52 protein-coding genes and 1 tRNA gene (2 of these 53 cut by a window edge) are annotated in these 57,671 nt (G+C 40.6%); 29 read left to right on the top strand and 24 right to left on the bottom strand.

Annotated elements, in window-relative coordinates:
* Positions 1-305, top strand: partial view of a nucleotidyl transferase AbiEii/AbiGii toxin family protein gene (locus ACK4HU_RS09640; RefSeq protein ID WP_409806101.1) — the 3' portion only. The gene continues 805 nt to the left of window position 1, outside the view; the window shows 305 of its 1,110 coding nt (coding positions 806-1,110); the start codon falls outside the window, past its left edge; the stop codon is at positions 303-305.
* 225 nt (positions 306-530) lie between these two features.
* Here the strand turns inward: ACK4HU_RS09640 and ACK4HU_RS09635 are convergent, their stop codons facing one another.
* From ACK4HU_RS09635 to ACK4HU_RS09615, 5 genes are all read right to left on the bottom strand, one after another.
* Positions 531-995: a hypothetical protein gene (locus ACK4HU_RS09635; RefSeq protein ID WP_409806098.1), complete on the bottom strand. Its 465-nt coding sequence runs from the start codon at positions 993-995 to the stop codon at positions 531-533.
* A 373-nt stretch (positions 996-1,368) separates the two neighbouring features.
* A complete protein-coding gene (locus ACK4HU_RS09630; protein ID WP_409806095.1) occupies positions 1,369-1,701 on the bottom strand; it encodes a hypothetical protein in 333 nt (110 codons plus the stop codon).
* An 80-nt stretch (positions 1,702-1,781) separates the two neighbouring features.
* The gene (locus tag ACK4HU_RS09625) at positions 1,782-4,520 is read right to left on the bottom strand and encodes an RHS repeat-associated core domain-containing protein (RefSeq protein WP_409806093.1); all 2,739 of its coding nucleotides are present in this window, start codon (positions 4,518-4,520) and stop codon (positions 1,782-1,784) included.
* A 76-nt stretch (positions 4,521-4,596) separates the two neighbouring features.
* Positions 4,597-5,670, bottom strand: coding sequence for a DUF6443 domain-containing protein (locus tag ACK4HU_RS09620; RefSeq protein ID WP_409806090.1), 1,074 nt, complete (start codon positions 5,668-5,670; stop codon positions 4,597-4,599).
* Positions 5,642-6,073 (bottom strand): hypothetical protein, encoded by a 432-nt coding sequence (locus tag ACK4HU_RS09615; protein ID WP_409806087.1) that lies wholly within the window; start codon positions 6,071-6,073, stop codon positions 5,642-5,644. Before ACK4HU_RS09615 ends, ACK4HU_RS09620 begins: the two co-directional genes overlap by 29 nt.
* A gap of 607 nt (positions 6,074-6,680) precedes the next feature.
* On the opposite strand from ACK4HU_RS09615, the gene ACK4HU_RS09610 reads away from it, so the two are divergent.
* The gene (locus tag ACK4HU_RS09610; protein ID WP_409806084.1) at positions 6,681-8,063 is read left to right on the top strand and encodes a Fic family protein; all 1,383 of its coding nucleotides are present in this window, start codon (positions 6,681-6,683) and stop codon (positions 8,061-8,063) included.
* A 223-nt stretch (positions 8,064-8,286) separates the two neighbouring features.
* Here ACK4HU_RS09610 and ACK4HU_RS09605 read toward each other — a convergent pair.
* A tRNA-Met gene (locus ACK4HU_RS09605) sits at positions 8,287-8,359 on the bottom strand.
* Positions 8,360-8,426: 67 nt separating this feature from the next.
* Between ACK4HU_RS09605 and era the strand changes: the two genes are divergently transcribed.
* The 4 genes from era (at position 8,427) to ACK4HU_RS09585 (ending at position 11,596) form a co-directional block, all read left to right on the top strand.
* Positions 8,427-9,320: a GTPase Era gene (era, locus tag ACK4HU_RS09600; RefSeq protein ID WP_409806081.1), complete on the top strand. Its 894-nt coding sequence runs from the start codon at positions 8,427-8,429 to the stop codon at positions 9,318-9,320.
* Positions 9,321-9,322: 2 nt separating this feature from the next.
* Complete coding sequence (der, locus tag ACK4HU_RS09595; RefSeq protein WP_409806078.1) at positions 9,323-10,636, top strand: ribosome biogenesis GTPase Der; 1,314 nt, start codon at positions 9,323-9,325, stop codon at positions 10,634-10,636.
* A gap of 76 nt (positions 10,637-10,712) precedes the next feature.
* Positions 10,713-10,910 (top strand): hypothetical protein, encoded by a 198-nt coding sequence (locus ACK4HU_RS09590; protein ID WP_409806075.1) that lies wholly within the window; start codon positions 10,713-10,715, stop codon positions 10,908-10,910.
* 62 nt (positions 10,911-10,972) lie between these two features.
* Positions 10,973-11,596 (top strand): transcription elongation protein SprT, encoded by a 624-nt coding sequence (locus tag ACK4HU_RS09585; protein WP_409806073.1) that lies wholly within the window; start codon positions 10,973-10,975, stop codon positions 11,594-11,596.
* A gap of 4 nt (positions 11,597-11,600) precedes the next feature.
* On the opposite strand, the gene scpB is transcribed toward ACK4HU_RS09585, so the two are convergent.
* The 4 genes from scpB to ACK4HU_RS09565 all read right to left on the bottom strand — a co-directional run bounded on the left by scpB (position 11,601) and on the right by ACK4HU_RS09565 (position 15,561).
* Positions 11,601-12,161, bottom strand: a complete 561-nt coding sequence (scpB, locus tag ACK4HU_RS09580; RefSeq protein WP_409806070.1) for an SMC-Scp complex subunit ScpB — start codon at positions 12,159-12,161, stop codon at positions 11,601-11,603.
* A gap of 2 nt (positions 12,162-12,163) precedes the next feature.
* Complete coding sequence (locus tag ACK4HU_RS09575; protein ID WP_409806067.1) at positions 12,164-12,547, bottom strand: TraR/DksA family transcriptional regulator; 384 nt, start codon at positions 12,545-12,547, stop codon at positions 12,164-12,166.
* A gap of 259 nt (positions 12,548-12,806) precedes the next feature.
* Positions 12,807-12,977 (bottom strand): hypothetical protein, encoded by a 171-nt coding sequence (locus tag ACK4HU_RS09570; protein ID WP_409806065.1) that lies wholly within the window; start codon positions 12,975-12,977, stop codon positions 12,807-12,809.
* A gap of 70 nt (positions 12,978-13,047) precedes the next feature.
* The gene (locus ACK4HU_RS09565; RefSeq protein WP_409806062.1) at positions 13,048-15,561 is read right to left on the bottom strand and encodes a lamin tail domain-containing protein; all 2,514 of its coding nucleotides are present in this window, start codon (positions 15,559-15,561) and stop codon (positions 13,048-13,050) included.
* Positions 15,562-15,691: 130 nt separating this feature from the next.
* Between ACK4HU_RS09565 and ACK4HU_RS09560 the strand changes: the two genes are divergently transcribed.
* Together ACK4HU_RS09560 and ACK4HU_RS09555 are read left to right on the top strand one after the other, a co-directional pair.
* Positions 15,692-16,681, top strand: a complete 990-nt coding sequence (locus tag ACK4HU_RS09560; protein WP_409806059.1) for an aspartate-semialdehyde dehydrogenase — start codon at positions 15,692-15,694, stop codon at positions 16,679-16,681.
* Positions 16,681-17,883 carry a class I SAM-dependent methyltransferase gene (locus ACK4HU_RS09555; RefSeq protein ID WP_409806056.1) on the top strand — a complete coding sequence of 401 codons (1,203 nt, stop codon included), beginning with the start codon at positions 16,681-16,683 and terminating at the stop codon, positions 17,881-17,883. Before ACK4HU_RS09560 ends, ACK4HU_RS09555 begins: the two co-directional genes overlap by 1 nt.
* Positions 17,884-18,114: 231 nt before the next feature.
* On the opposite strand, the gene ACK4HU_RS09550 is transcribed toward ACK4HU_RS09555, so the two are convergent.
* The 4 genes from ACK4HU_RS09550 to carB form a co-directional block, all read right to left on the bottom strand.
* A complete protein-coding gene (locus tag ACK4HU_RS09550; RefSeq protein ID WP_409806054.1) occupies positions 18,115-19,032 on the bottom strand; it encodes a DUF4249 domain-containing protein in 918 nt (305 codons plus the stop codon).
* 2 nt (positions 19,033-19,034) lie between these two features.
* The gene (locus tag ACK4HU_RS09545) at positions 19,035-21,401 is read right to left on the bottom strand and encodes a TonB-dependent receptor (RefSeq protein ID WP_409806051.1); all 2,367 of its coding nucleotides are present in this window, start codon (positions 21,399-21,401) and stop codon (positions 19,035-19,037) included.
* Positions 21,402-21,655: 254 nt separating this feature from the next.
* Positions 21,656-21,913, bottom strand: a complete 258-nt coding sequence (locus tag ACK4HU_RS09540; protein WP_409806048.1) for a DUF4834 family protein — start codon at positions 21,911-21,913, stop codon at positions 21,656-21,658.
* Between the two features lie 25 nt (positions 21,914-21,938).
* Positions 21,939-24,758: a carbamoyl-phosphate synthase large subunit gene (gene carB, locus ACK4HU_RS09535; protein WP_409806045.1), complete on the bottom strand. Its 2,820-nt coding sequence runs from the start codon at positions 24,756-24,758 to the stop codon at positions 21,939-21,941.
* 282 nt (positions 24,759-25,040) lie between these two features.
* Here carB and ACK4HU_RS09530 point away from each other — a divergent pair, with 282 nt between their 5' ends.
* Positions 25,041-25,715 (top strand): peptidoglycan DD-metalloendopeptidase family protein, encoded by a 675-nt coding sequence (locus tag ACK4HU_RS09530; protein WP_409806042.1) that lies wholly within the window; start codon positions 25,041-25,043, stop codon positions 25,713-25,715.
* A 12-nt stretch (positions 25,716-25,727) separates the two neighbouring features.
* Here the strand turns inward: ACK4HU_RS09530 and ACK4HU_RS09525 are convergent, their stop codons facing one another.
* Positions 25,728-26,366, bottom strand: coding sequence for a hypothetical protein (locus ACK4HU_RS09525; protein ID WP_409806039.1), 639 nt, complete (start codon positions 26,364-26,366; stop codon positions 25,728-25,730).
* 138 nt (positions 26,367-26,504) lie between these two features.
* Between ACK4HU_RS09525 and ACK4HU_RS09520 the strand changes: the two genes are divergently transcribed.
* Together ACK4HU_RS09520 and ACK4HU_RS09515 are read left to right on the top strand one after the other, a co-directional pair.
* Positions 26,505-26,759, top strand: a complete 255-nt coding sequence (locus ACK4HU_RS09520; RefSeq protein ID WP_409806036.1) for a type II toxin-antitoxin system Phd/YefM family antitoxin — start codon at positions 26,505-26,507, stop codon at positions 26,757-26,759.
* Entirely contained in the window at positions 26,756-27,013 is a 258-nt protein-coding gene (locus ACK4HU_RS09515) for a Txe/YoeB family addiction module toxin (protein WP_409806033.1), read from the top strand. The genes ACK4HU_RS09520 and ACK4HU_RS09515 overlap by 4 nt, the downstream gene beginning before the upstream one ends.
* A 49-nt stretch (positions 27,014-27,062) precedes the next feature.
* On the opposite strand, the gene xerD is transcribed toward ACK4HU_RS09515, so the two are convergent.
* Positions 27,063-27,959 carry a site-specific tyrosine recombinase XerD gene (gene xerD, locus ACK4HU_RS09510; RefSeq protein WP_409806031.1) on the bottom strand — a complete coding sequence of 299 codons (897 nt, stop codon included), beginning with the start codon at positions 27,957-27,959 and terminating at the stop codon, positions 27,063-27,065.
* 116 nt (positions 27,960-28,075) lie between these two features.
* Between xerD and ACK4HU_RS09505 the strand changes: the two genes are divergently transcribed.
* The 3 genes from ACK4HU_RS09505 (at position 28,076) to ACK4HU_RS09495 (ending at position 30,005) form a co-directional block, all read left to right on the top strand.
* On the top strand, positions 28,076-28,564 hold the full coding sequence (locus ACK4HU_RS09505; protein ID WP_409806028.1) for an RNA polymerase sigma factor: 489 nt from the start codon (positions 28,076-28,078) through the stop codon (positions 28,562-28,564).
* Positions 28,565-28,767: 203 nt separating this feature from the next.
* Entirely contained in the window at positions 28,768-29,106 is a 339-nt protein-coding gene (locus tag ACK4HU_RS09500) for a hypothetical protein (protein ID WP_409806025.1), read from the top strand.
* Between the two features lie 101 nt (positions 29,107-29,207).
* Entirely contained in the window at positions 29,208-30,005 is a 798-nt protein-coding gene (locus tag ACK4HU_RS09495; RefSeq protein ID WP_409806022.1) for a hypothetical protein, read from the top strand.
* Between the two features lie 132 nt (positions 30,006-30,137).
* On the opposite strand, the gene ACK4HU_RS09490 is transcribed toward ACK4HU_RS09495, so the two are convergent.
* From ACK4HU_RS09490 to ACK4HU_RS09480, 3 genes are all read right to left on the bottom strand, one after another.
* Entirely contained in the window at positions 30,138-30,314 is a 177-nt protein-coding gene (locus tag ACK4HU_RS09490) for a hypothetical protein (protein ID WP_409806020.1), read from the bottom strand.
* Positions 30,315-30,671: 357 nt separating this feature from the next.
* A complete protein-coding gene (locus tag ACK4HU_RS09485; protein WP_409806017.1) occupies positions 30,672-32,354 on the bottom strand; it encodes a DUF885 family protein in 1,683 nt (560 codons plus the stop codon).
* 558 nt (positions 32,355-32,912) lie between these two features.
* Positions 32,913-33,323, bottom strand: coding sequence for a GxxExxY protein (locus tag ACK4HU_RS09480; RefSeq protein ID WP_409806014.1), 411 nt, complete (start codon positions 33,321-33,323; stop codon positions 32,913-32,915).
* Positions 33,324-33,613: 290 nt separating this feature from the next.
* On the opposite strand from ACK4HU_RS09480, the gene ACK4HU_RS09475 reads away from it, so the two are divergent.
* The 4 genes from ACK4HU_RS09475 (at position 33,614) to ACK4HU_RS09460 (ending at position 39,110) form a co-directional block, all read left to right on the top strand.
* Positions 33,614-34,501, top strand: a complete 888-nt coding sequence (locus tag ACK4HU_RS09475; protein WP_409806011.1) for an ABC transporter ATP-binding protein — start codon at positions 33,614-33,616, stop codon at positions 34,499-34,501.
* Between the two features lie 9 nt (positions 34,502-34,510).
* Complete coding sequence (locus ACK4HU_RS09470; RefSeq protein ID WP_409806009.1) at positions 34,511-38,155, top strand: M1 family aminopeptidase; 3,645 nt, start codon at positions 34,511-34,513, stop codon at positions 38,153-38,155.
* 71 nt (positions 38,156-38,226) lie between these two features.
* Positions 38,227-38,529, top strand: a complete 303-nt coding sequence (locus ACK4HU_RS09465; protein WP_409806006.1) for a DUF6922 domain-containing protein — start codon at positions 38,227-38,229, stop codon at positions 38,527-38,529.
* Between the two features lie 41 nt (positions 38,530-38,570).
* Positions 38,571-39,110 (top strand): nucleotidyl transferase AbiEii/AbiGii toxin family protein, encoded by a 540-nt coding sequence (locus tag ACK4HU_RS09460; protein WP_409806003.1) that lies wholly within the window; start codon positions 38,571-38,573, stop codon positions 39,108-39,110.
* A gap of 200 nt (positions 39,111-39,310) precedes the next feature.
* Here the strand turns inward: ACK4HU_RS09460 and ACK4HU_RS09455 are convergent, their stop codons facing one another.
* Positions 39,311-40,462: a DUF4221 family protein gene (locus tag ACK4HU_RS09455; protein WP_409806000.1), complete on the bottom strand. Its 1,152-nt coding sequence runs from the start codon at positions 40,460-40,462 to the stop codon at positions 39,311-39,313.
* A gap of 77 nt (positions 40,463-40,539) precedes the next feature.
* Between ACK4HU_RS09455 and ACK4HU_RS09450 the strand changes: the two genes are divergently transcribed.
* A complete protein-coding gene (locus tag ACK4HU_RS09450; RefSeq protein WP_409805997.1) occupies positions 40,540-40,932 on the top strand; it encodes a VOC family protein in 393 nt (130 codons plus the stop codon).
* Positions 40,933-40,971: 39 nt separating this feature from the next.
* Positions 40,972-41,205, top strand: coding sequence for a VF530 family DNA-binding protein (locus ACK4HU_RS09445; protein ID WP_409805994.1), 234 nt, complete (start codon positions 40,972-40,974; stop codon positions 41,203-41,205).
* Positions 41,206-41,347: 142 nt separating this feature from the next.
* Here ACK4HU_RS09445 and ACK4HU_RS09440 read toward each other — a convergent pair whose 3' ends face one another.
* Entirely contained in the window at positions 41,348-44,290 is a 2,943-nt protein-coding gene (locus ACK4HU_RS09440; protein WP_409805991.1) for a glycoside hydrolase family 3 N-terminal domain-containing protein, read from the bottom strand.
* Between the two features lie 248 nt (positions 44,291-44,538).
* Here ACK4HU_RS09440 and ACK4HU_RS09435 point away from each other — a divergent pair, with 248 nt between their 5' ends.
* Genes ACK4HU_RS09435 through ACK4HU_RS09420 form a run of 4 tightly spaced genes read left to right on the top strand, consistent with a single transcriptional unit; the run spans position 44,539 to position 48,507 of the window.
* Positions 44,539-44,943: a hypothetical protein gene (locus ACK4HU_RS09435; protein ID WP_409805988.1), complete on the top strand. Its 405-nt coding sequence runs from the start codon at positions 44,539-44,541 to the stop codon at positions 44,941-44,943.
* On the top strand, positions 44,936-46,777 hold the full coding sequence (mutL, locus tag ACK4HU_RS09430) for a DNA mismatch repair endonuclease MutL (protein ID WP_409805985.1): 1,842 nt from the start codon (positions 44,936-44,938) through the stop codon (positions 46,775-46,777). Before ACK4HU_RS09435 ends, mutL begins: the two co-directional genes overlap by 8 nt.
* A 1-nt stretch (position 46,778) precedes the next feature.
* Positions 46,779-47,570 (top strand): rhomboid family intramembrane serine protease, encoded by a 792-nt coding sequence (locus ACK4HU_RS09425; protein ID WP_409805983.1) that lies wholly within the window; start codon positions 46,779-46,781, stop codon positions 47,568-47,570.
* A 1-nt stretch (position 47,571) separates the two neighbouring features.
* Complete coding sequence (locus ACK4HU_RS09420) at positions 47,572-48,507, top strand: rhomboid family intramembrane serine protease (RefSeq protein ID WP_409805980.1); 936 nt, start codon at positions 47,572-47,574, stop codon at positions 48,505-48,507.
* A gap of 185 nt (positions 48,508-48,692) precedes the next feature.
* Here ACK4HU_RS09420 and ACK4HU_RS09415 read toward each other — a convergent pair whose 3' ends face one another.
* The 3 genes from ACK4HU_RS09415 to rlmN form a co-directional block, all read right to left on the bottom strand.
* The gene (locus ACK4HU_RS09415) at positions 48,693-49,163 is read right to left on the bottom strand and encodes a hypothetical protein (protein WP_409805977.1); all 471 of its coding nucleotides are present in this window, start codon (positions 49,161-49,163) and stop codon (positions 48,693-48,695) included.
* A 142-nt stretch (positions 49,164-49,305) separates the two neighbouring features.
* Positions 49,306-51,978: a TonB-dependent receptor plug domain-containing protein gene (locus tag ACK4HU_RS09410; RefSeq protein ID WP_409805974.1), complete on the bottom strand. Its 2,673-nt coding sequence runs from the start codon at positions 51,976-51,978 to the stop codon at positions 49,306-49,308.
* 72 nt (positions 51,979-52,050) lie between these two features.
* On the bottom strand, positions 52,051-53,115 hold the full coding sequence (gene rlmN / locus ACK4HU_RS09405; protein ID WP_409805971.1) for a 23S rRNA (adenine(2503)-C(2))-methyltransferase RlmN: 1,065 nt from the start codon (positions 53,113-53,115) through the stop codon (positions 52,051-52,053).
* Positions 53,116-53,403: 288 nt separating this feature from the next.
* On the opposite strand from rlmN, the gene ccsA (ACK4HU_RS09400) reads away from it, so the two are divergent.
* The 5 genes from ccsA (ACK4HU_RS09400) to ACK4HU_RS09380 all read left to right on the top strand — a co-directional run.
* The gene (gene ccsA / locus ACK4HU_RS09400; RefSeq protein ID WP_409805969.1) at positions 53,404-54,078 is read left to right on the top strand and encodes a cytochrome c biogenesis protein CcsA; all 675 of its coding nucleotides are present in this window, start codon (positions 53,404-53,406) and stop codon (positions 54,076-54,078) included.
* Between the two features lie 3 nt (positions 54,079-54,081).
* A complete protein-coding gene (locus tag ACK4HU_RS09395; protein WP_409805966.1) occupies positions 54,082-54,324 on the top strand; it encodes a CcmD family protein in 243 nt (80 codons plus the stop codon).
* An 11-nt stretch (positions 54,325-54,335) separates the two neighbouring features.
* A complete protein-coding gene (locus ACK4HU_RS09390) occupies positions 54,336-54,752 on the top strand; it encodes a cytochrome c maturation protein CcmE (RefSeq protein WP_409805963.1) in 417 nt (138 codons plus the stop codon).
* Positions 54,753-54,871: 119 nt separating this feature from the next.
* Positions 54,872-57,391, top strand: a complete 2,520-nt coding sequence (gene ccsA, locus ACK4HU_RS09385; RefSeq protein WP_409805961.1) for a cytochrome c biogenesis protein CcsA — start codon at positions 54,872-54,874, stop codon at positions 57,389-57,391.
* Positions 57,392-57,485: 94 nt separating this feature from the next.
* On the top strand, positions 57,486-57,671 hold the 5' portion of the coding sequence (locus ACK4HU_RS09380; protein ID WP_409805958.1) for a MarC family protein. Its footprint extends 399 nt past the window's final position; only the first 186 of its 585 coding nucleotides appear in the window; the start codon lies at positions 57,486-57,488; the stop codon falls past the right edge of the window.

The following is a 57,671-nucleotide window of genomic DNA, read 5'->3' as shown; positions in this document are numbered from 1 at the left end:
ATTTCGAGGAATTGCAAACAGGCATTCAAAGGGTTTCTAGATTTATTTTCTCTGAATCATTTCATATTGACAAAGCAATTATTGCTGCTTCAAAAGCAGCTTACTTAGCAGTTCTCATAAGATCTAGCAATGTGGTGATTGAAAAATACGGCGATCCAAAAATCATGAAAGATTGGTCGATAGGAGAACCCCTTTGGCCAAGATTAAACAGGCTAAAAAAATCAAATCCAGAGGCATTTTTTTACTGGTATAAAATATTTGAATTACACACTAGCTCATCGGCGAAAAAGAGTCGCTTTGGATGAATTCAGTAATAACCCACTGATATGATCATATCAAGAAAATAGCGATTCATTTTCTGTTTTTTACCGTCTGCGGTAACTTGTTCCAAAATGGAACAGCTCGATTCTAATTTCAATTCTTTTGATTTAGTGTTGGTTTGTTTCACGATAGCTGATTATAAAGGTATGGATTCCCTCCCTGCAAGCCGGCCCCTCGCTAGATTAGCCCACCGGGCTAATCCTTGACGCTCAGTCCTCACCATACTGATACCCAAGTTCTTTGATCTCAAGGCCCCAGCCATCATAGTGGGTCTCTTGTACAATTAATGGTCCGGTACTCTGAATGCGGAACTGATCAAACCAAACGTTTTCACTTGTCTCATTGACCAAGAATGTTTCGATACCTGTGCGCCGTGGCGTATAGCCGTCTTTTTTGACAGGGATTTTGTGGATTAGCTCCTCGTGTTTGTTCCTAGCTTTTTTAGACAGAATTACCTTTCCCTGGTCGTATAGGTTGGAATCAGCGTTATAGAGCGCATAGCCCATGTAAGCTTCGGGCGCAGGCTTTTGTTCTAGTTCACCGATCACCAAAGCGATGACGTTCGCAATAGCCAATTCATTTGTACCTGTAGCAGGTAGGTTTTGACCAAATTCCCCCAGAGTTTGAACTAGCCTATTTCTAGCACCCGAACGAACAAAGGATGCAGGGAGCAATCTTTTTTTCCTTGGATCTAAATACTTCCCTCCCGACAGCCGTACGGGAGACTCCAATCTTCACAATGTCTCCTTCCTGAATCTCCTGAGATCTGGAAGGTCCAAAGAGGGGGTTGTTAGTCCAGCAAGCTTAACAATTCATAGGAATTACAATCTCCTCTAGGCGAAGTATATGCTCTGCACCTTTGAAGTTTGAAATGGCACTGGGTGGAATTTACAATTCCGCCCTACAATCCTTACTAATTTAATATTAGATTATTCGTTTTTGAAATAATTTCATCACCTTAAACAAATTACAAATTTGTATTTATATAAAGGTGTAGATGCAATCTACACCTAGCCCCAACCATATTCCTTCTACACCCAGAGGGAGTTAGGAAAAAATCCAGTCTTTATTTTTAAATAATCCAGCCAATAACATCAGGCCAAAGCTAATTCCGTAGTATATAACAATCACAAAAACTGGATGAATCCCCTTACCTGATTCTCTTTCCTTTCCCTCGTACTTCTGTACGATACTTTTATAGCGGCAATTGAGTAAATAATAAAGCAAGATTACAAGTACCAACACTAATGCAAAAGGATATTTATATTCCTTTTTAAAGGAGATGTCAATAATCCCAAAACCCTCTAAGAGCAACGAAATTGTGAAAATATTAAACATTACACATGCAACTACGAAGATAATTCCGCCTAATGCGGGCATATCATCAAAATTTTTAGACCGATGAGCTAATTGATAACTCTTGTAAAACAAATAATTATAAATACCCATAAATCATCTATTTATCGCATTCGATTTTCAACGTAATTATACAAATGGTCTCCCCAAATGTAGTCTGCAACCCCTACTCCTGCCGCTACACCCCAACCGACAACTGGTACAAAAGCAGCACCTGCAGCTACTCCAAACACTGCGGCACGTGTACCAGCACTGTAATACCTACCACCATCTATATCACCATAAACTTGATAACCTGTAGCTACTACACCTGCAACCCAAAGTACTTTTCCTCCTACACGAGCATAGTTTAAAACTCTGGATGTGGTATTTATATTGGCAATCGGGGTTCTTACCGTAATCTCTTTATTCATTCCATAAATTTGACCTCTCGGCATATATGCCCCTCGATTGTCTAAAATACCTTTTGCTCCTCCTCCAATCGGGTCTCCTATAGTGCCAGCTAAACTAACATTATCAGTCAAACTATGGCCACCCCCACCACTTTGAGCTTGATTACCTCCATTTGCTTGACCAAATGAATTACTTCCTCCTCCAAAGAATCCATTGATTCGGATCCCATTAGAACTGTTTTCAGTCATTGGAGCACGTTCAATGATATGCCATTTCCCATCCCTAAGTTGAGAAGCTCCAAATCTATTTTGAACTACGGCTCCTTCTGCATAAATATCCTTTGTCTTTTCTCCTTCACTACAACCATTAGGACACATTCCATTTGGATCAATATACTTAATGGGATTATTCCAGCCATAAGCATATGGTGATTTATCAATCTGAAGGTGATGATCAGCCATCGGATCTACAACTCCCCACCTCCCAATTGTTGGATCATACATCCTCGCCCCATAATCATACAGGTTCACTCCTAGATGATCATTGAATTCCTTGCCGTTATAAAGGTATGGATTCTCCTTAATCCCACCGTACTGATACCCTAGTTCCTTGATCTCAAGGCCCCAAGGGTCGTAATGCGTCTCCTGCACGATCAGCGGACCAGTACTCTGGATTCGAAACTGGTCAAACCAGACATTTTCGCTTGTCTCGTTTACCAAGAATGTTTCGATATAGCCGTCTTTTTTGACGGGAATCTTCTGGATTAGCTCCTCGTGTTTGTTTCTCGCTTTTTTGGTTAATACAACCTTGCCTTGTTCATACAAGTTCGAGTCTGCGTCATAGAGCGCATAGCCCATGTAGGCTTCAGGCACGGGCTTTTGTTCCAGTTCACCGATCACTAAGGCGATAACGTTCGCGATGGCCAGTTCATTTGGACCCGTAGCTCGTAGGTTTTGACCAAACTCCCCCAGCGTTTGAACTAGCCTATTTCTTGCACCCGAACGAACAAAGGATGCAGGGTGTAATCTTTTTTTCCTTGGATCTACATACTTTCCAAAGACTCCAATTTCCACACTGTCTCCTTCCTGAATCTCCTGAGATCTGGAAGGTCCCAAGATCCTTCCTCGATCTGCATTCAGCCAAGCTGTCGCATAGCCTCCCGGAGTTTTGTTATGTTCTCCGGCTCCCTGTCTTGATTCTTTAATATTCTGGAATAGTTCTTCCTCTTCCTCTGCATTTTCCGGCTCCATTGTAGCTATCCGAAATGCTGACACCGGAGCCCGAACTACCTGTCTCACATTACCTAAATGGTCTTTGACAAAGTATTCATACTGGAAAGCCGAGTTTTCATAAGCTATCCGCCCTTCCTCATGCATAAGGTAATCCAACTGCCCGCTTTCGAATACGAATTCCCCTATGTAATCCTTGGTCGAACTCAATGTAGTCCCGGTATACATCCGCTGCTGCCGCTTGACTCCATCCGCATCATAGTCGTATTCGATCTTTCCCGCACCTGATCCAAAGGTAATTCTGCTGGGAAGATTGAGGTGGTTGTATTCGATTTGATTTATGTTCTTATCAGGGTTTGAGCTCTGATTCCCATTGGCATCATAGCCATAGTTTTGTGTGGATTGGATATTGGGCTTGAAGTCCAAAGAAAGATGATTGGTCGAACTGACATCATCTCTGACTCGGAGGAGTTTATTGGAATACTCATTTAACTGTCCGTTTGCCAAATAATCATAGGAGAGAATGTCGGTGTACCCATAAGTCCCCGCAGAAATCTGGCCCCTTCGGTACAGCGTTTTAATGTTTCCGTTGTTGTTGTACCGGACACCGTGGATGGAGAAGTTGTCGGTTTCGGATAAATAGTCGGGAGCACTGTAATTGGCCACGTGCAGCCTGCCAGCGCCGTCGTATTGGTAGTTATAGCGGTGTTCCTTGCCGTCCCTGTCCCACCAGTCAATTCTGGAGATATTACCATCCCATCGGAAAAAATTACCTTCATTCTCATAGTATAGCTTTTGCTTGAAAATTGTCGGTGTGGTGCTGCTGATTTCCTTGAGCCAGTTTCGAATAGTATAATTATACGCCAGATTCACATCCAAAAAGGATTTGGTTTTCAGCATGCCTAACTCTTCGTAAGCCATACTGTTGATCAACACTTCGGCGTTCTGGTTTACCTGATGATACAGGTTTTGAAGTCCACCGGCACTATTGTATTCAAAGCGCTTTTTAACCGTTACAGGCTGGTTCCCTGTCAACTCGGTTACTGTGGCTATGGGTTTGTTTTCAAAATTATAATTGGTACTGGTTTTAACTTCACCTGATAGCCGATGCGATTCGATCTGCTGGATGATTCTTGCCTGTTTGTCATAATAATACCGGGTGGTGAAGAAAATCGTGTCCTCCAAATTTTTTGTTTTCTTGGCAGTCAGAAGTCCTTTCACATTTTTTGTTGCAGCCTGAAAATTTGGATGACCATTAGGTTTTTGATAATTAAACCCTCCGACAGCTTCATAACTGTCATAATAATATGCAGATAGCTTGAGGAGGTATTACCGCATTTTGATTTCCAAAATCATCATAGATGTAGTAGGTCTCCAGCCACCCGTTTCCGTTTCCTTCATAGGTAGGCCAATCAGGACCCTGATCTTTTTTGAGAACTAATTGCCCTTGCTTGTTGGTGAATTCCTGAAAAATCCTGTTGTGCTCGTCTTTTTTAATCTTCACCCATAGCTCCCCTTTAGCATAAAACGAATTGGTTACCGGTAAGCTTGAAGAATTTACTGTAAAAAGCCTTACTCTGTCCAAGGAATCATTCGGCCTTTCCTCAAATTTATTTTCTCTTCCAGACCCCATCTTCCACGCATCTCCAGGGCTAGACGTTTTAGTAATTCTACTTAAGGGATCATTTTTGTATTCATTCTGAGAGAAGCCAAAATTGTCAGAAAATTTATTCTGATAATAAAGCGACTGATCCGCTTTACCGGTTACCCTAAAAAAATGAAAATCGTTCAGATTATCATGATAAGGAAGAAAGCTTTTGGAAACCCTTCCCAACTCGTCGTATGCAATAGGTGTGATGATTGATTTACCCGTAACTGAAGCATGCATGGCTACCATCTGATTTTGCCTTCCCAATCCGTCAAAGTAGGTAGTTTGCTTATACGCTTGGTTGGCTAATGTTTTCCTGACATCAGACTCAGTTACAGTGGAATCTCTGATGTCATATTTCCGGACCCAATTTAGGTTTTCCTGATAGCGGTTTATGCGTACTGGCATTTTTGAACTCGTACATCCGGTCGCCGTATGCCTGTAAGCCACATAGTAGGTTTTGTTTTCAGTTACATTCAGTGCAACATAAGATTTGGTACTGGAAAGCAGGGTTGACTGGTCGGGCCCATACCATTCATAAGTAAATCCCTCGGGTGCGGGGTTTGCTGTAAGCGTGACAGAACCGTTTGAAGTAATGGTGACTTCCGGCGCAGATGCATCGACAAGCAGACAAGGACTTATGGGGTTTCCAGTTACAGTGACTGATTTAGTCGCGAAAACCGTAGTTTCGGCATCACTGTATTCGAAATAGATTATAATCATTGGGATCCTGATTAGATTTCAAAAAAGCAGTTTCGTCAGGAAGATTTTTGATTTGCCGGGTTATTTGTCCACCGGCGATCAACGACCAGCCCAACCCTACCCAACTTGCCTGATCGGTATATTTGATACCAGAAGAATGATAGCTCAAAGAAACTGGAAATTCAATGGGTCCAGACTTCACTGTATGGAGAGGTATTGAAATATTAGGTAACCCAGTGTACAAGTTGACATCATAGTTTCCATACCGTTCGATTGAAGATGCATTGGGGGATTTTTGGACCGGGATAGGAAAATTCTTTTCAACAGTGCTTTGAACATCCGCGGGAAGCTGAGCCCATGAAATATTCATGGTCGTAATAAAAACACAGCTACCTAAAAATATGGTTTTCAAAATAGTGGACATAAGTAATAGGATTTTTCTTTTGAAAATTATGTTTGAATTAAATAAGAGGGTATTAAATAAAAAATACCCTATATAGGGTATTGACAAAGTCGAAAAATTTATTTATTAAAAATTTCATTTTCAAAAAACTACAAAATAGTTAATGTATTCTGATTTAATCACGTGACAAAAAAGTTTAGGCAACTTAAACTTTAAAAAAATTAAGTTTAATTGACGAAAATTAGATTTTTTAAATTTTCAATAAATAATTATATTTTAATTAATTTTATATTGGAAAAATTATAATTTTTAGTATTTTATTATGTAAAAATATTTTTAGTATTTTTTACTAAAAAAAAATTTTTTGCCCATAATGCCTTTCACTACTTCAAATAAGACCTTCTGTATAGGAATTTTATTCTGATTTAAAATTCAACAGGCAAAAGGAAATGAGTTTTTTAGTCGTAACTGGCAATGGATCTCCTACTTTCCGAGGTGATACCAAAACCAAAGAAAGTCTAAATAAAAAAACGACACAATTTTTAATATCGCGACAATTATGGTGACACAATTCATTTTATTGTGTCATTTTCATGTTATTATTGTCGCGATACAAATGGGATTGAAGATGGGAAATCGAGATGAGCTACAACTGATTAAAGAAATAATTGCATCATCTTCTGATGGATTAGGAATAGAACAACTCCTTCGATTGCTCCCATTTCAAATTGAAAAGAGAGCGCTTCAAAGACGGCTAAAAATCCTTAGAGAAAAAAACTTAATTCTATTAAAAGGTGAGGCTCGGTCTACAAAGTATTATGCAAATGTCCCTGAACAAACTCAAGATTCTGGAAGGATAAAATCAGAAGAGGAGCGACAATCGACCATTCCCCTTTCACAAGAAGGCAAAGACGTTTGGGCCTTGGTCTCACGTCCTGTAGCACAAAGGAAACCTGTCGGATATGAACGAAGTTTCTTGGAAAATTACCGTCCCAACATCGACAGCTTGCTCAGCAGAGAAGAAAAACAAAAACTGGCTGAATGGGGAAATACTAGGAATGGAGAACAGCCAGCTGGGACCTATGCCAGAGAAATATTAAATCGCCTTTTGATCGACCTGTCTTGGAATTCAAGCAGACTGGAAGGCAACACCTATTCCTTGTTGGATACAGAGCTATTAATCCATAACGGAAAAATCCCCTCGAACAAGTCTCCGATGGAAACCCAGATGATTCTCAACCATAAGGAGGCTATCGAGTTTCTGATAGAATCGTCTGATGAAGTGGGCTTCAATCGCTACACTTTTCTTAATCTCCATGCCCTACTTTCAAACAACCTATTGCCCAATCCGGCTGCATCCGGCAGGCTTAGAACATTTGGCGTGGGAATCACCAATTCGGTTTTTACTCCGTTGGGAATTCCACAACTTATCGAAGAATCTTTTGACCTAATACTGGAAAAAGCCAGCCAAATCCAGAATCCATTTGAACAGGTTTTTTTTGTATTGGTTCAGTTGCCTTATCTCCAACCATTTGATGATGTCAATAAGCGAGTATCCAGATTGGCTGCAAATATTCCGTTAAACAGACACAACCTTTCTCCTCTTTCATTTATTGATGTACCAGAAGAAAGCTATATCAAAGGAATGCTTGGCATTTATGAATTAAACCGCATCGAATTATTCAAGGATGTTTTTCTGTGGGCCTATGAGCGGTCAGCTATGCGCTATTCCGCTATCCGACAATCATTGGGTGAACCTGATAGATTCCGAATGAAATATAGGGATGAAATACGCGAAGCAATTGGACAAATCGTCAGGAATGAGATGGGCAAAGCAGAAGCATCCAATGCAGTAAAAATAGCAGCCCAAAAGATATCCGATGAAAATCAATCAAAATTCATTGAAATAGTGGAGACCGAACTACTGGGGCTGCATGAAGGAAATTTTGTTCGCTATCGAATCAAACCTTCCGAATTTTCAGCATGGAAAAAGCGGTGGAATTCTCAATAAAATGGGATAATTTAGAAACCGCAACCATTTAAATCCTCATCCCAACCTGCTTAATTCTTGAACTCACAATTCTTAAAAACCAAAAAAAATCAAAAGGGGGCAAATAGGGGGACAGACCTGTGGTCAATTTGAATCAAATGGAATCGATGAGCGTTGACAATCCGTACATAAAAGGGTATAAAACAAAAAAAGTTGACCATTAAATGATCAACTAATTGTTTTGTAGCGGGAACAGGACTCGAACCTGTGACCTTCGGGTTATGAGCCCGACGAGCTACCAACTGCTCCATCCCGCGATATTGTGATGCAAAGGTAAGGACAAACTCTCCAAAATCAAGTACCTTTGCAAAAAAATTAAAATAAATGCTTTCCCCTACTCATAAAGCCGGATTTGTAAATATCGTTGGCAAACCCAATGTGGGTAAGTCCACGCTCATGAATATCCTTGTGGGTGAGCGGCTTTCGATTATTTCCTCTAAGGCTCAAACCACACGACACAGAATCCTCGGTCTTATAAATACCGACGAATATCAGATTGTTTTTTCTGATACTCCGGGCATGCTCAAACCAAAATATGAGCTGCATAAGAACATGATGAGTTTTGTAAACATCTCTTTGGAAGATGCAGATGTTATAGTTTTTGTCACCGATTTGTACGAGACCGAAGAGGAAATCGAGGATGTCATCACTAAAATCAATGCTTCGGGTGTTCCGGTACTTTTGGTAATTAACAAGATTGATTTAGCTAAAAAAGGTCAGCTTGATGAAGTCACTGAATATTGGACTTCGAGAATCAAATCAGAAACAGTCATTCCAATTTCAGCACTGGAAAAATTCAATACTGAGCGGATTTTACAGGAAATACTTGATCAATTGCCTGTCCATCCACCGTTTTATGATAAAGAGGAACTAACTGACCGTCCGGAACGGTTCTTTGCCTCCGAGATCATTCGGGAAAAGATTTTCAACAATTACAAAAAAGAGATCCCCTACAGCACTGAGGTTTCGATTGAAGATTTTTACGAAGAAGAAACTATCATTAAAATACGGGCAACTATCTTCTGCGAGCGTGAAAGCCAAAAAGGCATCCTGATCGGTGACAAAGGTAAAATGCTGAAAAAAGTGGGAATTGAATCAAGACTGGAATTGGAGAAATTTTTTGGCAAAAAAGTCTTCCTCGAAACCTTTGTTAAGGTGGAACAAGACTGGAGAAAAAATATATTAAAACTTAAAAAATTCGGGTACGACCCATCCTAATCATGGCAAATATTGTAGCAATTGTTGGTAGGCCCAATGTTGGAAAATCCACACTCTTTAATCGCTTGGTTGAAGAACGTAAGGCTATCGAAGACAACATGAGCGGTGTGACTCGTGATAGGCACTATGGTCATGCCCAGTGGTCTGGCAAATTCTTTTCTGTCATCGACACGGGTGGATATGTGACTGGTTCTGAGGACTTATATGAAGCGGAAATCAGGAAACAGGTCAAACTCGCAATCGAAGAAGCAAATGTCATTCTCTTTGTAGTAGACTGTATTGACGGGCTGACTGATCTCGATATGGAATTTGCTAATGAGCTCAGAGGGACTAAAAAGCCAATCTTCATTGTAGCAAACAAAGCAGATAATAGAGAAAAGGCTATGTCATCTCATGAATTTTATTCTTTGGGAATCAGTGATTTTGAAATTTACCCTATTGCTTCAGCCAGTGGGAGTGGCACGGGCGAACTTCTTGATGAGGTAGTAAAACAATTCGAAGACGAGGGAATAGAAGATCCCGATGCAGGAATTCCGAAAATCTCAATTCTAGGTCGACCCAATGTGGGAAAATCCTCTTTCCTCAATGCCTTGCTTGGTCATGAGCGTTCCATCGTGACTGATGAAGCCGGAACCACACGGGATGCGATCCACACGAGATATAAACTATTTGGCCAGGATTTTATCATTACAGATACTGCTGGGATTAGAAAAAAAGCCAAGGTAAAAGAAGACGTCGAGTTTTACTCTGTGATGAGATCACTGCGTACTTTGGAGGAATCTGATGTAATCATCGTCATGGTAGATGCTACGAGAGGATTGGAAGCTCAGGACGTCAACTTAATCAGCCTTGCCATTAAGAACAACAAGGGTGTCATGATCATGGTGAACAAATGGGATTTGATCGAAAAAGATCACAAGACAATGGGAAAAATCAAAGATGACATGATCGATCGACTCGGTGAAAACAAATGGATTCCGATTATTTTCACTTCAGTGGTTGAAAAGCAACGAATATTCCAAGCAATAGAATTGGCAACTAAGGTGTATGAAAACAAAACTAGACGGATCGCTACCTCCAAATTGAACGATGTTTTGCTCCAAGAAATTGAAAAATATCCTCCGCCTGCTTGGAAAGGTAAGTACATCAAAATCAAATATGTAACTCAACTACCTACTAAAAATCCAGTTTTTGCCTTTTTCTGTAACCTTCCACAGTATATTAAGGAGCCTTATACACGATATTTAGAAAATCGACTCCGTGAAAACTTTGATTTCGAAGGTGTTCCGGTAAAGATTGTTTACAAAAGCAAATAAAAAATATTCGAGAGGGACTTGTTTTATTGCGAATAATACTAGTACATTTGCACCGTAATTAAGAAAACCACAAAAAATGAAAAAGGTATTTGCAATTTTCGCAATCGCTGGCTTGATCGCTACTGCTTCTTGCGGTAACAAGTCAACTGAAGAAGTAACAGTTGAAGTAACTGAAACAGTAGAAGAAACTACTGAGGAAGTTGTTGAGGAGGCTGAAATGTCAGCTGACTCTACTTCTACTGAAGTTGAAGAAGTAATTGAAGTTCAGAATTAATTCTATCTTCAAAAGAAATCTAAAGAGTCCCGAAATCGGGACTCTTTTTTTATTTTAGGGCGATGAAGCCAATAGATCAGCTAAAAAATATTTTTGAAATGCACCTTCCTGTTTCTGCAATTTCTTACTGCTTAGACTTATGGCAAAACACTCCTTTTTCATTTAGAGTCCAAAAACCAAGATCTTCGAAACTCGGGGATTTCCGATATCGAAAAGACCGGAAAATCCAAACTATTACAATCAACTCAGATCTCAATCGGTTTCAATTTTTATTGACTTATGTTCATGAAGTCGCGCATTTGCGCACTTTTGAAAAACATGGAAATGCACATTCTCCGCATGGAATTGAGTGGAAGAAAGAGTTTCAAAACTTAATGTGGCCAATCCTGAATGATTCTGTTTTCCCAAAAGACATTTTGATTCCGCTTAGACATCACATGCAAAATCCCGCTGCGAGTTCATCCCGAGATTTATTCCTGATTAAGGAAATGAGCAAATATGACTTGCCAAGCAAATTTATTTCCGATCAGGTCTTTCTGTCTGATCTTTTGCCTGGCAAGGAGTTTTTGCTTTCTGGAAGGAAATTTAAAAAAGGTGAAACACGAAGAACTCGGGTTTTGTGTGAAGAGATTGAATCAGGAAGAAAATTCCTTGTTTCAAGGTTGGCTAAAGTAAAACCCGTCTAAAATATTATTCTCGCTCCTCGCCGATTTGATTTTCAGGCTGAGAAAAATCTTTGGGTTGAGGTAACTCCTGAATCGAATTGATCCCAAAGTACTCCATGAATTTCTCAGAGGTACCATAAATCAAAGGTTTCCCCACTCCCTCAGATTTACCCTTGATCTCCACGAGCTCTTTTTCCAGAAGCTTTTGAACAGAATAATCACTGTTTACTCCTCTGATTTGTTCAATTTCTCCTTTGGTAATGGGTTGCTTATAGGCAATGATCGAAAGTGTTTCAAGCTGTGCGGTTGACAATCGCTTTTGAGATTGTTGACGCAAAAGAATACTTATACTTGATTGATAGGCCGGTTTGGTCAAAAACTGATAGCCCCCACCTAAATGCTCAAGGGCAAAAGAATAATCATCGCCGTTATACTTTTTCCTTAATTCATAAATTGCAGATTCGATATGATCATAAGGTACCTCAGATGCAAACATTTCAGTCAGGCACTTTGAGATTTCTTCAATCGAAAGCGGTTCAGGAGCGCAAAATATCAAGGCCTCAATATGACGATTGAGAAAATCCACTTTTACTTTTTGGCGAGTTTGGCTTCAATAGAGTGCATGGTATGCGGTACTGCTTTCAATCTTTCTTTCGAAATCAATTTCCCGGTATCCACACAGATTCCATAGGTTCCGTTTTTGATACGAATCAGTGCATTTTCAAGATTGATTACAAATTTTTGCTGTCTGGCTGCAAGCTGACTTAAGTTTTCTCTTTCGAGTGTATCTGCACCATCCTCCAGAAGTTTGGAAGTCGAAGCGGTATAATCTGTTCCGCTATCATTCTTTTTACTCAAACTTTCTTTCAAGGAGGTTAATTCTTCCTTCGCACTTGAAAGTTTCTGATGAATAATTACTTCAAATTCTTTCAGTTCTTCCTGGGAATATGCTGTTTTTCCTTCCTGGCTCATGATCAAAAATGCTTTAGGTGATAATATTGGGACGGATTCTAATTGGATTGGTTCCCTAAAATACGTTGGTCTTTGAGAATTGCAAAAATTATAAAAGGATGTATTGATATAAGGAATTCTTAAACTGATCAATTAAAAAATTTGTGATTTACTACCCATTCATTATCAGATTATTACAAGGGTTCAATTTTGAAAGGATATTTCACAATTAAGAAAAAACATGATATAAATTATAAAAATCCGAGATAAAAAAAAGCTGTCAGGCGACAGCTTTTTCGGTTTGGCGCATTTTTTCTAAGCGCCTCTTTAATACCAACTGATCTGCATCAAGACCATGCTTCATTCTCAAATACTGTTGTACTTCTTTCAAGTCTTTACCGTCTCGAAGAACAAACTCTTGTAGGGCAATTGTAATTAGGTCACGGTTCATATTGTCTTGGGAAGGTTAAGATTAATGAAAATACTAAATTTTCTGGATTTTATACACTCGAAAAAGAATTTTAAAGTCGGGTCGCTACAACCATTGTCTTTTTAATGAGTTTAACCGCTCCAGTTGGTTCATAAAGCTCAACCACCAAAATATAATATCCTGCCCTGACCAATTTTCCAGTGGAGTCTGTTCCTGTCCAAGTAAGGAGACCTTCAGTACCCAAGATCTGATTTTGAGCTAAAGTCTGGATCAATTGACCCGCAGCAGAGTAAATTTTGAAACTTCCTATCCAGCCAGTCCTATCCAATTGATATCGTATACTGGTAAAAGCAGCACCGACACTTCCCTCAGGATCAAAAATTTCCGGATCAATCTGGATAATATTTGACTCAAATTCGAAATCAAGTGCTTGAGAATTCTTCCTTCCAGGAGTCGCATAATCTTCATTGCCAGAGGCAGATTGCCAATTTGATTTTACAGATGCTGGTGTTTTTGCTGAAATCCGTTCTAAGGAAACACCTTTAGAATCTCTTAATAATGGATGATGAAAATCAGGGTTATACTTAAAAATTTCCGCTATTTCTTCATTTGGGAAAAGCAAAACCACATTTCCCCCACCTATTGGATAGCTAGGCAAGGTGGGAATCTGAAGAAAATTCCCTTCCGAGGATTTGGGGTAAGTAAATTTCAGAGCATTCACATTTGTCGTAATTGCCAAATACGATTCAGGTGGCAAAATCAAACCCTGATTACCAAACACTCTTATCTGATCCGGTATTCCAGAAGAGTTGAGATTTGCCAAGGCCCAACCCTCCAAATTCAAATAGCTTTGACTTGTGTTCTTTAACTCCACGAACTTTGGATCACCAGTTCTTGGGTCTGCCAGTACTTCATTGATTATCAAATCCCCTTGCTTGGGGAAAATAGGATAAACTATTTCCTTGGATATCTCTTCCAAATCCTGCCCAAAACAATCACTCAGGCCCTTCAAAGTCAAATTGTAGATCAGGTTCCTTTCTGCAGTAGTATTTAAAAAGATAAGCAAATCTGTAGCTAGTGGGTAGCTCAAATTTTTAATATCAAGAAATGGAGCAAATTCCAGATTTTCGATCTTTAGATTAGGTAGTATCGGACTAGAAAATTTCACGAAAACTGTGAGCGAATCCCTGAAAAATGCAGTCTCAATTTTTGGAGTGGGTAATTCAATGGATTGATTGAAAATAGAGTTTTGGGCTCCGGGTGTGCCTCTGGATCTATCAACAGATCGACGCAGCAAAAAGGAATTATCACAAAGAAAAAAGGGATTTGGAACTTCCAGACTATATCCGCCATTTGCAAATTCACTACCGCCCCAAGAAGAAGTTGCATAAGAAATCCGATCAATCTGATCACCATTTGCTGATTTTAAAGAAATCTGATCTCCTGAATTCAGCAAAGTCGGCCAACTTTTCACAGGCAAAACACTCCCAAAGTTGGAAAATTGAAGGGCTTGATTTTCTGGTGCCAAAATCAAGTGGTCACCAGGACTGACCCAAAATTCACCTAAATTCGTCTCCGTTCTTGAATTGGCCAATTTTAATCCTTCTAGTCTAAATTCATTTTCCCCAGCATGGAAAATCTCTATGTATTCTACATTGGGTAAATCCTGATCTGCTCGAGGAGCTGGCATAATTTCATTGATGACCAGAGATTTTTCAGGAATAGCGGTAGGATCAAAGAAAGTGAAGTTGACGGTCGTGTCCTGAAGAAAATTCCCTTCCAAATCCGGAATCTGTCTAATGGTTAGGGGATAAGATTTTCCTGATTCCAGTTTTTGACCAAAAGTGATTATTGCTATTGAATCACTTCTCAATTGAGCCGAAATAGGGTTTTCACTCTCAATTACATATGCCAAAGTGAGAATTGAAAACACCGGATCCACTTTTTCCGAAAATTGAATTTGAACCGAATTAAAGTCATATCCCTTCACAGTATTGATTGTCGGAGGGGTCTCATCCATTTCAAGATCTCCAAACTCGAAATCATCCATAATCCATCGTGCCGCACTTCCTGATCCTGCTCCATACCGGATTTCCAAACTCAAAAACACCTCCTCAGAAGTCTTGTATTCTGGAGGTAGGTCTATTGAATATCTTCTGAAGTCTCGATTCTCATTTGCAAATTCCTGATCGGTACCAATTTGAATTGGTTGAGAAAAATCTCCTTCCAAACTTTCACCCAAAGAATAAAAAACCAAAGCTGGACGATTTCCACTGCCATTTTGGATAGTTTTCGCAAAAAAAACTAACTCAGGGTTCTTAAAGCCTGAAGGAATAAGCCTTACCCAAATCTTGCCGTCAAATGTACTGATCGGTTGAACTGCGAGTGCTTTACTTCCATTTCTGCCCTGACCGGAAATCTGGAAAATCCTTGCAGGAGTAGTTCTTACCTCATTACCGTACCACCCTGGGAGAAACTCTTCTGGGAAAGACAAAGCATCGAAATTCGCTTCGAAATCTTGCTTTTGAGCAAAGACATCCAATGTTCCCAATTCAAGAAAAAAGAGGGAAATGAACACTAACTTTCTTAAAAAGTGCTTTTTCATAAAAAAATGGATAAAAAGCCCTACCTAAATATATAAAATCAGTGGAAAATATTTCACCACAATCCTGAAAATGAACGGGTAGTCCTTACTTTTGCAGACTTAAATCTATCTAAACCTATTTTACATACACATGAAATTGGCTGTAGTAGGTGCAACCGGGCTGGTTGGCACCGAAATTCTCGAAGTGCTCGCAGAGCACAACTTTCCTTATACCGAACTTCTACTAGTCGCCTCAGAGCGGTCTGTAGGAAAACAGATTGAATATAAGGGTAAAAAACACACTGTAATCGGTCTGGCTGATGCAGTGGCAGCCAAACCAGAAATCGCCATCTTCTCTGCAGGCGGAAGTACATCCTTGGAATGGGCACCAAAGTTTGCAGAGGTAGGCTCTTTCGTCATAGACAATTCTTCTGCTTGGAGAATGGATCCAAGCAAGAAATTGATTGTGCCTGAGATCAACGCAAAAGAAATCACCCAAAACGATAAAATCATCGCCAATCCAAATTGCTCCACCATTCAAATGGTGATTGCATTGGAGCCATTGCGTCAGCGCTATGGTATCAAGCGAATTGTGGTATCTACCTATCAGTCTGTCACAGGTACTGGTAAAGCAGCGGTAGATCAAATGATGGCCGAGCGTGAAGGAAGAACCCCTGAAATGGTGTATCCTCACAAGATCGACATGAACGTACTTCCTCACATCGACGTGTTCCAACCAAATGGCTACACCAAGGAAGAAATGAAGATGATCAATGAGACCAAAAAGATTTTTTCTGATGATACTATTAAAGTAACTGCAACTACGGTTAGAGTCCCAACAATGGGAGGACACTCCGAAGCAGTGAATGTAGAGTTCAAAGAGGATTTTGATCTTGCTGAGGTTAGAAGCTTACTCGAGTCTGCTCCAGGTGTGATTGTCCAAGATGATCCTGCCAACTTCATCTATCCAATGCCCATCACTGCACATAAGAAAGATGAGGTATTTGTAGGTCGATTAAGAAGAGATGGGTCTCAAGCAAACACACTAAACATGTGGATTGTAGCAGACAACCTGAGAAAAGGAGCTGCTACCAATGCTGTTCAGATTGCTGAGTATTTGTTGGAAAAAGGACTCGTATAATGGATCTCAGCGAATTAAATAGCGCTGTATTCAGACAATTTGTGCAGGATCATCTAAGCGAAGATCCTGCACTTTTGCTTTTTAAGTATCAAGGAAAAGTCAATTTTGAACTCAATGCTGCAGTTCAACAAATTTCAGCAAGACAAAAAGCTGCTAAAAAACTTCCTGAATGGACCGCAAATCCTGCTGTGATTTTTCCTGCTTCCATTTCACTGGAGCAAAGTTCTTCTGAAGTAACGGCCAAGCACAAAGCTAAAAACCGTTTTGGATCACTGATGATCGACTTGACAGGTGGCTTTGGTGTGGATAGCTTTTACCTGAGTCAGGGATTTGAAAAGGCAATTTATTGCGAAAGACAAGCAGCGCTTTTCCAGATTTCAAAACACAACCTCGAGGAGTTGGAACCCTTGGAGGGTGTGAGCAGTAAATTTGAATTTTTTGAAGGAGATGGACTGGAATTTCTTCAAAAAACCAAATTGCATTTTGACCTGATTTATGCCGATCCGGCTAGAAGAGGAATGGGAAATCAAAAACTTTTCAAACTGCAGGAATGCGAACCCGATGTGGTGAGGGCTTGGGCTCTTTTGAAACAGAAAGCCGACCAAATTCTGCTAAAGGTTTCCCCCATGTTGGATTTGTCTCAGGCTTGGAGCGAGTTGCCGGACATCCAAAAAATCACTGTGGTGTCGGTGAAAAATGAAGTCAAAGAGGTTTTACTTTTTTGGGAAAAAGGCCAAGATGGTTCGGAGAGAAAGATAGAGGTTACGGATCTGGAAAGTAATCTCCCAGCGTTTGAATTTGAGCCGAAAGCGGAAGAAAACGCGATATCCAGGTTTGGAGAAGCAGAAAAATATTTGGTGGAGCCCTTGAGTGGAATCTTGAAAGCTGGAGCCTTCAGCCTTTTTGGAAAGCGGTTTGGACTTCGAAAGCTTGAGAAAAATAGTCACCTCTACACTGGAGATTCAATTCCGGATGAAATTCCAGCACGTGTATTTGAAGTCATCCAAGAGATTTCTCCTAAAAAGCATGAAATCAAAACCCTTTTCCCTTCAGGTAAAGTCAATGTAATCTGTCGCAACTATGTCACAGGAGCAGAAGAATTGAAGAAGAAATTGAGCTTAAAAGACGGAGGTGAGGACTTTCTGATAGGAACTGAAACCGGAAGTGGGTTTAAGGTTTTTTGGTGTAGGAGAGTAAAATAGTACAGTTCGGATTTTTTTATGAACTTCAAGAATCATTAAATCAATGGCTGAATGACCACTGAAGAAAAAGAAATTTTTAAAACAAAGTTGAAGTCAGCAATTCTCGATTCCTCAACTGATTTTCTTAAAATGAAGAAAAAGTTGGGTCAAAAAATCGTGACTACAATCGACGGAAAAATTGTGACTCGATCACCAGACTACTTTTTGAAAAAATTAAAAAAGTGAAGTTGATCAATCCTCCAAGAGGATTTTCAAGATTTTTGTATCGGTATTCCGTGCCTTCAAAATCCCCATTCCATTTTGAATATTGGTATAGACCAAAACAGGCTGTGACAGAAAATCTCCCCGATTGTAGTTCTGAAGTCCAACAGTCTCTTCATATCGGTAATATGACTCTGAAACATGCGAAAGGTTAATTGTCACCTCTAAGTCATAATCTCTAGGGAAAGTAGATCTAAAAACTATCTCCGAATCATTACCCGAAAGCAAAACATCATCGAATAACAACCCACTGTAAGTCCAGGAATTTCGCTCATAAGCAGGATTAACTGGTCTTGGATAGAGGTCTCCTGAATAAAAACTATTGGCTTGGGTGGTACTAGGCCCAAAATACCGTCCTTTTAACTCATAATAATTCTTTCCAGGAAGGTCATCAAATTTCACAGTAAATTCCAGCAAATCCTGGCTTGAAAAAGACTCATCCGGACCTAGGTTCCGATAAGATATTTCTTTGATCGCTACGCGAGCAGGAAATTGAACCTGACCACTTATCTCTTTAAACCCGTCGCTTTCCGCCAATATTTCATACTGCTCGTTGGGCTTAAAGTCATAGCCTGCCAAATAGTAATAAGCGAAAGATTCAATTGGATTGCTTTTGTCTATAAAACCAAATGGAAAAATAGCCCCGGCTTCGTTTTTAAGGAATACTTTTCCATTCTTCACATAGTCAAAACCATCGTATTCTCTTCCTTCAAGAATACTTCGGCTTTTAGTCAAAAACACCTTGACTGTATCATTCGATTCGATCAATGCATTCATCACCAATCGAGGTTCCTGTCCGGGTAGTTCTACCTCTAAAAACTGCTCACAACTCAAAATGATCGAGAGTAGGAGTACTAGTGGTATGCTGCTTTTAATTCTATTCGTCATTATCAAAATGTAAATCGGTAAGAAGCTGAAGGTACAATCGGGAACAGGCTAAATTGCCTCAATTGATTCCTCTGTAGGTCATAATTGTAGCTGATATCCATATAGAATGGATTCAACCTGCTGTAGACATTATAAATAGAAACATTCCAAGTGCGCTTTCCCCATTTCTTTTCTTTATGAAAATTGATTCCCAGATCCATTCTGTGGTAGCTTCTCATCTGGAAATTATTCCTTGACTCAAAGTAATCTACGTACAGGCCGCCAAAGCGCGTAAAACCATCAACTACTACACTTGTAGCATGTTGGTAGCGCTGAGTAGGCACAGTAATAAAATTACCGGTCCCAAAAACCCAGGTGCCGGATAGATCAATCCGATCTGACAACTGATGAACCGCCGTGACACTGATGTCATGTCTTCGGTCGTATCGAAACGGAAACCAGTCCCCAAAATTGATGTCATCAAATCTTCGTTCTGTTTTGGACAAAGTATAACCAATCCAGCCAGTGGTTTTTCCTATTTTCTTTTGCAAAAGCACTTCCAACCCATAACTTCTTCCTTCTCCTGAAGACACCTTATCCTGCCAATCAGAAGTGGTATTCAGAAAGGAAGCACCGTCCTGATATTCGATGACGCCCTGCATGTCCTTGTAGTAACCCTCCACACTTAACTCAAGTCCATAGCCCAACTTCCTGAAATAACCCGCAGCGACTTGCCAACTTTCCTGTGGACCAATTCGATCGGTAGAAGGCACCCAAAGATCAGTTGGCAAACCAAGTCCTGCATTAGTCAGCAAATGAATAAACTGGGCCATCTGCACATAGGAGACCTTAATCGAAGAATTGGGATCCAATAAATATCGAGCGGTAAAGCGTGGCTGTAGGGAAGTATAAGTTTTCACATCTGCCAAAAACCCCGAAAAATGTGCACCAACATTGAATTTGAAGCGATCTCCAACTGAGAAATCATCTTCCAAGTAAAGGGACATTTCTTGGCTATCTGATGGAGTTCCTCCTTCTCTGACTTCAGGCCTTTGATTCTCTTTGGAAGCAAATACTCCCGGAGTGAATCGATGATTGATCCACATTCCACCCCAGCGAATATAGTGGTCTGGATTTGGGATAAAGTCAAAGTCTGCTTTTACAGCAACATCACGAATCCCTGAGAAATAATCTGAGGAATAGAATTCCTGTTGTCGTTCAGCACCTTGAGTAGGAGTGAAACTACTCTCGTAATCAGAGAAAATCCTGAATTTGTATTGGGTGAAAGTACTCGTGAAATTAGCAAATAAACGCTGATTGAAGATGTGGTTCCAGCGCACGGCTGCAATGTTATTTCCCCAACCCAAGCCGGCCTCTTCCTCGCTGACATTTACTCCATCAGTTCTATTCCAAGTGTTCTTGTACTTCGAATAAGCGACATCCTGCCCTCCATAATAACTGAGATAAAGGCGATTTTTCTTGTCAAAAATGTGATTCACTTTGGCATTAAGGTCATAGAAAAAATAGCCGACATCCTCATTTCCCCCGGTGGATTTTCGGATTATCGGCCTTGCTATCATATCCAAGTAGGTTCTCCTCCCAGAAAACAAGAAAGAAGTTTTATCCTTTTTGATAGGGCCTTCAAGCGTAATTTTCGAAGCGATCAACCCAATACTTCCCTCTCCTTTGAATTCCTTCATATTTCCTTCTTTCATGGAAATGTCAATCACCGAAGAGAGTCTTCCTCCATATCTGGCAGGAAACCCGCCTTTGATCAGTTCGACATTATTGATAGCACCGTCATTGAAAACCGAGAAGAAACCGAATAAATGTGAGGCATTATAGACTGGAACACCATCCAGCAAAATCAAATTTTGATCCGGGCTTCCTCCTCTTACATACAAGCCTGATGTACCCTCAGATCCAGACTGCACACCTGGAAGAAGTTGGATTACTTTGAAAATATCTACCTCACCCATCAGCGCGGGCAGGTTTTTGATTTCACGAAGTGGCACATTGATCGATCCCATCTGGGTACTCTCCTGAATGGGGTCCGATCGTTCACCTTCGATGACTACCTCCTTCAGTAATCCAGAAGGCTTCAACTCTACAGTTATGAGTGTGTCTTTTTGCAGTTTCAGCGACAGCAATTCAGGCTCATAGCCCACATAGCTGAAAACCAACTCTACTTCTTTTTCAAATGAGGAATAACTGAAAAACCCATAATTATTTGTAATCGCTCCTTTTTGGTTTTTCTTATCAAAAATATTAACTCCAATTAGGGTTTCACCTGTATCACCATCTTTTACTGTACCACTGATTGAGATTTTTTGAGCAAAAAGGCATAGCGAAAGAAAACTAAGGGAGATTGTTAATAAAAATATTCGCATTGGTAATCAACTTATTTTTTGGCGAAGATACTAGAAGGAAGGAGAGTTTATCAATGATAATTGTTAAAAAAACTATGCATAATCAAATCTACCCTCACCTGACTTTTGAAAATCAGTTTGAGGATGTTTTTGGTCAAAAACAGTTCTTCTCATTTGGTGAAAATAAACTTAACGCCATGAAAGGAAAAGACCTGTCAGGTTTTGAAAACTTGACAGGTCTGTTTTGCGAAGACTTTCAGCAAAAAAGTGAAGGATTATTCCTTCACTTCTTCGTAATCGACGTATTCACCGCCTTCGATATCTTTTTTCCGTTTTTCGATTTCTTCCCTGGGGATAAAATCCACATTCACCGAATTTTTGGGCCTTGAAGCCTGCTGCTGAGCGCGTTGTTGCTCCATATCAGCCTCATTCACTTGCCTTGCAAACTTGGCCAGTTTGGTTCGAAGAAAATAGCGGATGAGTTGGCCCAAAAGCCAACCCACTCCAAGGATTATGATGAGAAATTTTATCAAAGCTTTTAAAGTTTTTAGGTTTGGATTACCTACTCAAATAGAGATTTCTCTCAGCATAGATTTTAAGGAAATAATCATCCATCAAGTCGTCTATGAAGTAGATCGCCTCTCCGGTTGATTTCATTTCAGGTCCAAGTTCCTTGTTTACATTTGGGAATTTATGGAAAGAAAACACAGGTTCTTTGATGGCATAACCTTTTTTCACAGGTTTGAATTCAAAGTCAGTCACCTTATTTTCTCCTAGCATCACCTTTACGGCATAATTTACATAAGGTTCTTGATAAGCTTTGCAGATAAATGGCACCGTACGTGAAGCTCTTGGATTTGCTTCAATGATATACACCTTGTCATTTTTGATCGCAAACTGAATGTTGATCAAGCCTACTGTTTTCAAAGCCAAGGCTATTTTCTTGGTATGAACCTCGATTTGTCTCATCACCAAGTCGCCCAAATTGTATGGAGGTAATACGGCATATGAATCTCCGGAGTGAATTCCCGCAGGCTCGATATGCTGCATGATTCCGATGATGTAGACATTTTCTCCATCACAAATCGCATCAGCTTCTGCTTCAATTGCATTTTCCAGGAAATGATCAAGCAGAATCTCATTATTTGGTATATCTCTCAAGACATTCACGACGTGCTGCTCAAGTTCCTTCTCGTTGATCACGATCTTCATTCCTTGACCACCAAGCACATAGCTTGGTCGAACCAACAGCGGAAAGCCAATTCTCTTACACAACTCAAGTGCTTCGTCTGTATTGTGAATTGTGCCAAACTCAGGATATGGGATGCCTAGATCCTTTAAAAGCGTGGAGAATCGACCACGATCTTCAGCTAAATCCAATGCTTCAAAGCTGGTTCCGATGATTTTGATTCCATATTTATCGAGCTTTTCAGCTAATTTCAATGCCGTCTGACCGCCTAGCTGAACGATGACTCCAATAGGGTTTTCCTGAAGGATAATTTCGTAGATATGCTCCCAGAATACCGGTTCGAAGTAAAGCTTGTCTGCAATGTCAAAGTCAGTAGATACTGTTTCCGGATTACAGTTGATCATGATGGTCTCGTAGCCGCACTCTTTCGCAGCCAAAACACCATGGACACAGGAGTAGTCAAATTCAATTCCTTGGCCCACTCGATTTGGACCTGATCCCAAAACGACCACTTTTTTCTTCTCTGATCTTACAGATTCATTTTCTTCTCCGAAAGTAGAATAGTAATAAGGGGTCTTTGCTTCAAATTCAGCTGCACAGGTATCGACGAGTTTGTACACCCGCTTGATTCCCATATCGGTGTATCGCTTGTTGAAAACCTCACTTTCCAGACAATCCAGTAAATGAGCGATCTGACGATCAGCGTAACCTTTTTTCTTCGCCAAATCCATCAATTCAACTGGAATTGTATCGATTTTATGTTTGGAAATCTCTGCTTCCAGATGAACTAGTTCTTCAATTTGTCTCAAGAACCACTTATCGATTTTTGTCAAATCGTGGATTGTTCTGAAGGAAATACCAAGTTTGAAAGCGTCATAAATATGGAACAATCTGTTCCAGCTTGGATTGGCAAGAGAGTAAAGAATCTGATCCTGATCTTTCAGCTCTTTCCCGTCTGCTCCTAAACCATTTCGTTTGATTTCGAGCGATTGACAAGCTTTTTGCAAAGCTTCCTGGAAGTTCCGACCGATTCCCATCACTTCACCCACAGACTTCATGGAAAGCCCTAATCTCTTATCAGAACCTTTGAATTTGTCAAAGTTCCAACGAGGAATTTTTACGATTACATAATCAATCGTGGGTTCAAAAAATGCAGTGGTAGTTCCGGTTATCGAATTTGACAACTCGTCCAAATTGTAGCCAATGGCCAATTTGGCTGCTACTTTGGCTATTGGATATCCAGTAGCTTTGGAGGCCAAAGCAGATGATCTTGAAACGCGTGGGTTGATCTCAACACCGATGATTATCTGATTATCCGGACTTATCGCAAACTGCACATTACATCCTCCGGCAAAAGTCCCGATGCTATTCATCATCGTGATCGCATGATTTCTCATTTTCTGAAAGACCGTATCAGGAAGTGTCAATGCTGGTGCAACGGTAATTGAATCTCCTGTATGCACTCCGCAAGGATCAAAATTTTCGATAGAACAGATCACGATCATGTTCCCAATATTATCCCGCATCACCTCAAGCTCATATTCCTTCCAGCCCATGATACTTTGCTCGATCAGCACTTCGTGAACTGGAGAAGCCTGAAGGCCTGCAACGAGGTACTTTTCGAAGTCTTCTTCCTTCTCCACAAAAGCTCCACCCGCACCTCCAAGGGTGTAGGATGCTCGGATAATTAGAGGAAAACCTATTTCTTGCGCTATTTCTTTTCCTTGGAGAAAAGAAGTGGCAGTACTTCCTTTACATACACTGACGCCAATTTTTTCCATCAGCGCTTTGAATTTTTCACGATTTTCGGCAGTATCGATCGCATCGATATCGACACCGATCATCTTTACTCCAAACTTTTCCCATATTCCTGCTTTATCGCAATCAATGGCAAGATTCAGAGCAGTCTGGCCACCCATCGTCGGCAATACTGCGTCGATATCCGGGTGATCTGTCAGAATTTTTTTGATGGATTTCTTATCCAGAGGAAGCAGGTAAACATTGTCTGCAGTGACTGGGTCAGTCATGATCGTCGCTGGATTGGAATTAATCAGCGTCACGATGATGCCTTCTTCACGAAGAGAACGAGCGGCCTGAGAGCCTGCATAGTCAAATTCGCAAGCTTGACCGATGACAATGGGACCTGAACCGATGATGAGAATGTGTTTGATGCTACTATCTTTTGGCATTACAAGGTGGGATAGAGAGAGAGAAAATACTTACGTCCAAATTGGCGCAAATTTAGAAAAATTATCCAAAGGAGAAAGGATTAAAGCAGAAGTATAAAGGCAGAAAGCTGAAAGACGGTTCCTGGAAAGTTAAAATGGGCCTTTAAAGTAAGCGGGCAAGCATAATTAATGGGGTAGTTCAGAATTCTATGAATCCTTAAATTTTCAGATTTCTGAATTTGGCTTTTTGAATTTTAGATATTACATGCAAAGACTGAAAGTTGATTTCATACTTTTGAATTAATGAATTGGACCGACTTTGACTTCTTCCCAATCATGGGAGAAGAACTAACCACAGAAAACACGCTGAAGCTCGATTTTACGGAAAACAACGATGAATTGAAATCTGTCGACATTTCAACTACTGAAGTATTTAATCGATACGTTTTCGATCAGTTAAACGACGAAAACAAAAAATTAGGGATTGGAGGATATCTGGAAAAAAGGGCCATTTATCGAAGAAGTGAGGTCTTTGCCACAACAGATTCAGATTTCAGAAACATCCATCTTGGCATAGATATTTGGACGGAGGCTGGATCGCAGATTTTTGCGCCGCTGAATGGGAAAATCCACAGTTTTCAGGACAATGTAGGTTTTGGAAACTATGGCCCGACGATCATTTTGGAGCATGAACTTGAAGGGAAAAAGCTTTACTCTCTTTATGGACACCTTTTTCAAAATGACTTAGTCCGCTTGGAAGTTGGAAAAGAATTCAAAGCAGGAGAATTACTTTGCCATGTTGGTCCATTTCCTGAAAACGGAGATTGGCCTCCACACTTGCATTTTCAATTGATGTGGGATTTGGGAGAAAATTGGGGAGACTATCCGGGAGTAGCAGCTGAGAAAGACCTTAGATTTTATGCTGAAAATTGCCCTGATCCAAATTTGATTTTGAGGTGCCCTTGTCTGGATTCTTAAATTTCGGTTTTCTTAACAAGCACACTGCTTTGAAAGAAAGTCAACACCCTTTCTGACACCTTTTTGAATTACTCTTGATAGGGTTGCGAAATTCCAATAATCCAAGCCTCCGTCTTTATCGGGTTTGCTGAAGCCGGAATTTTTGGAAACTACAGTATTGTCTGAGACGATTTCTCCTGAAGAAACTTCAATAAGAGCAATCCTGAGTATTGCACTCACTTCCATGTCAGGAACCGGATCAAGTGCAAAAGCTTCTTGTTCGGTTTGGTAGGACCAACCCTCCCCTTCCCGAGTGGGCCCTAATGAAAGGCCTAAAAGGTAGGAATAACCCAGTTCAAATTGGATTTTAGCTCGTTGGAATGGATCGTTTAAATCCTGAATTCCAGCTTTGAGCAATTCGTAATCGAGTTGGTCGTACAGCTCAATTCGCTCATAACCCTTAGCTCTTAAGTCAGCCAGAATCTGCCGTTCAAGCTGGTTTTTCTGTGCGACACTGAGTTTTCGAAAACTTGGTTCCCAAGCCAAAGGAAGCAACAAAATTCCATCTTCTGGATTGAGGCAAATAGTACAACTACGCGAAGTATATATTTTGGATTTGGTGCAGGAAGCAAAAAAGAGTAGTGAAAATAAAAGGGGGATAAGCTTATTCATCAATGAGATTATAATTAAACAAACACGATGATAGGTGATTTAGGTTTAGTTTTTTAGATCATGAATTGAGGAATTTCAAATTCATTAAACTTTACAAAGTTATGTACATATATTTGTACATATAAATTATCTTTTATTATGATCACTACCACATTATCCGACTTTAGAAAAGACATCAAAAATTATTTTGATCGAGTCACACAGAACTTTGAAACCTTGATTATAAATCGAGGTAAGGATAACGGTGTGGTCATCATGTCTTTGACTGAATACAATTCTTTACAAGCCACACAACACGAATTATCTTCCCGAGAAAATGAACGAAGACTTGACTCAGCCATTGAAAAGTTAAAATCGGGGACTTCCTTTTCTAAAAACTTGATCGAAGAATGAAACTGGTATTCGTTGATGAATCGTGGGAAGATTATCTTTTTTGGCAAAGGACCGACAAGAAAAAGCTTAAACGAATCAACGATTTGATAAAGGATATTGCCAGAAACCCTTTTGATGGAATAGGAAAACCTGAACCACTTAAACACAAATATTCAGGTTTTTGGTCGAGAAGAATTGACGAAGAACACCGACTTATCTATCAAGTCAAAGGCGAAGAAATTTTGATTGCAAAATGCAGATTTCATTACGACTGATCTCAAAATATGCGAAATCCGCAATTCGAAATCCGAAATCCGAAATTCCCTATTTTCTCGGATGAAAATCAGTCAAAATCTGCCGCAAATAATCCCGATCCAAATGGGTGTAAATCTCAGTAGTGGTGATGCTTTCATGGCCGAGCATTTCCTGAACGGCTCGTAAATCAGCACCTCCTTCGATCAAGTGCGTCGCAAAAGAATGTCTAAACGTATGCGGACTGATATTTTTTTTAATTCCTGCTTGAATAGCAGTCTTTTTTATAATCAAAAAAACCATCACTCGGGTAAGTTTTTGACCACGGCGATTTAGAAAAACAAATTCTTCATGTCCCTTCGTTGGAGTCTGATGCACCCGAACTTCCTCCTGATAGATTTTGAGATATTTCAGCGCATCTTTTCCCACCGGAACCAGCCGTTCCTTGTTTCCTTTTCCAACAACCTTCAAAAAGCCGATTTCAGTAAAGATCTGACTCTTTTTAAGCTCCACAAGCTCGCTGACCCGTAGGCCGGAACTGTAAAGCATCTCGAGCATCGCCCGATTTCGATGGCCTTCCGATTCCCCAAGTGGAATGGCTTCAAGCAAAAGTTCGATTTCCTGAAAACTTAACGTATCCGGAAGTTTCCGACCAAGCTTTGGTGCTTCGAGAAGTTGGGCCGGATCTTCCTTGATTTTGTCCTCATACATCAGAAAGCGATAGAAAGCCTTGATTCCGGAAATGATTCGGGCTTGAGAAAAAGCCGAAATTTCCAAAGCAGCTAGGGCATTAACAAAGCGGCGAAGATGCTCCAATTCCAATTCCAATGGACTTTTTCCTACAAATTCTCTTTCCGAAAAAGCAGCTAACTTCTCCACATCGCGGGTATAAGCTTCAATGGAATTTTCGCTCAGCGATCGCTCCAGTTTGAGATGATGACGAAATTGTTTGATGAGTTGCTGCCACATGATGTTGTAAAGTTGGAATGTTGCCGCAACCTTTCAACCTTTCCGCCAGGTAACTTTTCAACTTTTTTTAAAAACTTGTCATATAAACACAGGGTCTTTCCGATTAACTAGTGTAAATGAATCAAAGCCAGCTCGAAACTTTACTCCGACAGCACCATCGAGAAGCCTATATATGGGCAAGACAATGCTGTGGGTTTGATGGAGAAATGGCAAAAGATGTGGTGCAAGTGGTCTATCTCAAAATTCTTGAAGGCCAAGCAAAGCTGAACCATGATCGGAATGCAAAAACCTGGTTGTTTTCGATCATCCGATTTACTGCGATAGATGAATTGAGGAAAACTGGAAAGTGGAGCAGCATTGAGAATGAACCTGAGTTGGTTTTTGAAGACATAGAATTAGATGAAACTAATTATGAAGGATTGATCAGAAGACTTCCAAAAATGCAGCAGGAAGTCATGTTGATGGTTTTCTATCACGATATGACTTTGGAGCAAACGGCCGAGGTTCTACAATTGCATATTGGGACGGTTCGCACACATTACGAGCGAGGGAAGAAAAGATTGAAGGAGTGGATTGAGTTTCAACGGAAAACAGAAATAAAGTAATTAAGGCAGTTGAGACACTGCCTTCGGCGAAGAGATTAAAGGAATAGATTGAGTTTCAGCGAAAGACTGAAATGAAGTAATTCCGTTAGTGAAGACATGATGTCGGCGGAAGAAATTTAAAAAACGGCAGTGGAGACAAGCCTCGGGCGAAAATGATATGAGGTTTTTATCCCGAAAGCCTTCGGAACTGAAGGAATCAACCAATGCAAAAAAAGAAAATTATGACTCAAGATAAAGACAGAGAATTGAAGGCTTTCTTTCAAGGTATGAAAGAAAAAGATAGAGAGATTCTTATTCCAGAATTTCCTGAGTTAGTAAAAACTAGATCACTGAACTGGTGGATCCCTCTTGGGATCGCTGCTTCACTAACGATTGGTTTTTTCCTTTTACCAAAGGAAAACATCATTGCTGATCCACCCGCAGAAGTAATCATCATCACACTGCAGCAAGGCGAAAATCAGGAACAGCAAATTCTCATCGAAGAAAAGACTTATCTGGAAACCTGGGAATCACCTACTTCCTCTTTATTAGCTGAATACTGATGTGGATGGATTACCGATGCTTCGACTACGCTCAGCACAAGTGACCGAAGAAAACTAAACCAACTTATTATTAAAACACAAATCTGATAAACCGAAAAATCATGATAAAAAGAATCCTTTTCCTGCTCTTTTTCCTGACTGCAAGTCTTGCCAATGCGCAAGACATGTTTCAGGAATACCTTTACTCCGCTGACCTAGTCATGAAAAACAGAGAGAAAATATCTTTGACTGACGATCAGGCCAACAAAATCAAGAAGATCCATAGCACTAATGCAGCTGATTTCAGCACCTTGAAATGGGATCTGGATGCGGAAACCGAAAAATTGAAAAAGTTATTGGCTCAATCCAAACCTGACCCTGCGGCTGTTACCAAACAAATGGACCTTGTCCTGAATCTGGAAAATCAATTGAAGAAAAAGCAACTTTCCACATTGGTGGCGATAAAAAATGAGCTGACTGAAAATCAGCAAAAAACCTTAAAGTCCACAAAAAACTGGACCGTTTACGGAACAACCAATATACCCTCAAATATTTCCCCAACCCTTCAATCTACTAGCCCAAAATATAGAGTAGGAACTAGTACGAGTGTCAAAGGAATAGCCTCAGTTAAAGGATCTGAGAGCGGTTATTTTACTAGTAAAGTTAGTCCTGAAGGAGATGTTACAATTTACCCAGATGGAGGCAAAATTTACTTTCAGCCAGACCCATCTAAGGAGAACACAAATCCTATTTACTATACAAAAAACAAAAATGGAACTTTTGAACAAGTGTTTGATGTGCAAAGTATCGATCCAAAAAACATAGAAAGCCTTGAAGTCCTAAAAGGTGAAACAGCTTCGATTCGCTTTGGAGAAAAAGGTAAAAACGGGATTATTATTTTTACACTGAAAGATAAATAAAACGAACTCCGTTTGGAAAACTAAATCTTCATAATGGTTAAGTTTAAAAGGAAAAAGAAGGCTGATTCGGCCTTCTTTTTTTTTATGATTTCATCCTAGAGGGATTCATTTTTGTTGGGAAAAAGTCCGTTTCTATAACTTCATAGACTTCTTTTTCAGCCATTCCTGATTTGATCTTGCAAATTCATCGATAGTTGAAACTTCACCTTTTTCTATTGATTCCAAAGAATCCTTTAATCTCTCCTCCATTTCTGCCTGAATAATAAGATCCTCAAATCTCTCAAGCGTGGAAGATTTATCAATTTTCATGACTCGCTGAATCAAATTAAGTTTCAATTTTTCGACTGTCACTGTTCTATTCTCTTAAATGGGTTTTCTCGAATTTCGCTTTTTTTTAATTGAAATAGCTGATAAATAATATTAGTATTCGGAACGTTGAACTTAAGAGGATTTTCTCAAAATAACCTTTGAAAAATCCTCCTAAGCCCCCTTTGGAAAAGGGGAAGATGCACCGTTTTGAACTTCAATCCTAAACTTTGAAGGTTGACATGTATTTATGGGGTTATACATAATAAAAAATGAGAAACCAGCATCGATTTAGATTTTCTTCATGAAAAAATCAGTGAAAATCTGTGCCCTTTTCTGCGGAAATCTGCGGGAAATACATTATTCCAAAAACCTCCAACTCGCCTTATGATTTTTGTCCAAAGGTTTGCCCGTGACTTTGGATCTCAAAATCTCAATCGGCATCGCATTTTGGGACATGATAAGATCGTGAAATTCCTTTTCGCCCATTTTACCGGAATCCACCATTTCAGCTCGCATCGAATAGATCTCCAACGCACCGATCATATAAGCGATCTGATAAAGCGGACCGTAATTTCCTTCAAATGAACGTCTGACTTCCGCCTCAGCATTGGCATATTCATGCCCCACTTTATCTACCAAGAGGTCAATGCATTCCTGAGGAGTCATTTTACCCAAGTGATAATTAAGGGAGAAAATAATCCTTGCGCAGCGGTGCATTCTCCAGAATAGCATTCCTACTTTGTCTTTGGCATCCCGTGGAAAATCCCGGTCCCAAAGCACAAACTCCCAATACAGCGCCCAACCTTCGGTCCAAAATGGTGTTGCGAACATTCGCCGATGTGTCATCACCCGCTGATTCATAAACTGCTGGAGATGATGCCCTGGAATCAATTCGTGTTGAACAGTCGCTCGCGAAAAATGTGGGTTATTTCCACGCATGGACATCATCTTTTCCTCGTGGCTCATCTCGGAAGTTGGGTAGGAAATCTGAATCACTTCACCGCCCAAGAAGAACGGACTTACGCGCTGCCGCTCCGCAGAAATCATCGTAGTTCGCCAAGTTTCTTTGGCTAATTCAGGTATAGTGAGCCAATCATTTTTCTCCATAATTTCGATGGCTTCTTCGCCCAATCTCGCCACTTCCTCCGGCCATGCACCAGCTGGCAGGTAGGTGTTTTTCACCATCTCCAAGGCCGCTTTCCAATCATTTCCAAAACCCAATTCGTTGGAAGCTTTGAGCATTTCTTTTTCGCACCAAGCAAATTGCTTCTCCGCTTCTTTGATCAATTCTTCCGGTGAATAAGCGATCATTTCAAAGGCCAATTGCTTTTCCAAGGCTTCTCTGCCGATAGGCTTGCCGATGATACCACTGCCATCATCTTTCACCGAATTGGTGTAGTGCTCACGCAATCCTTTGGCATACCCTTTCATACTCGCATCCAGTTTTTTCCAAGGTTCAGGCATCCACCAAGTGAATTCAGGATCGTAGTCGAAGTAAAAATCATAGGCTTCTTTGGTCACTCGATTTAAACTTTCCACCGCAGATGCCGCTAAGTCCGCTTTCTGCCAAGAATCATATTTGGATAAAGCGGGCAAAGCTTTCAATTGCGCATCTACTGATTTGGATACCTGATTCCATATGGCAGCCAATTCCTGAGAGTTGGGTTGCTTGGCTCGTCTTCTTGCTATGACAAAATCCTCCAAAGGTTTACCAAAACCGATCACCGACTGCACATCGACAAATGCCCGTTTTTCCAAATCCAAAGTCGCCAGTTCCTTTTCCAAATAATTGCGAAAAAGCACGTAATCGATCTTTCCATCTTCAGAGAGAGCATCATAGTTCTGAGCTTGGAGACTTTTCAAATAATCCTGATTGAAGGATTCCATTCGTGAAAAATATTCTGCTGATAGACGATTGGTGTACAAACGGGTCAGTGCACCACGATCGGCTTGATAAGTGGTGATGAGATTGACCAGTTCAGTAGCCTCTGCCAAGAACGAACAGAAAACAAGGAATAATAAAAGCGGTATTTTTTTCATTGGATTTATATTCTAAAGCGAGATAGTGACTGAATATAAACTTATAATATTCTGAGACTTCAAAAAAACTTAATGATTTCAATGGCAAAAATCCTGTGTGACTATTTTAAACAACATATTCACATAATTAAATACAGCAAAAAGCTTTAAGCCTTCAAAAACTATGTGCTCCTATATACCTATGTGGTGATTCAAATTTGAGTGGCTCTTGAAAGGTTCTTTTTAAAACAACATAGTCACATAGTAACACATAGCGCAAAAGGTTAGAGCCTTCAAAAACTATGTCCTCCTATGAACCTATTTGGTGAAGCAAATTTGAGAGCCTCTGGAAAGATTCTTTAAGACAACATAGTCACATAGATAAATATAGCGCAAAAGCTTTAAGCCTTTAAAAACTATGTGCTCCTATGTACCTATGTGGTGAATCAAATTTGAGTGCCCCTGGAAAGGTTCTTTTATAAACAACATAGTCACATAGTAAAAACATAGAGGAAAAGCTCTGAGCCTTCAAAAACTATGTGCTCCTATGTACCTATGTGGTTAAAAAACCCTAGAATCTCACCAAAGTGATTCGTAATACTTATTCACAAAAGTTTTTTGCCCTTGATGAAAGAGGTTCATGACATTGAAATTCAACAAGATTCCTTTAGGGATTTTGAGCAAATTCATGTAGTTGATTACCTGTGCTTCATGGATAGGTAGAATTTCAGAAACCGCTTTGATCTCCACAACAATCAGATTTTCAACAAAAAAATCACATCGAAATTGGCCTACAATAGTGTGGTTTTTGTACGAAAACGGTAATTCTAATTCCTGTTGGAAAGAAAGTTCACGCTCAGCCAACTCTATAGCAAGACACTTTTGGTAAACACTTTCTAAAAACCCGGGGCCCATATGACGATGAACTTCTATCGCTGCTCCAATGATTTGATAGGATAAATCATCAACTTCTTTTCTCGACGTTTTCATATGACTCGATTTAAAAAGGATTCTAAAATTTCTCCAGTAAGCTATGTTATCTATGTGACTATGTGGTTGTATGAAGCTTTTGACGTTCGATCAATTTTATTAATAATTTTTCTAAAAGCTCGTGACCATCAGAGGAAATTCTGCATCTAACTACTGGAAACTGCAATTATCCTTTTTTAAGAAAGGTCTTTAGAATCATATTCTTATATTCAAAATGCAAAAGTTGAGCGATCGATGAATTGCTTTTTATTGAATCCTTTTTCCAACCTGACACTGTAACCCTTTTATCTATGGAATTAATTATTAAAAATCTCTCCAAAACCTACGCAAATGGAGTGAAAGCACTAAACGACATTTCTCTGACTGTCCCTCAGGGAATGTTTGGACTTCTTGGGCCAAACGGTGCCGGCAAATCCACACTGATGCGAACCATCGCCACACTTCAGGATGCAGATTTTGGATCGATCACACTCGATGGAATTGATGTATTGAAAGAAAAACAAGCGGTTCGTGAACGTCTGGGTTATTTACCGCAAGACTTTGGACTTTATCCTCGGATCAACGCTGAGACGATGCTAGACCATATTGCTCAGATGAAGGGAATCGGTAATAAATCCGAGCGAAAAGAACTCGTAGCTTCACTTTTACAAAAAGTAAATTTATTTAAAGACCGAAAAAAAGGACTCGGCACATTTTCCGGCGGGATGCGTCAGCGATTTGGAATTGCCCAGGCTTTGGTCGGAAATCCTTCCCTCATTATCGTGGATGAACCAACGGCAGGTTTGGATCCATCTGAACGTAATCGCTTTTACAACCTTCTTTCAGAAATTGGAGAAAACACCATCGTGATTCTTTCCACACACATTGTAGAAGATGTCAATACCCTTTGCTCCAACATGGCCATCATCTGCATGGGCGAGGTACTGATGCAGGGGAAACCGAAAGAAGGTCTCTCGATTGTGCAGGGGAAAATTTATAAAAAAGCGATCGATAAAAGTGACCTCGATAAATACCGCAAAGACTATCATGTCATCTCAACTAAATTGATCGAAGGAAAGCTCAGCTTAAGAATAGAAAGTGATGAAGATCCAGGAAATGGATTTGTCCCAACTCCTGCAGATTTGGAGGATGTGTACTTTAGTTTTATTTCCAAAAAAGTAGATCCAATCACGATTTAAGCCTCAGCTATGTTTAAAGACATCTTTTTATTTGAGCTGAAATACAGGTTCAGCCGACCGGCCACCTGGATTTACTTCGCTTTGTTGACGATCGTCCCACTTCTGTTAATTGGATTTGGGAATACGCCTGCTTCGGAAAAAGTCTTTCACAACTCTCCGATCGTTATCGCCAATTTATTGGTTTTGGTATCCCTGTTTGGGATTTTGATTGCATCTGCCGTGATGGGAGTTCCGCTATACAGAGATTTGGAGCACAAGACTGGAACCTTTCTTTTTAGCTACCCTATTGGGAAGTTTGGCTACTTTATGGGTCGGTTTTGGGGGTCTTTTTTCGTGCTCCTTTTTATCTCCTTGGGAGCCTTGCTCGGTATTTACCTAGGAAGTTTACTCGGCCCACTTTTCGGGACGGATGCAGATCGATTTGGTCCAAATTCCCTGATCAATTACCTCCATCCATGGTTGACATTGGTGGTGCCAAATCTATGGTTGGCTGCCTCGCTATTCTTCGCACTTATTATTTTCACACGAAACATCCGATCCATCTACTCAGGTGGTATCGTGATTTTCATTGGATATCTACTGTCAAATTTTCTCGCTCAGGATATCGAAAACAAGGATTTGGTTCAGCTTCTGGATCCTTTTGCTTTGAATTCTTTTGATATCCAAACTCGCTATTTGACCCCATTTGAGCAAAATAGCTTTTTGCTTTCGGTAACTGGAAATCTGCTTTTGAACAGAATTATTTGGGTTTCTGTAGGATTAGCATTCTTTCTTGCTTCCTACTTCAGATTCAGTTTTACTTACTTCTTTCAAACTGTCAAGAAAAAACTCTCTTCGAAAACTGACAACGAAACAGCTCCTGTAGGATTGCTGAAGCGAGTAATGCCTGACTTCACGGCAGATTATCAGTGGAAAAGTTTCATTACCCTGACCAAAATTGAGGTTCAAAATGTGCTGAAAGATGTGTACTTCCGCTCGATTTTATTGGGAGGAATGATCTTCCTCGTGCTTGATTTCTGGATCGGGAACACGATTTACAGTGTATCGAATTTGCCCTCCACCTCTTTCTTGATGGAATACAAAGGTTACGACTACATGCTTTTTGTATTCATTATCATTGTGTTTTTCACTGGAGAAGCTTTGCATCGGGATAAGTCTACAGGCTACTCAGTGATCAACGATACCTTCCCGGTTAAAGATGGAGTGGTAATCGCCTCAAAGTTCTTTGGAATGGCGTTTATCTGTTTGGTTTTAACGACGCTTCCAATTGTAGTTGGACTTTTGGTACAGACGCTAAAAGGCTATTTCAATTACAATATCTCAGTTTATCTGATCGACAGCTACCTGATTTCTTTACCTGATTTCCTTCAAATGGTGATGCTGGTTTTTGCGGTTCACTTGGTGGTCAACAACAAATTCGCTGGACATGCCGCTGCCATTGGAATCTGGGTGGTGATGATCATTTTGAGAAATTTCGCGGATTACAACTTCAACTTGTTCTTCTTTAGCTATAAGCCAGGCTACACCTGGAGTGACATGAATGGCTTGGGACACTTTGCAGAGCCTTTGATTTGGTTTAATATCTATTGGACGGCATGGGGAATTTTTTTGGTATTGTTCTTCAGTATCTTCTTTAGCCGTGGCATAGAGGATTCCTGGAAAAGCAGAATTAAAACTGCCAAATCCAGATTGGGAAATCCAGCACCAAAGTTATCATTTGCATTTTTAGCTATCGCGCTGCTTACGGGGGCATACATATACAATTCGGTAGTCTATGAAAACGGCTATTTGACCTCCGACGAAGGCAAGGAAAGATCCGTAGCTTATGAACAGCAATTGAAAAAATATGAACGAATTCCGCAGCCAAAAGCTACTAAAGTCAACATCAAGGCAGACTTATTCCCGGTGGAACGGGCTGCATATTTCGAGGCTCAGGTTCAGATGGTTAATAAAACTGACAGTCCTATCGACTCGATCCACTTCAATAGCTCAGATTTAAGCAATTTTAAAGTGCTCTTGGACGGAGATACTCTTACCTATCGATTCCCGCTGGAATATAAGCCAAGGAAGTTTCAGATTTTTGGCAAAAAGCCAGAACGCGAATGGTATAAAATTACCGCATTGCCTCAGGCGATGATGCCTGGAGACACCTTGGACTTTGTCATAATCAGTGAAAAAATCTATTCAGGATTTCCCAATTCCGGATATGGTCGAGAGATCGTTTACAATGGCACTTTCTTCAGTGGTGGAGTTCCTGAAATAGGATATTCTGCGAGCTCTGAAATGAACAGTGATGAGGACCGCAAGAAATATGGACTTCCTCCTAAGCCTGAAGATCTGCCGGAACATCGGGATCCCTATGGTGAAAGGACCCTGCTATTCGTTGATGATGCGGATTTCATCCAGTTTGAAGCGGTGGTCAGCACGATCCCGAATCAGATCGCAGTCGCACCTGGTTATTTAGAGCGAGAATGGGAAGAAAACGGCAGGCGTTATTTCCATTACATTCAGGACACTCCCATTCAAGCCTTTTTCACGTTTGTTTCGGCAGAATACGAGGTCTTGAAAGATGAGGCAGCCATGCCTGATGGAAGCAAAGTGAACATTGAAATCTTTCACCATCCCAAACATAAATACAACTTGGATCGAGGTCTCCAAGCCTATCAAGACGGGATCACGTATTTTTCGGAAACTTATGGAGATTTCCAATTTCGGCAAATGCGATTAATGGAATTCCCTCGGTATGCAAATTTCGCTCAATCTTTTCCAAATACTGTTCCTTTCGCTGAGAGCTTCGGATGGGTGGCGGATTTCAAAAGTCCGGATGATTTTGATTACGTCTATTTTGTAACTGCTCACGAACTTGCACATCAGTGGTGGGGGCATCAGATTACACCGAATTATACTAGAGGTTCAAATTTGATTTCGGAAGCATTGGCAGAGTACTCTGCCCTGATACTGACTGAAAGAAGATACGGTAAGGACAATATGAAGCGGTTTCTCAAGGATGAACTCGATCGCTACCTTTCTGGAAGATCCAATGAAGGCAAAAAGGAAAACACTTTTATCAACTGTAACCGACCTTATCAATGGTATTACAAGGGAAGTTTGATTCTCTATGGACTTCAGGACTTGATCGGACAAGAGTCGATGGATTCGGCTTTATTTGCTTTCAATCAGGAATTCGGACTGAAAGAAACCCCTCCTTTCCCGGGAAGCTATGATCTATACCGGCATCTCGATGCAGTCACTCCCGACAGTTTGAAATATTATCTGGATGATACATGGAACAAAATCACGCTGTATGACAACAAAGCCGAGGAAGTTCAGGCCAAGCGAATCACAGATGGGGAGTATGAAATCACGCTGAAAGTTAAATCCCAAAAACTCTATGCAGATGAAACGGGCAGAGAAGAAAACGCCCAATACGAAGCCGATTACATGGATATTGGCGTCTTCGCTGCTGAGGATAAAGATGAAAATGGACGAACTCGTGTGAATCCATTGTATATCCAAAAACATAAAATCAAACCGGGACAATCGACCATCACGATCAAAGTCAAGGGCGAACCTGTCAAAGCAGGGATCGATCCTTACAATAAGCTTATCGACCGATTGCCGGATGATAATACGATAGCAGTTGTAATCAAATAAGCCAAAAGCCCTGAAGAAATTCGGGGCTTTTTTATTTTGAATACTGTAAATTTGATCAAAGTCCTTAAGTCATGGAGCAAAAAGAAAAACCTGTGTTTCACAAGCGCATCTTCTGGGATGTGAATTTTGAAAATCTCGATTATGCTAAAAAATACAAATTTGTCATCGAGCGGGTATTTGAGCGCGGTGATGTGCCTGACATCCGCAATTGCCGAAGGTATTATGGAGATGAGTTGGTGGCTGAGGTGCTGCTGAATGCGAAGTTCCTTTCTATAATGACCATGTACCTCGCTGCTGCTGTAATTGACCGACCTATTGAAGATTTCAGATGCTACACACTCAGACAGTTGAACCCGGAACTCTTTCCTTACTAGAAGAGCTTTGCCAGATTCCGTGCCTTCAAAACTTTGGTCTAGTGGGCGGGACCGCTTTATCCTTAAAATTTGGGCACAGATTATCGATTGATGTGGATTTTTTCTCTTTCGAAAAATTCGAAAATGAGCCTTTGGTTGAGGAATTGAGAAAGCATTTCGGAGGTCGATTGGAAATTAGAACAAGCCCCCCTTGGTTTGGCATTTTTTGTTTTATCGATGGAATAAAAGTCGACATCGTTCGGCATCCTCATCCACTTATTGGTGCTGTTGAAACGATAGAAGGTATTCGGTTTTTTTCAAATCAAGACATTATGGCAATGAAGATCCAAGCGATTTTAGGTCGTGGCAAAAAGAAAGATTTCTGGGATATTGCCGAATTACTCCATCACTATTCAGTAAATGATTTTATCAAGCATCATAAAGAAAAATACAGCACCCAAAACCTTTTGATTTCCATTCCACAAGTGATGGTTTATTTTCAAGATGCTGACGAAGATGAGGATCCTGTGAGTCTCAAAGGCCAAACTTGGAAAAAAATCCAAAGAAGCATTCAAAAGAAAATTGCAGAACACCTAGCCTAATGACCTATTTTTATTAATACTTTATGATTATCCGCTTCTATGCCAAAAAATGAAAAATTGGAATTTTCCTTAATAACAAATTACCAGGCCCTCTTCGGTCTTCGGTCTCCGGTCACTCGTACTGAGCGCAGTCGAAGTATCCAGCCCTAACCTAAGGAAAATTCGCTTACTGGCAGAATTGATTCAACCCCAAAATCCACCTAATTCCCCACCAGTTTAATTAACTCAAAGGCCATTTCATCTTCTTGGATTTCAGGATTATCAGGATGGCTCAGTGAAATGTACAGTCCTTTTTCTCCTACAAAGAAATTCGTGGGATAATAAGTACCCGCTTCGAATTTCGATTCTGTCAGGAGATTGAGATTTTCGTCAAGAACCATCACCACAAAGGGGCCTGGGCTATTTCTCAGAGCTCTTAATTCTTCATCAGTTTCAAATTGAACCGAAGGGTAGGCAAAGCGATAATAGACTTTGCGAAATGAATCATATACCAAGGATTCATAGCGTGACTTGGCAAATGCATATTCACTCATACCGCGACTATCAACATCTTTCAAAAAAAAAGGCATCTGATCATCCAAGTATTGAGATTTCCCTTCTTTTGATTCCAATACAGAAGCTTCATTATTTGAATGATACAGCCGATGATCCCCCATAAATGAAACCACGGTTCTGCCATTCTGATAGTGAAAACTATACTCCAATTGCTTTTGACCAGAACTCAAATAATCACTTGGGAATCCATGTGGCAGTAATCTCGTTGCGCCTGACTCTAAATTTATTGCACCTGACAAAACCAATCCATCCAATTTCTCCTGTGTAAATTCAGTTATTCGACCCTCAGCCCTCACTTTTACTATTAATTCTTTTCCATTTAAATTCGGTGGAGACACATAATAACTGTTGTGAGGAAAGAGATTTGAATAACCTTCAGGCAATTCAAACCGGATACGGTTTTTGATTACACCAGAAGTATCTGTGAGTACAATCTGCTTTCCAAACGGGGGGAATAGAAAAATACTGTCCAACGTGTGAACATGAAAATAACTCCACTCAAAACCATCCGCTCCTTCTCTCTCGAAAATCAATTCCTTTTCCAAAACTTGATTTTCCAGATCAAAGATTTGCAAAGAATTAGCATTCCAATTAGCATTAAAAAGGTAGGGTGTGTCACCTGCTAAGTATTCCAGCCCTGGACTAATATTCGAAGTTTGATCGTCAAGAGGAATAATGATTTTTTCACCAGAAGCCACTAGGCTCCAGGTTTTCACCTCTACTTCTTTTTCTTGGCAGGAAAAAATCAAAACTGAAAAAAGGCAGAGGTAAAAAGGTAATGCTGTAAACTTGTACATGATAATTGGTTTTAATCCGTAAACCAAAAACCAATCATTTGTCTATGAAAGAATTATTTTGATTTTAACATTTAAAAATGAAACAGCAACTCGGTCAAATCACGCTACTCGTAAAAGATTATGATGAAGCGATTCAATATTATACTGCCATCTTGGACTTTGAGCTTTTGGAAGATACCAAAATGAGCGAAACCAAACGCTGGGTGAGAGTTTCACCTCCCGGATCAAGCTGTCATTTACTTTTGGCAAAAGCTGCCGACGAAACTCAAATCAGTCAAATCGGACTTCAAGCCGGAGGACGCGTGTTTCTTTTCCTTTATACCGATGATTTCTGGAGAGATTACAAAAACTATACATCCCGTGGCGTGGAGTTTATCCGGGAACCAGCAGAGGAAGATTTCGGAACTGTATCCGTATTCAAGGATTTGTATGGAAATTTGTGGGACTTAATCCAACCTTTAGATAAGTAGGCAGTACCAGAGTTAACAGTATTCAGAAAAAAAACATCAATGGAACACCAACCCAAAAATCCACTACATGGAATAACTTTGGTCAACATGCTCGAACATCTCGTAGCAGTATATGGATGGAAAGAACTTGGAGAACGAATTACTATTCGGTGCTTCACCCATGATCCATCTGTCAATTCCAGCTTGAAATTCTTACGAAAAACACCTTGGGCAAGAGAACGGGTTGAAGGGCTTTACCTGAAATCACTGCGAGATGCGAAAAAAGAAGAATAAAATTAGATTTTCACTATTACATCAAATCGTGGTAAAATAAAAAAAACTCAAATTCTAAAATACCCCTCTTCCGTCTTCGGTCTCCGGTCTTCCAGCCCTTAAAACATTAGAATTCATAAACTGAAAGAAACAAATGTCCCACTTATTTCTTCATCGCCTCATAAATGATATCATGGATTTTTGTTCGGATGCCTTCATCCAACAGCTTATTGTTTTCAGCAGCCGGATACACCCTATTAGATAGAAAAACATACACCAGTTGATTTTCCGGATCAGCCCACACACAGGTGCCGGTAAATCCAGTATGTCCAAAGGTACTTTTGGGAGCAAATTTACTTGCTGATCCACCTCTTCCGTTTTCAGGTTCCGGTTTATCCCATCCCCAACCTCTTCTGCTGATATTCGATTGCCGTTTGGTGAAGGCATCTACTGTCTCTGGCTTGAATACGGTGACATCCCCATAAGTACCTTTATTAAGCATCAGCTGCATCATGACGGCGAGATCATTGGCAGTGCCAAAAAGACCGGCATGACCTGCCACACCTCCATACATCGCTGCTCCGGGATCATGAACATAGCCATGGACTTGACGCTTTCGAAAAGCCACATCATTTTCCGTTGGAGCTATTTTTTGCAAAGGCATTTTTCGATAGGGATGAAAAGTCAGCGTTTTTAATCCCAATGGGGCGTAGAAATTTTGGTCCAAAAATTCATCCATGGGCTGATTGACAATTTGCTCCACGACGGCTTGCATGAAATACATCGTCAAATCTGAATAGACGTATTTGTAAGGCTTAGGAAGCAAATCAGATTTGATTGTCCAATTCCAAATACTGTCTCGAAGTGCATCCCGACCAAACATTTCATTGGAAACTGAGCTACTAAAACCTGGCTCTATGGAAGCTTTGTAATAATCCCCTCTCCACTGACCTGCCTGGACAGTTTTGACATAATGTGGGATAAATGACTTCAGTCCAGCTTCGTGAATCATTACATTTTTGAGGACAAGATTGGCTTTGTTAGTTCCTTTTAGCTCAGGCAGATAATCTCCTAGCGTTTTATTCATATCCAATTCACCACGACTTTGGAGAAACATGACAGCTTGAGTAGTTGCAAGAACTTTGGTGACCGATGCAAGATCGTAAACAGTCTCTTTGGTGACTGGTGCTGTCTTTTTGTAATCTAAATAACCATAAGAACGCTCAAAAACAACTTTTCCATCTTTGAGAACAAGCACATTCGCACCTGGAGCGGCCTGCACCTGTATCATTCTTTCTGCTACTTTGTCTATTTCATTCAATCTCTCCGAGTTCAATCCCACACTCTCCGGACTTCCATAGGCAAGTCTGTTTACACCTGCCAGATAACCGCCTACTCCGTGAGAATATTGACCGCTAACAGTGACAGGCAAAATCCCCTGGCCTGGTCTTCCACCAAAAAGAACCTGCGGAACAAGCTTTTGAGTTTCTGAAGAGTTTTCATAGGCCAAAACCACATTTCCAAAACCTTCCAAAGCCTTGGCTCCATAAGCATTTCCAAAAAGGACCGCGACTACTTTTTGTCTTTTTTCCAAAGTCCTGATCAGTTGAATATCACCCGGAGCTATTCCGAATGCACGTTGAGGGCTATTGTTTACTCCCATCAAGCCAACCACAACCACATCATAATCCTCGAGTTGCTTGATAATATTATAATGGGAGGTTTCATTGGCTGCCTTTGGAACAGTATAATGATCAACTCCAGTGTACTTTTTCAAATACTCATTGAAAACCTTTCCATCATCTCCAATCGTTAGGCTTGCAAATCTTTTAAGGTCAAGATTTCTAAACGGGAGTAAATCTCCTTTATTTGCTGCTACAGTGATGGACTCAGCGTATAGCTTTTCGATGACCTCATTGGTTTTGGGAGTATGAAGTCGCTCGGCAATTTTATATGTATCGATAGGCTTATAATTATTCAGTCCCGCCCAATATTTTGCTTTCAGGATTTTTTTGACCCTTCGATTAATTTCAGATTCTTTGATCACCCCCCGGTCAACAGCATCTTTGATTAGCGTTTTTGCTTTAGGAACGTCCTGAGAATATAAAAGCACATCATTTCCGGCAAGTAGGGCTTTGAGATCAACCTCACCTGGCTTATTTTGATTAGCCACACCTTTCATGTTAAGTGCATCGGTAAAAATTAAGCCCTGAAAGTTCATCCGGTTTTGAAGCAGATCTGTGACTATAGGCTTGGAAAGACTAGAAGGAATATTCGATCCATTATCCAAGCTTGGCACATTTAAGTGGGCCACCATTACAGACATCAAATCTTCTCTGAAAAGCTCCTGATAAGGATAAAGATCTACATCCCAGATTCGCTTTTCGGCATGCTTGATCACAGGCAGCGTATAGTGGCTGTCGCTTTCCGTGTCTCCATGACCGGGAAAATGTTTGGCATTTGCGATGACTCCATTTTCCTGAAGCCCTTTCATATAGGCCACAGCTCTACGGGTTACCACATCTTTATTTTCACCAAAGGCTCTATAGCCGATGACAGGATTATTAGGGTTTGAGTTGACATCCACGACAGGTGCAAAATTGATGTGCATCCCCAACTCCTTAAATTGACGAGCGATCTCTGCACCCATTTCATAAATCAAATCATGATTCTGAATCGCTCCAAGGGTCATTGCTTTGGGGAAATTCGGAACTGAATCCAATCGCATGCCGATGCCCCACTCGGCATCCATTGCTATAAAAAGGGGTGTTTTTGATTGAGCTTGGTAGTAATTAGTTAATCTAGCTTGTCGATTTGGCCCCCCTTGAAAGAATATCAAACCTCCAAGATTTTCGGTTTTGACCAGATTACTGATTTCATCGATATGTTTTTGATCTTTATTAGAATAGGCTGCCACCATAAAAAGCTGGCCTAAGCGCTGCTCAAATGTCAAAGCCGAAAAGACACTATCCACCCATACTTGCTGTCTCACTCGGTCACTGCTATTCAATGGATCCTCATTTGCAACAAATGGATCTACCTTTCCCGAAGTAAATACCCCAAGCATTGCAACGAATGAAAACAGTACCCAAAGCTTCCTAGTCATGATCGAGATCAATTATTATTCTTACCTTTAAAAATGTATTGAAAGAGCGATGAAAGTGTGAACTTCCAAGAGTTTCCGGTCGCTAACCTTCACATATATGATACTCCAAAATGAATATAGCAAAGATTGGGCAACATTGGGTACGCTTTGGGGTTTAAAACGTGATAAAGTGTTTTACGGTATCATCACCATTAAACCTTCCTTGGTTTCTAATTGAGTATCAGCCCGAACCATAAACCGAATAGCTAATGAAATTCCCTTCTCTCTTTCGCACCGCAACCCCTATGCGGTATGATATTAAGCCAAGATATTATGATCCCGTAAAGGAGGAGATCCAACAGCGCACTTCCCGAATCAAAAAGGAACTGGAAAATGAAGGACTAATTAAACCAGGTGAAGAGCAGGAATTGGGGAGTTACGGCGGAGGTATCCGTGGATCTTTTTCTCAATACAAAGGAATCAAACAGCGCGAAACCAGTCTTTTCAGTTCGACTGCTATGATCCGAACTTTATTGTTTTTAGCTATGGTGGGGATGGCCTTTGGATACATTTACATAGGACCGGATATTTTCACCTACCTTCTTTATTTTGGATTGATTTCAGGTGGAATTTATTTTTTGTTCAGGATGAAAAACAGGGCTAAAAATGAGTGACATCATCCAACTACTTCCTGATGCGATTGCCAATCAAATTGCAGCAGGAGAAGTAGTTCAACGACCAGCTTCTGCACTCAAAGAACTTCTTGAAAATGCAGTCGATGCTGGTGGCACCTCAATTCAAGTAGTCATCAAAGATGCCGGAAAGCAACTCATTCAGGTCATCGATAATGGAAAAGGGATGTCTGCGACTGATGCTCGGATGAGTTTTGAACGTCATGCGACTTCCAAAATTCGGACCTCTCAGGATCTTTTTGCAATTCGAACTTTTGGTTTCAGAGGGGAAGCTTTGGCATCAATTGCAGCTGTAGCTCAGGTGGAACTGAAAACCCGACAAGCAGAAACCGAATTGGGGACTTTGATCCAGATTGAAGGTTCGGATGTGAAAAAACAAGAGCCTGTAGCAGTACCAGTTGGCACTTCTGTAGCGATGAAAAACTTGTTTTTCAATGTCCCCGCCCGTCGGAATTTCTTAAAATCCAATCCTGTGGAGATGCGTCACATCGTGGATGAATTTCAGCGGGTGGCGCTTTCTTATCCTGAAGTCGCTTTTTCGCTTTTTCAACAAGATCTGGAAGTCTTCAGCCTTCCTTCGGGAAAACTAAGTCAACGGATCGTCAGTCTTTTTGGCAAAAACTACCAAGGACAACTCGTCCCCTGCAATGAGGAAACGCCTCATGTGAACGTCAAGGGATATATCGGTAAACCAGAAAACGCAAAGAAAACACGGGGAGAGCAGTTCTTCTTTGTCAACAACCGATATATCAAAAGCTCTTACCTCCACCATGCTGTGAGTTCCGCTTTTGAGGGATTGATTCAAAATGATCAATTCCCATTTTATGTCCTGTTTTTGGACATCGATCCCGCACACATCGATATCAATGTGCACCCAACGAAGACAGAAATTAAATTTGACGATGAACGGACTGTCTATGCAGTGATTCGATCTGCAGTGAAACAAGCACTTGGCGCCCATCATGTGATGCCGGCTTTGGACTTTTCACTAGACGTCAACTATCAGGAAAACTGGACCAATAACCCGGATACAAAGGTCCAAGTGGATCGGGAATACAGCTATAAAACTTTCAACACACCAGAATTCAAAAAATCGTCAGTTTCAGGTTGGGAGCGACTTTTTGAGGGAAATTCCAATCCAATGCCAACTGCATCACAACATTCCGATGAAGAACATGAAATCCTGACTTTCCCAAGTAGGGCATCATCAGATGAATCAAGGTTCATGATTCCATCTCAGGAAGCTGAAGCGACGGGAACCACATTTCAGGTAGAATTAAGTTATATCATCGCCCAAACTTCAACTGGTCTTTTGATCGTGGATCAGCAAACCGCGCATGAAAGAATTCTTTATGATCGCTACCTTCGCCAACTTAAATCGGCTCAAGGAGCATCTCAACAGTGCCTATTTCCTCCCACTGTTCAATTAAACGCCGGAGATTTTGCCTTGGTAATGGACATGCTCTCGGAACTCTACAGTCTTGGATTTATCGTAGAAGAATTTGGCAAGGATACAGTATTAATTCAGGGTGTCCCGGCTGATGTCCAAGTGAAAAATGAAAAAGAACTTTTTGAGGGGCTTATCGAGCAATTCAAAAACTTCAAAAATGAACTTTCTTTGGATAAACGAGAAAATCTGGCTAGATCACTTTCTCGTAGAGCTTCTATAAAAAAAGGGCAAAAGCTCAACTCTCAAGAAATGGAAACCCTCGTTGGACAGCTTTTTGCCAGTCAAAACCCAAATTATTCTCCGGCGGGGAACAAAACTTTCGTGAAATTGGATTTAAATAACATTCACTCCTTTTTTGGAAAATAGCATGTTTAGAAATCTTACTCCAGTTGTCCAAAATCTCCTGCTGATCAACATTGTTGTTTTTTTAGTAGCAAATTTTGTGTTTCCCGTTTTGAACCAGTGGTTTGCGCTTTATTTTATCCAAAGCACCTATTTTAGGCCATTCCAATTCGTTACCTACATGTTTATGCATGCCGATTTTTGGCACTTGTTCAGCAACATGTTTGGGCTTTTCATTTTTGGTCCTCTATTGGAGCAATTCCTGGGGCCTAAGAAACTATTCATCCTTTGGATGGTTTGTGGAGTAGGTGCTGGTATTTTGTATTCTGGCTATTCCATGTATGAATATAAAAATCTCGAAAGGAAGGTTTTGGCATTCGAAAGCAATCCCGACCCTGAGTATTTCAACAAATTAGTATTGGAGAATCGCGGGTATTTTTCTCCTGAGGTTTTTGACTTTGTTGGTCAATATAGCCGAAACCCTGAAGATCCCATGTTTATTGAGCGTGCTGAAAAGACACTTCAAGCCATTCTTAAACTTCGATCTAATCAGCCGATGGTCGGTGCATCCGGTGCACTTTTTGGAATTTTGGTCGCTTTTGCAATGCTTTTCCCAAATACACAACTATTTCTGCTTTTCCCTCCAATGCCGGTAAAAGCAAAATATTTGGTGGGAGTCTATGCACTTTATACGATTTATAACGTATTCGTAAACAACCCGACAGACAACGTGGCCCATTTTGCACATTTGAGCGGCTTAGTCATTGGGGCGGCCTTGGTTTATAATTGGAAAAAAGACAGAAACAGTTTCTATTGATATGTACGGTGGTTTTTGGGATAATTTAAAAAATGCCTTCAGGCATAGTGACAACAGCCTTTATAAGCTGATTGCTATTAACCTTCTTGTATTTTTAGGTCTGATGGTCATTCGTGTGTTTTTGACCATCAGCGGATATGGAGACATCTATAAAGTCGGTCTTAGCCAGCTGATGATGCCTGCTTATCTTCCAAAGCTTGCCACCCAACCTTGGTCAATTTTGACCTACATGTTTCTCCACGAGGGATTTTTTCATATCATTTTCAACATGCTCTTTCTGTACTGGTTTGGACTGTTGATCCATCAGTATTTGGGAAGTCGAAAGTTGGCCAACCTCTATATTCTTGGGGGAATTTTCGGAGGTTTATTCTATGTCCTTATTTACAATCTTGCTCCTTATTTCAGCGAATCTGTACAAAGTTCGATGATGCTTGGAGCCAGTGCAGGGGTGTTTGCTATTGTGGTTGGGGCAGCGACATTGACTCCGCATACAACCTTCATGTTGATTATTATTGGCCCCGTGAAGATCGTCTACATAGCAGTGTTTTATGTAATACTATCCTTTGCCAACTCCATTGGTGCAAATGCCGGTGGGGAAATCGCCCACCTAGGCGGCGCTCTTCTAGGCTTTCTATACATCACCCAGCTGCGAAGAGGAAATGATTGGGGAGTACCTGTACAGAAAGTTGGTATTTTCTTCGAAAACCTATTAAGTCAGCGAAGAAAAGTAAAAGTTACTTATCGAAGTAAGGCCAAAACATCCAGCGGAGGAGGATTTGCGAGCTTTTCAAATAAATCAAATCCAAGTTCAATTGCCAAAACTCAGGATGCAACTCAGGAAGAGATTGATTCAATTCTTGACAAAATAGCTGAAAAGGGTTACGATGCTCTGAGTAAGGAGGAAAAGCGAAAACTATTTGAGTTCAGCAAAAAGTAAAACTTCTACAGCTTCCAGTATTTTGAAATTCTCTTTTTTGGTTATCAGCTACGTTGTCAGTGGATCAAAACTATTAATGGGATTTGGCTCAAACTGCACTACTAGGCTCTTCAGTCTTCGGTCTTCCAATCCCAAATCTTTGGAAAATTCTCCAACTAGGAGTAAAACGCCTGTCCATATTCTCTTTAAAGCGGAAAAGCAAATCCAAGCCTAAATCCTGATTCTTGCCTAAATTGACTTTGGAATCGGAATTCCGTACTCAATCCGACCCATTCTGTCAAGACGATATAAGCACCCACACCGACATTGGCCCCAACATAGTCACGTTTTGTTCCTGGCTGTCCAGGTTGATTGTTTTCGAAGGTTTGGCTGTATCCAGCCATAAAATAAAGCTGTGAGGGCCCTTCTGTTACATAGTAGCGAAGATCGAAGCTGAAGTTACTGGTATTGCCAACTTGTGGAAAATACTTAACGAAGCTCGGCATCACGGCAAACTTATCTATAAAAAAGTATTCTGCTCCTGCTCCTACGCCAAATTCTCCAAACCTTAAGTTGTAAGTTCCCAAGGCATGAATTCGCGTATCCCCTTGTTCCTGAGCAAAAGCATCAATAGAGAAAACACTCACAAATACTAAAAACAGCAAAGTCTTTTTCATCTGTTTATAATTTGTTTAAAGTTGTCAGATTACTATCCCAAACCTTTCTTCATTAGGAAGGTCTGGCGAAAGCAGAAAGGTTTGGTTTCATGGTACTTTGTTTTTTAAAAAGGTAAGGGGCTTCGTCGAGCTTTGCAAGTAATTATTGGATGACTTTGACTGCTCTACCCAATCTTCCCTGTGCATCCATTCCTTCAATGATAATCAAATGGCGATTTGCTCTGTCAGAATTATAGAACTCAATTTGAGCTTTTCCAGAAGCATCTGTTTTGATGGTGGGATTCCAGTAGATTGTAGCTCTACTATCCGTAGCGGCATTTTCTACTGTTCTTATATCATACTTTGGAGAATAAAATTCCCGAGGAGAATCATAGCCTCCATACTGTGTCACCAATGTTCCTCCCGTACTTCTTGTGCTCATCCCTGCACCGAATTTAGTATAGACAGCTATCACCCCATTTGCTCCCTGAGCACCAAAAATTGCCGCTCTTGCAGGGTCTTTAAAAACATCGACACTTGCTACATCTCTAGGATTAATCTGCAATAAAGTCCCTGCATCAACTGGCATATTGTCAAGAAGATACAAGGGTTCTGTACCAGCATTGGCAGATCCTACACCTCTGATAAGAACAGATACACTCAAGCCTGAAATAAACACCTGAACCCCAGAAACTCTTCCTTGAATCAATTGAAAAACATTGGTAAATGCGACATTTCCGGGGATTTTGTCGGGATTGATCGTCACATCCCCAACTCCATATATTTTCCGGATTTCTTCATCCTCCTTTTGAATGGTCTTAGCCTCTACAGTCACCCCTTCCAGATCCAGAATATTTTGATCTTCATTGAGCTTTTGGAGCATATTCCGTTCAGCAAAGGTTTCCGCTAATGCTGTAGGCCAGTCAATTTGATTAGGATAAGACCCGGAGATCTTAGAAAAAACTGCTTCTGGTTTTATGATGGAAACATCTACGAGCCTTTTTACACGGGAGTCTTCGGCAGTAATAGTTACAGCCACTGAATCTTGATAATCAAGTTCGGTAAATATAAACCGCCCATTTGGACCAAATTCAGAAGAAACTATTTCAATTCCATCACCCAAGACTGCACTCACTTTTCCTCCGGCAAGGCCCCTTCTTGTTTCTTGTTGTTCTTTTACTTGCCCTTCGATATTTATTCCTCTCTCTATAAAATTGGTGATCTCCGGTAATTTGTTAGACATCACGTCATCCCAAGAAAATCTTCTCCAACCATGGGTCATCATGACCAAATCTAAAACTTCTAGGGTTTCCTCTTCCTGATCTTTAAAATAATAACCTGGTTGGTGGATTTTCCCTCGGAGATCAGAAGTAAGGAGCAAGGTGGAAAATATAGTACCAAACTCATCGGACTGATCACTTACTTGGTCTGCATCGCTTACGGCTATGGAGAAAGAGCCTGAAATCGGCTGATTTAGAATTTTGCTTGACAGATTCAAGGCTACTTTTCCTCTGGGATTAATGGATCCGGTGTGGGACAATTCCAACTTAAGGAAGTCGTCCATTTGCATAAAAATCAGTCGTTCAAGTAAAGGTTTGCCCTCTGAACTCAACACAGTGATGTGATTAATACCAGAGATCAAGTTTTCCTTTGGAATCCGTACGCCCCAGACTCCATTGGCTAGGGCGCCTTGAATCATGTAATTGATCACTCCTCGAGTCTGAGAGACAAGTAAAAGTGAGTTTGGTTCGTAGTTACCTTGCACAAATACAGTGACAAAAGCTGCATTGGGGTTGTTCACTACTTGTACCACTAGGCCTTCAGTATCAGCTTTCGGTAGAGGAATTGTTTGACTCTCTTTGGTTTTAGGATTGGTGATGCTTGCTGAATACTCAGCTTTAGTTGGTGTCAATTCCACTTTTCCCATTCCTCCAAATCGAGAAGTGAACTCCAGCCCTTCAATGTCTCCTTGGATTGACACAGGGATTCCATCTGGATCAATGGCCCGGAAAGCTACATTTGCTTTTTTTCCAATCACCCAATGCCCCCCCTCGGGCAAAAACTGTATGTCTGCAAATTTGAGGGCATAAGGTAAGCGTATGGTTTGAGTCACAGGATAATCTCCGTTTTCAAAGTATGTCAGCTCAAGGCTTTGACTTGGGTTGGCCTTTTCAGGGATAGAAAATGAAAATGTAGCCTGACCCTGGGAATTCAGTGAGATTGATTGCTTATGCAGCTCTGCATCACCCGCCAACGCTCGCAACTCAAGCGTTTGGTTTGCCAAAGGATTTCCAGAACTGGAGACAGCATCAAGTTGTACCAGATATTTTATTTGACCTAAACCAACAGAAATTTCCTTGAAATCAACCTTAGGTAAAAACGACCCTCCCGCTCCATCTACTACTACAAAAGAAGAAGTTAAGAAATATTCCTCTCCAAAATTTCGCATCCAGGCCGTGTAAGCTTTGATTTGGTAAGTCCCTGTTTTGCCAAACCTGGGAATCTTAAAATCCCCCGATCCAAGACCATCCTCCATTCTGACTTTCCGCTGCTCGAGCAATAGTCCCGACCCATCGAAAATATCAACATAAAGTGTACGGCTCAAGGGTGATGGGATTTGATTACTCCCTGCTAATAGATAAGCACTAAACCATACATCCTCACCAAGCGTGTAGGTACGCTTATCTAGGTGCAGATAGGATTTTTCAGTTGGAAATTCTTTTTGAATTTTTTGGAAATAGCCTTGAATTTGATCTGGAAGATTTCCTTGTGCCAAAATAGGTGAAATGACAAAAAGAGATGCTGCTAGAAGCAACATAGAAAAAACTGATTTCATGCGTAGAATAGTTGGTTGTTGTTAAAGGTCGTAATAAAACTATTGGTTGCTTTAAAAGCAAGTAAAAGTTTGTTAAATACTTGTCAACTGACCAACTTCATTTTTGTTAGCCAACTGTCCGCAAGCGGCATCAATATCCTGCCCTCGTGATTTTCGGACTTTGGCAATGATTCCGTTTTGTTCCAAAATCCGTACATACATTTCCACCGCTTCCGGCTTAGCTTGCCGGAATTCGCCTTCATCGATTGGATTATATTGAATCAGATTGACTTTGGAGGGGATGATTTTGCAGAATTTTGCCAAAGCTCTAGCATGCTTTTCATCGTCATTTATCCCGTCCCAAATCACATATTCGTAGGTTACTTTCCTTTTTGTTTTTTGGTACCAATATTTTAGTGCTTCGGCGAGTTCCTCCACAGGATTGGAATCATTGATCGGCATTAAGCGGGAGCGTGTTTCATTGATTGCTGAATGAAGGGAAACGGCAAGGTTGAATTTCACCTCATCATCTGCCATTTTTCGGATCATCTTGGTCACCCCTACGGTCGAAAGGGTGATTCTTCTTGGGGCCATTCCCAATCCTTCGGGTGAAGTGATTTTGTCAATTGCCTCAATCACGTTTGCATAATTGAGTAAAGGTTCACCCATTCCCATAAAGACGATATTGGTCAGAGGCCGCTTGAAGTAAGTTTCAGCTTCTTCCTTGATCGCAACTACTTGATCGTAGATTTCACCGGGAGAAAGATTACGCATTCGTTTCAGTCTTGCGGTCGCACAAAAATTACAATCCAAGCTACAACCCACTTGAGAAGATACGCAGGCTGTGATTCGCTTGGTAGTTGGAATCAATACCGACTCCACAATTTTATCATCAAAAAGCTTGACGGCGTTTTTGATTGTGCCATCGGTACTGTGCTGCATCAGATCGACCTGAATGTGGTTGATAATGAAGTTCTCTTTCAGCATTTCCCTCGTAGCAAGGGAGATGTTGCTCATGTCGTCAAAGTTCTTGAGCGACTTGTTCCACAGCCAATCATAAACCTGTTTTGCCCGGAATTTTTTATCCCCTTTTGCCAAAAAATAATCCTCAAGCTCGATAAGGCTAAGTTTACGAATGTCGATCTTTTGATTTTCCACGAGGCAAAGGTAAGGATTGAAAGATTGAAATATTTTAAAATTGAAAAATTGGCAGGAAAGTGTCGGACTCCCAGTGTGGATAGAATTGGATGATCGCACAGATTCCGGACTTGTAAGTTTCATCCGCCCCATCCGGAATGATGCTGATTTCGGTATCGTAAATCGTAATTCTTAAACTTGTGCTGAGCGTAGTCGAATCATCGTAAATCCTCTCGCCTTTTATGAGAAAAATCAGGGTATTCAGGAACTTATGCCGTATTTTTGTGCTTGAAATAGCAAACTCACCCTATGCGCCAATCTTGGTGGAAAATTCTGGCAATCGGACTCCTGCTGTACACGCTCACTGCCGGATTGCTGATGGATGTACCTCGCCTTCCAATCTTAAATGAAACCATTCGTGCACTTCACTTCCATGTTACGATGTGGTTTGGGATGATTCTAATGCTTGTTGTAGCTGTCATTTACAGCATCAAATACTTGAAAAGTAATAACCTCGAGCATGACGACATGGCAATCGAATTCACCAATGCTGCTATTCTGTTCGGTGTATTGGGCATTGTGACCGGAATGCTTTGGGCCAAATTTACTTGGGGAGATTACTGGAGTGGGGATCCCAAGCAAAATGCTTCAGCTATTGGGCTGTTGATGTATTTTGCTTATCTGATTCTCAGGGGAAGTATTACTGATCCTCAACAGAAAGCGCGAATCGGTGCCGTCTATAACATATTTGCATTCGCTGCATTCATTCCTTTGATTTTCGTTCTTCCTAGATTGACTGATAGTTTACATCCTGGAAACGGCGGAAATCCTGGTTTCAATGCATACGATTTGGACTCAAATCTTCGAATGATATTTTATCCAGCTATTATTGGTTGGACCCTTTTGGGAGCTTGGATTGCAACTGTACGTGTAAGAATTCTTCGAGTGGAGCGTCACCTTGAAGATAAAATGCTAAACTCTTAAGTGATGAAGAAATTAATAACTATAGCTCTGTTGATCTTTTCTATGAGTGCCTTGGCACAGGAAAAGATACCGGTTACAGCGTCTGATTACTCAAACAATTCGGTAGAAATGGCCGATCAAATGCGGGCTGACGGAAAAATCTACGTATTGGTCGGTATCATCACAATCATTTTCATCGGAATCACAGTTTATGTGGTAAACACCGATCGAAAGATTTCCAAGATTGAAAAAAACATAACCTCTTAACTCGTATTCCAATGAAAAAAGGACACATCATCGGCCTGGGAATTATTGCCATCGCGATTGTCATCATCATGACTTCAATCGGAGATGCAAGCAGTTACGAAAGCTTCAACACTGCTTGGGAAATGAAGGAAGACGGAGAGGACAAGTCCATCCACGTAGTCGGTCAATTGAAAAAGGATGAGTCCGGACAGGTGATAGGACTCGATGTGAGAGAAGATAAAGTTTCGTTTACCTTCCTATTGGTGGATAATGAAGGAACTGAACAAAAGGTATTTTACAATGAACCGGTGCCAGCTGATTTTCAGCGGACCGAACAAGTGGTAGTAATTGGATCGTATCGTGACAAAGAAATCTTTATAGCAGATAAAATCCTGATGAAATGTCCATCCAAATATCAGGAAACAGAAGTGCAGGCGGCAGGAATGTGATGTTGAAATGCCCATGAGAAATTCTTCTCCTACGGGGGTAAGATTATTTAGGGCATTCCATGTGGCATTTGAAAAACAAATTACTAACACATAAAAGCTTTTATCCCAAGTAAAAAATCATGATTAATACCTTTGTGGGTAACCTTGGCCACCTGATGACCATCGTGGCTTTTGTAAGTGCTTTGGTGACAGCCTACGCTTACATCCAATATTTTCGAGCGAATGAAATTGAAAAAGCAAGCTGGAGAAGATTCAGTAGAATAAGCTTTTACATTCATACCGGATCTACAATGATGATCGCTTTTTCACTTTTTGAGATCATTTATAATCATCGGTTTGAATATTTTTACGCCTATTCACATTCATCCAAAGCACTTCCTGTTCACTACATGATCTCCAGTTTCTGGGAAGGTCAAGAGGGGGCCTTTATCCTTTGGGCCTTCTGGAATGTGATTTTGGGGGTGATTCTGATCCATACCAACAAGTTTTGGGAAGCACCGGTAATGGTGGTTTTTGCCTTGGTTCAGGCTTTTTTGATTTCAATGATTTTGGGCGTTGTGATTGGCGATTTAAAGATCGGCAGTTCCCCTTTCATGCTTTTGCGAGAGGCAACGCAAGCCCCGATTTTCCAGCTAAATCCTGACTTTGTACCTGAGGACGGAACAGGTCTAAACCCATTATTACAGAATATTTGGATGGTGATCCACCCTCCGACTCTTTTCTTGGGTTATGCCTCGACCTTGGTTCCATTTGCTTTCCTGATAGGTGGATTGGTAACTAAAAGATATTCCGAGTGGATACGTCCGGCCTTGCCTTGGGCAATTTTCTCGGCAATGGTTCTTGGAATGGGAATCATCATGGGAGCCTACTGGGCCTATGTGACATTGAATTTTGGGGGCTATTGGAATTGGGATCCGGTGGAAAATGCCGTGTATGTTCCCTGGTTGATTTTGGTGGCTTCCATCCACACAATGATCACTTTCAAGAAAAGTGCAACCGCCCTCAAGACCTCAATTGTTTTGGTCATCATGAGCTTCATTTTGGTGCTATATGCCACTTTCTTGGTCAGATCTGGAGTTTTGGGTGATGCCTCGGTTCACTCATTCACTGACTTGGGCCTATCGGGACAGTTGCTAATTTACATGTTATTCTTCCTAGTTATTGCTGTGTTTTTGGCTGCAAGAGCATGGAAGCATATTCCCACTTCTGAAAAAGAAGCCTCGGTTTATTCCCGAGAGTTCTGGATTTTCTTGGGTGCTGTGACTTTGGGTTTAATGGCCTTTCAAGTGATTTTACCTACTTCAATTCCAGCTTGGAATGCATTGGTGGAAAGCTTTGGAGGAATTTCGAATATGGCCCCACCTGCTAATCAGATTGAATTCTACACCAGGTTCCAATTGTGGTTTGCCGTAGCGATTGCCTTATTGACTTCTGTTGGACAGTTTTTCTGGTGGCAAAAAATTGACAAAAAAGCGCTGAAAGATGCTTTGGTTACTCCATACATCATCTCTGTTTTGATCTCAGCTGCAATTATCGTTTTGGCTAAAGTCTATGACTGGAAATACATCATCATTGTACTTGCAGGCACATTTACGATTGTGGCCAACGCTGTGATTTTGTCGAAAATCCTCAAGAAATCAACCTTCAAATTAGCTGGTGGCTCTTTAGCTCACATTGGTTTAGGGATGATGCTGATTGGAATTATGTTCAGTTCGGGCTATTCAGAAGTTATGTCAATAAATATGTCCGGACTCACTTACAGTAATAGCTGGGAGGATGAAATGAACAAAGAACACGTGCTTCTTTGGATCAATAAACCCACTCAAATGAAGGACTACACCGTCATCTACCGTGGAAGGCAAAAAAAGGTAGTCGGAGTATCTGAATATGTCCCTTCTAAAATTCTGGAATCAACCGGAAATGTCAACGAAGCGATTGCACTAGCTGACTTCAAAGACGATTTCAAAAAAGGTGACATCGTGAAGGTTGTTTTGGAGGAAAATGACTACTTCAAAATCGACTATATGCAGAGTGAAACATTGAAGTTCTCTCTAAGCCCTATGTCTCAATTTAATGCAGGTATGGGAGGATTAATCTCATCTCCAGACTCTAAAATCTACCTAAATAAGGACTTGTACACTTACGTCGCCGCGATGAATGATTACGAAGATCCCGAGTGGAAAGCAGAGGAAAACTATGAGGTTTCGCCAGGGGAACAGTTCCACATCGCTGATTATGTGACCTATTTTGATGGAGCAGAAGTCTTAAAAGAAATCGAAGGATATCAGCTTCAGGAAGGTGATGTGGCTGTAAAGGCCAAACTCCGTGTGCTGGATTATGACACTGAAAAATTACTTGAGCCCACCTTCATCATTCGAAACAATCAGGTTGGCAAACTCCCCGTCATCGACACCGAACTTGGTCTCAAAGTGAGTTTGGAAAATATCCTTCCCGAGAAAAATAAGTTTGTCTTCAAAGTCAATCAATCTCAGAAAGACTACGTGGTAATGAAAGCCATTGTGAAACCTTACATCAACGTGCTTTGGATCGGAACCATTATCATGCTAATTGGATTCACTGTCGCCATAATCAGGAGATTTGATGAGTTCCAAAAGATGCGGGATAAAGGATTGGAGTAATTTGATTTCAGATTTGCGATTTCGGATTTCGGATTTTTTCTACCCTAGATGCGAAATCGCAAATCCAATATCCGAAATCCGCTAACTTTGCAGCATGTTGGATTTCAAACAGATTCTTTCCGTTTCGCTGATTCTTTTTTCTGTGATTGATATCTTGGGTTCGATCCCGATTGTAATCAATTTGAGAAAGAAAGTTGGTCATATCAAATCTGAGCGGGCAACACTAGCTGCGGGGCTTTTGATGATTGCTTTTTTGTTGGTTGGAGAATCGATACTTAGA

It is taken from the genome of Algoriphagus sp., from assembly GCF_046296635.1.
In the GTDB taxonomy this organism is placed as follows: Bacteria; Bacteroidota; Bacteroidia; order Cytophagales; family Cyclobacteriaceae; genus Algoriphagus.
The sequence above is the reverse complement of the archived record's forward strand: the minus strand, read 5'-3'. Positions and strand labels throughout refer to the sequence as shown.

What these genes read in the sequence shown, in the direction of transcription:
- ACK4HU_RS09630 (WP_409806095.1), bottom strand. Translation starts at nt 1,701, where the DNA reads ATGCCCGCATTAGGCGGAATTATCTTCGTAGTTGCATGTGTAATGTTT.
- ACK4HU_RS09620 (WP_409806090.1), bottom strand. Translation starts at nt 5,670, where the DNA reads ATGATTATAATCTATTTCGAATACAGTGATGCCGAAACTACGGTTTTC.
- ACK4HU_RS09615 (WP_409806087.1), bottom strand. Translation starts at nt 6,073, where the DNA reads ATGTCCACTATTTTGAAAACCATATTTTTAGGTAGCTGTGTTTTTATT.
- ACK4HU_RS09610 (WP_409806084.1), top strand. Translation starts at nt 6,681, where the DNA reads ATGGGAAATCGAGATGAGCTACAACTGATTAAAGAAATAATTGCATCA.
- era (WP_409806081.1), top strand. Translation starts at nt 8,427, where the DNA reads ATGCTTTCCCCTACTCATAAAGCCGGATTTGTAAATATCGTTGGCAAA.
- der (WP_409806078.1), top strand. Translation starts at nt 9,323, where the DNA reads ATGGCAAATATTGTAGCAATTGTTGGTAGGCCCAATGTTGGAAAATCC.
- ACK4HU_RS09590 (WP_409806075.1), top strand. Translation starts at nt 10,713, where the DNA reads ATGAAAAAGGTATTTGCAATTTTCGCAATCGCTGGCTTGATCGCTACT.
- ACK4HU_RS09585 (WP_409806073.1), top strand. Translation starts at nt 10,973, where the DNA reads ATGAAGCCAATAGATCAGCTAAAAAATATTTTTGAAATGCACCTTCCT.
- ACK4HU_RS09575 (WP_409806067.1), bottom strand. Translation starts at nt 12,547, where the DNA reads ATGAGCCAGGAAGGAAAAACAGCATATTCCCAGGAAGAACTGAAAGAA.
- ACK4HU_RS09570 (WP_409806065.1), bottom strand. Translation starts at nt 12,977, where the DNA reads ATGAACCGTGACCTAATTACAATTGCCCTACAAGAGTTTGTTCTTCGA.
- ACK4HU_RS09565 (WP_409806062.1), bottom strand. Translation starts at nt 15,561, where the DNA reads ATGAAAAAGCACTTTTTAAGAAAGTTAGTGTTCATTTCCCTCTTTTTT.
- ACK4HU_RS09560 (WP_409806059.1), top strand. Translation starts at nt 15,692, where the DNA reads ATGAAATTGGCTGTAGTAGGTGCAACCGGGCTGGTTGGCACCGAAATT.
- ACK4HU_RS09555 (WP_409806056.1), top strand. Translation starts at nt 16,681, where the DNA reads ATGGATCTCAGCGAATTAAATAGCGCTGTATTCAGACAATTTGTGCAG.
- ACK4HU_RS09550 (WP_409806054.1), bottom strand. Translation starts at nt 19,032, where the DNA reads ATGACGAATAGAATTAAAAGCAGCATACCACTAGTACTCCTACTCTCG.
- ACK4HU_RS09545 (WP_409806051.1), bottom strand. Translation starts at nt 21,401, where the DNA reads ATGCGAATATTTTTATTAACAATCTCCCTTAGTTTTCTTTCGCTATGC.
- carB (WP_409806045.1), bottom strand. Translation starts at nt 24,758, where the DNA reads ATGCCAAAAGATAGTAGCATCAAACACATTCTCATCATCGGTTCAGGT.
- ACK4HU_RS09530 (WP_409806042.1), top strand. Translation starts at nt 25,041, where the DNA reads ATGAATTGGACCGACTTTGACTTCTTCCCAATCATGGGAGAAGAACTA.
- ACK4HU_RS09525 (WP_409806039.1), bottom strand. Translation starts at nt 26,366, where the DNA reads ATGAATAAGCTTATCCCCCTTTTATTTTCACTACTCTTTTTTGCTTCC.
- ACK4HU_RS09520 (WP_409806036.1), top strand. Translation starts at nt 26,505, where the DNA reads ATGATCACTACCACATTATCCGACTTTAGAAAAGACATCAAAAATTAT.
- ACK4HU_RS09515 (WP_409806033.1), top strand. Translation starts at nt 26,756, where the DNA reads ATGAAACTGGTATTCGTTGATGAATCGTGGGAAGATTATCTTTTTTGG.
- xerD (WP_409806031.1), bottom strand. Translation starts at nt 27,959, where the DNA reads ATGTGGCAGCAACTCATCAAACAATTTCGTCATCATCTCAAACTGGAG.
- ACK4HU_RS09505 (WP_409806028.1), top strand. Translation starts at nt 28,076, where the DNA reads ATGAATCAAAGCCAGCTCGAAACTTTACTCCGACAGCACCATCGAGAA.
- ACK4HU_RS09500 (WP_409806025.1), top strand. Translation starts at nt 28,768, where the DNA reads ATGCAAAAAAAGAAAATTATGACTCAAGATAAAGACAGAGAATTGAAG.
- ACK4HU_RS09495 (WP_409806022.1), top strand. Translation starts at nt 29,208, where the DNA reads ATGATAAAAAGAATCCTTTTCCTGCTCTTTTTCCTGACTGCAAGTCTT.
- ACK4HU_RS09490 (WP_409806020.1), bottom strand. Translation starts at nt 30,314, where the DNA reads ATGAAAATTGATAAATCTTCCACGCTTGAGAGATTTGAGGATCTTATT.
- ACK4HU_RS09485 (WP_409806017.1), bottom strand. Translation starts at nt 32,354, where the DNA reads ATGAAAAAAATACCGCTTTTATTATTCCTTGTTTTCTGTTCGTTCTTG.
- ACK4HU_RS09480 (WP_409806014.1), bottom strand. Translation starts at nt 33,323, where the DNA reads ATGAAAACGTCGAGAAAAGAAGTTGATGATTTATCCTATCAAATCATT.
- ACK4HU_RS09475 (WP_409806011.1), top strand. Translation starts at nt 33,614, where the DNA reads ATGGAATTAATTATTAAAAATCTCTCCAAAACCTACGCAAATGGAGTG.
- ACK4HU_RS09470 (WP_409806009.1), top strand. Translation starts at nt 34,511, where the DNA reads ATGTTTAAAGACATCTTTTTATTTGAGCTGAAATACAGGTTCAGCCGA.
- ACK4HU_RS09465 (WP_409806006.1), top strand. Translation starts at nt 38,227, where the DNA reads ATGGAGCAAAAAGAAAAACCTGTGTTTCACAAGCGCATCTTCTGGGAT.
- ACK4HU_RS09455 (WP_409806000.1), bottom strand. Translation starts at nt 40,462, where the DNA reads ATGTACAAGTTTACAGCATTACCTTTTTACCTCTGCCTTTTTTCAGTT.
- ACK4HU_RS09450 (WP_409805997.1), top strand. Translation starts at nt 40,540, where the DNA reads ATGAAACAGCAACTCGGTCAAATCACGCTACTCGTAAAAGATTATGAT.
- ACK4HU_RS09445 (WP_409805994.1), top strand. Translation starts at nt 40,972, where the DNA reads ATGGAACACCAACCCAAAAATCCACTACATGGAATAACTTTGGTCAAC.
- ACK4HU_RS09440 (WP_409805991.1), bottom strand. Translation starts at nt 44,290, where the DNA reads ATGACTAGGAAGCTTTGGGTACTGTTTTCATTCGTTGCAATGCTTGGG.
- ACK4HU_RS09435 (WP_409805988.1), top strand. Translation starts at nt 44,539, where the DNA reads ATGAAATTCCCTTCTCTCTTTCGCACCGCAACCCCTATGCGGTATGAT.
- mutL (WP_409805985.1), top strand. Translation starts at nt 44,936, where the DNA reads ATGAGTGACATCATCCAACTACTTCCTGATGCGATTGCCAATCAAATT.
- ACK4HU_RS09425 (WP_409805983.1), top strand. Translation starts at nt 46,779, where the DNA reads ATGTTTAGAAATCTTACTCCAGTTGTCCAAAATCTCCTGCTGATCAAC.
- ACK4HU_RS09420 (WP_409805980.1), top strand. Translation starts at nt 47,572, where the DNA reads ATGTACGGTGGTTTTTGGGATAATTTAAAAAATGCCTTCAGGCATAGT.
- ACK4HU_RS09415 (WP_409805977.1), bottom strand. Translation starts at nt 49,163, where the DNA reads ATGAAAAAGACTTTGCTGTTTTTAGTATTTGTGAGTGTTTTCTCTATT.
- ACK4HU_RS09410 (WP_409805974.1), bottom strand. Translation starts at nt 51,978, where the DNA reads ATGAAATCAGTTTTTTCTATGTTGCTTCTAGCAGCATCTCTTTTTGTC.
- ccsA (WP_409805969.1), top strand. Translation starts at nt 53,404, where the DNA reads ATGCGCCAATCTTGGTGGAAAATTCTGGCAATCGGACTCCTGCTGTAC.
- ACK4HU_RS09395 (WP_409805966.1), top strand. Translation starts at nt 54,082, where the DNA reads ATGAAGAAATTAATAACTATAGCTCTGTTGATCTTTTCTATGAGTGCC.
- ACK4HU_RS09390 (WP_409805963.1), top strand. Translation starts at nt 54,336, where the DNA reads ATGAAAAAAGGACACATCATCGGCCTGGGAATTATTGCCATCGCGATT.
- ccsA (WP_409805961.1), top strand. Translation starts at nt 54,872, where the DNA reads ATGATTAATACCTTTGTGGGTAACCTTGGCCACCTGATGACCATCGTG.